The organism is Bacillus sp. FSL W8-0640 (assembly GCF_038007725.1).
GTDB classification, from domain to species: Bacteria; Bacillota; Bacilli; order Bacillales; family Bacillaceae_G; genus Bacillus_A; species Bacillus_A cereus.
The window spans coordinates 1878968-1936638 of the sequence record NZ_JBBOXT010000001.1; the positions used below are offsets into that span (position 1 = coordinate 1878968).

Consider the following 57671-nt stretch of genomic DNA (forward strand, 5'->3'; position numbering starts at 1 on the left):
TAGGGCAAATTGGCATTGATAATCAGTTGATTATGAATGTGGAAGAAGAAATTATGGAAATGACAAATGGCTGTTTATGCTGTACTGTACGTGAAGATTTACTCGTTGCTTTAAAACAGTTACTGGACGTAAAAGCGGAAGGGAAAATGGATTTTGATGGTTTAGTAATTGAAACGACTGGCCTTGCAAATCCAGGCCCGATTATTCAAACATTCTTTTTAGATCCAGTTATTCAATCTGCTTACCAAATTAACGGTGTTGTAACGGTAGTAGATAGTTATCATATACATAAACATTTTGAAAAAGGATTAGAAGCAAAAGAGCAAATTGCGTTTGCTGATGTCGTTTTAGTAAATAAATTAGATTTAATTGAAGAGAATGAGAAAGAACATCTCTTGCATGAAATTCAAGGAATTAACCCGACTGCAAAGTTAATTGAGGCGACTAACTGTGAGGTAGATATACCATCTTTATTACAAATCCAAACGTTTAAAATGAAAGATACGTTGCAAATTTACCCTCATAAAGAACATAACCACTTAGAAGGTGTGAAATCATTTGTATTACGTGAAGAACGTCCGCTGGATTTACAAAAGCTTAATGAGTGGATGTCAGCTGTCGTTCAAGAGCTAGGGGAATATTTATATCGTTACAAAGGAATTTTATCGATAGATGGAGTAGATAAACGTATCGTTTTCCAAGGTGTACATACGTTATTTGCTGCTTCGTACGATAGAGAGTGGCAAGAGGGCGAAGAGCGAGTAAGTGAAGTAGTTTTTATCGGAAGAGATATTAATAAAGAGTGGTTCCAAGAACATTTCGAGGAGTGTGTGAAATAAGTCTGCGTAAATTGCAGGCTTATTTTTTATGAGCATTCTATTAGATTGCAAAACAGAATTAAATAAGGGGGAGAAACTAAAAATTGATAAATGTATAATAAAAAGCCTGTTTTCACAGGCTTGTATTTTCGTCTATTAGTAACTCCATTACAACACCTACAACTGGACCTTCATCATCAATATCCCCATTTAAGCGGAAACCAAATGATTCATACAGTCCCATTGCAAGTTTGTTGTCTGGATGTAAACTTAAGTAAATTATTTTGCATTCAAATTTTTCTTGTAAGAATTGAATGAGTAAGCGAAGGAAACGTTTTGCGTATCCTTTTCCTTGATATTGTTGGTCAATCATAAAGCGATCGAGCCATACACTTTTATGTTTTACTGAATACCATCCATACATTGCGTATCCTACAAGTGTTTCTCCATCATATAAACCTACTGACGTTCCGTTTTCTTCATATAATGATTCTGCTAAAGAAAACGCGTTACTTTCAATAAATTGTTGCTGATCTTTTGCGACGTCTAAAGCAACTACTGAACGCCAATTTTTTGCTGTTACTTCACAAATGTGAAGATTCATAATTCCAACTCACCTTCTAAATTAATATAGCTTTAAAGCTAATATGGATAATTTTACTTGTTATTTTGGTCAAGTCAAGGATAAATACATAAAAAGGCAGCTGAATAACAGATTCAGCTGCCTAGAAAATATAATGGATTAGTTTGTTGCTTCTTTCAATGTATTTACGTTTTCTTCCATTAAAGTGAAGTAATCTTTATTATTTTTTGCATCATCTTCAGAAATAGTAGCTAAGTGATTTAAGCGTAAAACTTTTGTACCAGTTTCTTTTTGAATTACGGATGCTACTTTTGGAGTAGAGAATGTTTCGAATAAAATATATTTTAGATTATGTTCTTTTACTGTTTTTGTAATGTCAGCAAGCTGCTTTTGAGATGGTTCATCAGAAGCTGAAATTCCAGCGATAGGAATTTGTTTTAGGCCGTATCGTTGTTCCCAGTAACCATAGGCAGCATGAGAAACTAAAATTTCTTTCGTTTTTGCGTTCGCTACAGCTGCCTTAAATCCATCGTCTAAATCAGTAAATTTAGTTTGAAGTGCTGCAAAGTTTTTTTCGAATTCTTGTTTATGTTCAGGTTGTAATTCTACAAGTGCATTTTTAATTTTTTCTGCCTGTTTCATTGCTAGAGTAGGATCTAACCAAACATGCGGGTCTTTATCGTGATGATGTTCATCTTCTTTATGGCCATCTCCATGATCATGATGTTCTTCTTCAGTAGAAGCACGAAGCTCAATACCTTTAGATGCATTTACAATTTTAACATTTTCTTTTTGTAATGTTTTTTCCATTTTTTCAGCAAATGGTTCTAATTCAGCGCCGTTATAAACAAATAAATCGGCTTTTGCAACTTGTACCGTTTGTTTTTGACTTGGTTCAAATGTATGTGAATCTGCACCAGGTGGGTAAATCGCTTCAACATTTACATAGTCGCCACCGATTTTCTTTGCGAAATCAGCAAGTGGGAAAATCGTTGTATAAACTGTTAGCTTTCCATCTTTCTTGGCATTACTTTCTTTTTTATTTGAGCAGCCAGCGAAAATTAAGGTAAAAATAAGTAAGAATGAAAATATAGTCAATCTTTTAGGCATGAAGTTCTCCTCTTTTCTTTTTTACGGATATATTTTCCCCAATAATAGAAGAAAAATATCATTTTAATATAAAACGGAATAATTACGTTTTAGTTTGCGAACTTAGTATAATACATCTTTAATAAAGTTGCAATAAATAATAATCATTCCGATTTGTTTTTGTTATAAAGTTGTCAAATATAGGGGTATTATTTTTGCAAATGCATGCATATGTGACAACGCTGTTTTCATATATTGAAAAGGAGGTAAAGAGGGGGATGAGCGCTTGGGTTACTTAATGGAAGCTATTTTATTAATATTAGCGGTAGTATTGCCATTATCTTTCGTATTAATTTTTTTAAGAAGATTAATAAGTAATTTAGGGGACGCTACAACAATAACGAAATTACAAGAGAGAGATGAGAAAAAAGAGTGAGTAAAGCACTATGCGTACGCATAGTGTTTTACTTGTGGTAAAATAAGAGCAGGAAACTCCTAAAGGTTGTATTTTACTAAAGGAGAGAAAAGTAAAATAAGAGGTATATGCATATATGAATAAGCGAACAGCGTTAATACTCGGTGCAAGTGGTTTAGTTGGACAAGAGATAACGCGTCTATTACTTGAATCAGATTACTACGATTCGGTTACTATTTTTGTAAGAGAGCCAATGCAATTGCAACATGAGAAGTTACAGCAGAAACAAGTTGATTTTTCGGTATTAGAGGAATATAAAGAGTTCTTTGCTGTGGATGATGTTTTTAGTTGCTTAGGAACAACAATAAAAAAAGCAAAAACAAAAGCAAATTTTAAAAAAGTAGATTATGAATATACGTTACGAGCTGCTTGTTTAGCTGAAAAACAAGGGGTACAAAATTTCCTTGTCGTGTCTTCTATGGGAGCGAATCCTAAATCATTCTTCTTTTATTCACAAGTGAAAGGAAAAATGGAAGAAGAATTGCAAAAGTTAGTGATTGGTGGTATTCACATTTTTAGACCATCATTATTAGTAGGAAATCGACAAGAATTTCGTTTCGGCGAACGAATGGCTGAAAAGTTATCTCGTATTATTCCGTTTATCTTTAAAGGAGCTTTCAAAAAATATAAACCAATTTCAGCTAAAGATGTGGCGAAAGGGATGTATATAACCGCGCTGCGAGAAGAATCGGGTATCCATACTTATAATTCAAATGAAATTACAACGATAGAATAAATAAAACCGAGAAGAATGACTTCTCGGTTTTATTTATTCGTATGAATTTTTCCTGGTGCTCGCTTATATTGGTGAGGTTCTTGCAATTCAAAGCCAAGTTCATTGGCCGCTATTCTCGGAAAATACGGATTGCGAAGTAATTCACGTCCGATAAAAATTAAATCTGCTTCGTTATTATTTAAAATTTGCTCTGCTTGTACTCCGGTCGTAATTAATCCAACTGCACCAGTTGCAATGTTAGCATGCTCTTTAATATGTTTGGCATATTGTACTTGATAACCAGGATACACATCAATATGTGCTGGTACAACTGCGCCAGAACTACAATCGATTAAATCTATTCCCTGTTCTTTCATCCACTTTGTATACTGAACGTAATCTTGAACCGTTAGCCCGTCAGGATGATAATCATTTGCTGAAATACGGACAAATATTGGTCCGTCCCAAACTTCATTTACAGAGTCGATGATTTCGCGTAAGAAACGATAGCGGTTTTCAGGTGAACCACCATATTCATCAGTCCGCTTATTGGAAAGCGGAGAAAGAAATTCATTAATAAGATAACCGTGAGCACCGTGTATTTCAATAACATCAAATCCAGCTTGTTTTGATCGTACTGCAGCTTGCTGAAAAGCTAATACAGTATCTTTAATTTGGTGTTTGCTCATTTCTATTGGCATTTTCATTGTTTCATTAAATGGAATGGCTGAAGGAGCTAACGCATCTGTTTCTAATTCTGCTTTTCTTCCGGCGTGAGCGAGTTGAATGGCAGCTTTTGCACCATTATCATGTATAAAAGTAGTCGTTTTATGTAAGCCTTCAATTAGGTTGTCATCCCAAATGCCTAAGTCTTTATTTGAAATTCGACCTTCAGGTAACACGGCTGTTGCTTCAATCATAACTAAACCAACTTGACCGGCAGCTCTTGTTCCATAATGAATGAGATGGAAATTCGTTACTTGGCCATCCCCGTTTTCCGATGAATACATGCACATAGGTGACATAACAATCCGGTTTTTTAATGTAACGTCCTTAATTGTATAAGGTGAAAAAAGTTCGGAATTCATCCAATAGCCTCCTAGATTGAATTTTCTTACATTGTATCATTCTCTTTTTTGTTTCTCTAATAAAACGCTTATACGAAAAATTTTGTATATTCGTGTTACAATGACTAATATGAACTGAATTGGAGGATGGCATATGTACCAGGCTTATTATGAAAGCGAAGTAGGTTTGCTTGAAATTACAGCGAATCAAGAAGGAATTACGTCTGTTATATTTGTTGATGAACGACAAGAAGAAAATAAAAATGAAATGATAGAACAATGTATAAATGAGTTAGATGAATATTTTAAAGGGGAAAGAAAAGAGTTTACGGTCCCGCTGTCTGCGGAGGGAACAGCATTTCAAAAAAATGTATGGGATGCACTTTATACTATTCCATACGGCGTAAGTGCTTCATATTTAGATATTGCAGAGAAAGTTGGAAATACAAAAGCTGTACGGGCAATAGGAGGGGCAAATAGTCGGAATCCAATTTCAATAATTGTTCCATGTCACCGTGTAATAGGGAAGAGTGGAAAGCTTGTTGGATATGCTGGTGGTTTATGGAGGAAAGAGTGGTTATTAAAACACGAAGGTATTTTGAAATGACGTATGGATGGGAAGAGGGATTGTTTTGAAATGTATAAATTGTGGGCAACCTTGCGAGGAGGAACAGTTAAATTGTGCAAGTTGTCAGCGAAACTTGGATAATGAACAAGATGAAGGTAGCTCGTTAATAGATAAAGAACTAGAAGTATATGTAGGGAGACAATATCCGTATTACAAAAGGAAATGGGAGCTTGAGAATAAGCGGATTGCTAGGTGGAGCTGGAATGGTTGGGCTGCTATTTTCAATATAGGCTGGCTAGGATATCGTAAGTATTATGTACCAGCTGCTTTATTTATGTTGTTATTAGTAGCGTGTGATGCATTTTCGTATTATATGGGATTTAATGTAGCGTTGCCAATCATTAATATGGTGCCTCTTACGTTTTTATTACTCATTTTTATTCTGTTTGGAATGGGGATTTTTGCAAATGGATTGTACTATCAATTTGCGGAAAGACGTATATACCGAATAAAAGCAAGAGAAATAAAAGATAAATCAGTTGAAAACTATCTAATCAATGATAGCGGCGGAACGAGCAAAATGGGAGCGACAATTGTTACTATTTTAGCAGTTGCTAGCATATTTTTTAGTCATTTCTTTTTTCCGACTGATCGAGACGTTATTCAAAAGGTTCGTACAAGCTCGCTTTATGAATATCCTTTCTTTTCAATAGGTGAATCTTTCGAAAATTATTTTCAAAATTCAGGTTGGATATATTATCGTGGAACGGAAGGGTTAGAATTAGTAGAATTCCAAGGATATAACACCGGAACGCCAAGACAAAAGGTGAAGATTCAATTTGTTGTCGATTATAAATTAGGTGAAGTGGAACCATACTCATTTATGGTTAATGGTGAATCTAAAACTGAAGAAGAGTTTTTGAAGCTAATGGAAGAAATATTTAAAGTTCAAAATCCATTTGATATAGAGGATGGATTACAAGTAAATGCTATTCAAGAAAGCGGCTGGAAAGAAATTTCCGATCGCTTTTTTCTATGTTTGTTAAAATAAATATTTAAAATAATCAGAATCTTTTGTATAATGAAATATATTATATAGGATTTAACTTATACATATAGATTGGGGGAAGGAAGAATGAAGAGAAAGACAACAACAATTGCTGCACTTGCGTTAACGACGAGTGTATTGGTTGCAGGATGTGGGAATGGTGAGAAGGCTTCGACAACGAAGAAAGAATCGAATAAGGGAATGGCCGATAAACAAGTTTTAAATTTGCTAGAAACAGCTGAAATTCCTTCAATGGATACATCTAAATCAACGGATTCTGTATCTTTCCGTGTATTTGTAAATGCAATGGAAGGTTTATATCGTCTAGATAAAGATAATAAACCAACACCGGGTATGGCAAAAGATGTGAAGATTAGTGAAGATAAAAAGACATATACATTTGAATTACGTGATGCGAAATGGTCAAATGGTGATCCAGTTCGAGCACAAGATTTTGTATATGCATGGCAACGTACATTAGATAAAGCAATAGCGGCAGAATATGCATTCATTTTATTTGATGTGAAAAATGCACAGAAAGTAAATAAAGGTGAATTACCAGCAGATCAATTGGGTGTTAAAGCGAAGGATGATAAAACGTTGGTAGTAGAATTAGAGCAACCAGCACCTTATTTTCTTGAGCTTACGTCGTTCCCTACATTTTTCCCATTAAATGAAAAATATGTGAAAGAGCAAGGAGATAAATACGGATTAGAAGCAGATAAATTAGTATATAATGGACCATTTACAATGAGTCAATGGAAACATGAACAAAATTATCAGTTAAAGAAAAATCCTAATTATTGGGATAAAGATACTGTAAAGTTAGACGAAATTAATGTAAGTATTGTGAAGGAAACAAGCACGGGAGTAAATTTATATGATAGTGATCAAGCAGATCGAGTTATTTTAACTTCTGAATTTGTTGATAAATATAAAAAGAATAAACCAGATGAATTTAAAACGAAGTTAGATCCACGCATATATTTCTTACGTTTTAACCAAAAAAATGCAACATTTAAAAACCAAAAAGTACGTGAAGCGATTGATTTAGCATACGATAAAAAAGGAATTGCTGATGTCATTTTAAATGACGGTTCATTGCCAGCATATTTCTTAGTACCTGAAAAATTCACGACAGGTCCGGATGGAAAAGATTTCCGCTCTGTAAATAAAAACTTCCGTGATAGTAAAGATAACGCAGAGAAAGCAAAAAAATTATGGGAAGAAGCGAAGAAAGAGCTTGGTCAAGATACAATTACGGTTGAATTACTAAACGATGATAACGGTAGCCGTAAAAAAGTAGGCGACTTTATTAAGGAAGAACTAGAGAAAAACTTGCCTGGTATTAAAGTGAATTTGAAACAGCAACCATACAAGCAGAAGCTAGATTTAGAAAAGAAATTCCAATATGAATTCTCATTATCTGCATGGAGCCCTGATTATCCGGATCCAATGACTTATATTGATATGTTTGTTACTGGAAGCTCATTTAATGAAATGGATTATTCTAATCCGAAGTATGATGATTTAGTAGCGAAATCAAAAGGAGAGCTATTAAAAGATGATAAAGCACGCTGGAATGCACTTGCGGAAGCTGAAAAAATCTTAATTGGTCAAGACGCAGCAATTTCTCCTACGTACCAACAAAGTACAGCTTATTTAGAGAAGCCATTTGTAAAAGGCATTGCTAACCATACGTTTGGCGGGGACTTCAGTTATAAATGGGCATATATTACAAAAAAATAGTATAATAAAAGATGAGTGAATTTTCGCTCATCTTTTATTTGTATAAGGAGGAATTATAGTTGTTAAGGGGAATCAATCACATTTGTTTTTCGGTATCTAATTTAGAAAACTCTATTATGTTTTATGAAAAAGTATTAGAAGGAGAATTACTAGTTAAAGGAAGAAAATTAGCTTATTTTAACATATGTGGAGTATGGATAGCGCTTAATGAAGAGACGCATATTCCGAGAAATGAGATTCATCAATCTTATACGCACATTGCATTTTCTGTTGAACAAGAAGACTTTAAATGTCTAATACAGCGATTAGAAGAAAATGATGTTCATATTTTACAAGGAAGAGAACGTGATGTAAGAGATCGCGAATCTATATACTTTGTTGATCCTGACGGTCATAAATTTGAGTTTCACTCAGGGACACTGCAAGACCGTTTAAATTATTATAGAGATGAGAAACCTCATATGACATTTTATTAGGGAGGGATAGCATTTGCATGCACTTGTAATTGGTGGGACAGGAATGCTAAAGAAAGTTTCTATGTGGCTTTGTGAGAAAGGATTTTATGTTTCTATTATCGGGCGAGATGAAGTGAAATTAGAAAATGTTAAGCGAATGAGTTCTGCACCAGAAAATATTACATGCCTTTCGTTAGATTATCATAATGATGAAGATGTAAAGCTAGCTATTAAAAGTACAATTAAGAAAAATGGCCCGATCACATTAGTTGTTGCATGGGTACACACAAGTGCAAAGCATGCACTATCAAATATTTGTAAAGAACTAGATTTGTCGTCTAAAACATATAGTTTATTTCATATTTTAGGTAGTAAAGCATCACGTATGCCTGCACAAAAAATAGGGAGTACGCGATGTATTTATCATAGAATTATTTTAGGTTTTATTTTAGAAGATACATATGGAAGATGGCTTACTCATGAAGAGATAGCTGATGGAGTTATAAAAGGGATTGAAAGTAAACGAGCGGAGTGGATTGTAGGGAGAGTTGAACCGTGGGAATTACGACCAACATGGTGAGGGGGAGTAAGAAATGAAAACAACTATATATGTAACAAGGCATGGTGAAACAGAGTGGAATGTAGCGAAGCGAATGCAGGGACGGAAAAATTCTGCTTTAACTGAAAATGGTATAGTTCAGGCGAAACAATTAGGGAATCGAATGAAAGATTTACCAATCCATGCGATTTATAGTAGTCCGAGCGAAAGAACACTTCATACGGCAGAGTTAATAAAGGGGGAACGTGATATACCTATTATAGCGGATGAGCATTTCTATGAAATCAACATGGGTATATGGGAAGGACAAACAATCGCGGATATAGAAAAGCAATTTCCAGAAGAAGTACATCTGTTTTGGAATGAGCCACATCTTTTTCAGTCAACATCAGGCGAAAATTTTGAGGCCGTTTATGAAAGAGTAATTGAAGGGATGCAGCTTCTTTTAGAGAAGCATAAAGGACAAAACATATTGATTGTTTCTCATGCGGCAGCAGCAAAATTACTTGTAGGGCATTTCGCGGGAATTGAAATAGAAAATGTGTGGGATGATCCATTTATGCATAGTGCCAGTTTGAGCATAATAGAATTTGAAGAGGGTATTGGTAAAGTGAAACAATTTGCAGATATAAGTCACTTTCAATAAATGTAAAAAAGGCCGCAAAACGGCCTTTTTTGGGTGGTATAAAAACTAGCAGTTACGTTTTTTATACCAGAAGTGATCGAATTTCTTATTTTTGCAAGATGGGAATTTATGTCCGCCTTTGCAATCATTCCATTTGTGTCCGCTATCGTGACAGTCTTTACCATGATCACATGAATCATCGCAAGAGTGACCGTGTCTGTTAGGGAAGAATTCGCATTTTTTACAGAAACTTCGTTTTGTCCAGAAAAATTTCTTTTCAAAGCGTATGCATTTTGTAATGAATGTACAATGTTTTCTGCGAGTACGTTTTGTAACTAATACGCATTCTTTTCTACGCGTTACTTTCGTAACGAACGTCCATTTTTGAACACGTACACGTGTACATTTCGTAACAAATGTCCATTTTTTTACATGCGTACATTTTGTAACGAACGTACAATGTTTCACGCGAGTACATCTTGTTCTAGGACATTTACCCCCAGTTGTACATTTACATCCAGTTGTACAATGATGATGAGTGAATTTATCATCATCGCACTCAAATGTACTTGGATCTTGGTGTAAGAAATCCTCCATCCCAGCACTTTTGATTTCTTCGACAGCTTTTCTAATATCACGTTTCATAGAAATCCTCCTTATCATGTATTAAAGTGAAAAGGTATTCTTTTTCCTTAACATGATATGTATGTAGGCATCTTTCTGAACAGGACAAGAGTGTAATTTTATATAAATAGATGATTGCGGATGTATGGACAAGACAAGGCGCATACATTGAATGAAGAGAACTGAGAAGGGATGAGAAAACATGCTGCCTTCATATGATTTTTTTGTTCATCCAATGTACTTAGTGGAATTGAAAAAGGACATTTGGTCAGATAGTCCAGTACCAGCAAAATTGACTTATGGAAAAAAGAAGTATGATATTGATATCGTATACAGAGGAGCTCATATTCGCGAATTTGAGAAAAAGTCTTATCATGTTATGTTTTATAAGCCTAAAAAATTTCAAGGTGCGAAAGAGTTTCATTTGAATTCGGAGTTTATGGATCCGTCTCTCATACGAAATAAATTATCTTTAGATTTTTTTCATGATATTGGTGTACTTTCGCCAAAATCACAACATGTATTTATAAAAATTAATGGTCAAATTCAAGGTGTGTATTTACAGTTAGAATCGGTTGATGAAAATTTTTTAAAAAATAGAGGATTACCGAGTGGTTCTATTTATTATGCGATAGATGATGATGCGAATTTTTCATTAATGAGTGAACGAGATAAAGATGTTAAGACAGAGCTCTTTGCGGGTTATGAATTTAAATATTCGAATAAAAATAGTGAAGAACAGCTGAGTGAATTTGTATTTCAAGCGAATACTTTGACGAGGGAAGCCTATGAAAAAGAGATTGGGAAGTTTCTACATGTAGATAAATATTTACGATGGTTAGCAGGAGTTATTTTTACGCAAAACTTTGATGGTTTCGTTCATAACTATGCACTATATCATAACGATGAAACAAATTTATTTGAAGTTATACCGTGGGATTATGATGCGACTTGGGGGCGAGATGTACAAGGGAGACCACTTAATCATGAATATATTCGCATTCAAGGGTATAATACGTTAAGTGCAAGATTGCTAGACATACCTGTATTTAGAAAGCAGTATCGAAGTATTTTGGAAGAAATATTAGAAGATCAATTTACAGTTTCGTTTATGAGGCCGAAAGTAGAAGGGTTGTGTGAATTGATTCGTCCATATTTACTACAAGATCCATACATGAAAGAAAAATTAGAAACATTTGATCAAGAGGCTGATATGATTTATGAATATATAAATAAGAGAAGAAAGTATATACAAGACCACTTACATGAATTGGATTAATTTTGAAAGAGATTGAAACGTTATCAATCTCTTTTTTTTTTGTATAATAAAGATGTATCAATAAAAATGAAGTAATATATTTGATAGAGAATGGGGATGCGGATATATGACGATTAAATGGATTGATTGGGTAAAACAAATACAATCTATAGCTCAAGCAGGTTTAACGTATTCTAAGGATGTGTATGATATTGAACGTTTCCAGCAATTACGAGATATTTCTATTTCAATGATGTCACATTACACGAAAACAGATTGGGAAATCGTAGAGAAGTTATTTGCAAGTGAGACAGGCTATCAAACACCTAAAGTTGATATAAGAGCGGTTGTTTTTCAAAATGAAAAGTTATTATTTGTGAAAGAAAAAAGCGATGGGAAATGGGCATTGCCAGGTGGATGGGCTGATGTCGGTTATACGCCAACCGAAGTTGCAGCAAAAGAAGTTTTCGAAGAGACTGGTTATGAGGTAGATCATTTTAAGTTACTAGCTATATTTGATAAAGAAAAACATCAACCATCTCCATCGGCGACGCATGTATATAAGATTTTCATTGGATGCGAGATTATTGGTGGAGAAAAGAAAACTAGCATTGAAACAGAAGAGGTGGAGTTTTTTGGTGAAAATGAATTGCCTAATTTATCAATTGCTAGAAATACAGAAGACCAAATTAAAGAGATGTTTGCCTACATGAAAGACCCGCAGAAAGAGAAATTAATAGATTAATCCTGCTTGAATTGTACATATTGTTAAAATGAAGATATTGGCAGATTGCAGCCTTTATGTAATAATGGGATGGTATGTGAAGAAAAAAGGAGATAAAAAAGAACATGTTAGCAAACATAATAGATCAGTTATTGCAATTTTTTGCAAGCTTAGGTTACTTTGGAGTAGCTCTTGCTTTAATGATTGAAGTAATCCCGAGTGAAATTGTACTTTCGTATGCTGGCTTTTTAGTAGCAAATGGTAAAATTAGTTTTGTGGGTGCAGTTATCGCCGGAACGATTGGTGGTACTTTAGCGCAAATCTTTTTATACTGGCTTGGATACTACGGAGGGCGTCCGGTTGTAGAGAAATATGGGAAATATCTACTTATTAATAAACATCATTTAGACATAGCGGAAGGTTGGTTTAAGCGTTATGGAGCAGGTGTAATATTTTCTGCGCGCTTTATCCCAGTAGTACGTCATGCGATCTCTATTCCAGCAGGACTAGCTAAGATGCCATTAAAACTATTTACACTTTATACGGTTGTAGCGATCATTCCATGGTCAATTCTATTTATATACTTAGGTGAAAAACTTGGTGGGAATTGGCGACAAATTAAAGAGTATGCATCTGATTACACACATTACATAATTATAGGAGCTGTTCTTTTTATTGCTCTATACTTTGGTTTAAAGTATTTCAAAAAGAAAAAAGCAGCGCGTTAAAGTCAATGATTTTTCATTGGCTTTTTTTGTTTGTTTCGGTTCTAAAGAAAAGGAGTTGTCCATAATGTGTAATAATAAAGCGTAGCGGAGGAATGTGATGAAAGGGTCACCGTTTATACGTGGAACGATATTTTTAACGATGGCAACGATGATATCAAAAATGTTAGGGTTTATATATGTTATACCATTTACAGCGATGGTCGGTACGAGTGGTTACGTTCTATACACATACGCATATCGTCCTTATACCATCATGCTCAGCATAGCAACAATGGGATTACCGCTAGCTGTTTCAAAGATGGTATCAAAATATGATCAACTGAATGATTATCATACGGTTAAGAGAGTGTTGAAAAGTGGAATCGTGTTTATGTTTATAATGGGAGTCATTTCGTGTTTTACGTTATATATGCTAGCTCCGCATTTAGCTAAACTTGTCATCGATGGGAATGATCAAACGGGGAATAGTGTAGGAGCGGTTACTACTAATATTCGAATTGTAAGTTTTGCGTTAATACTTGTGCCAGTAATGAGTTTATTAAGGGGCTTCTTTCAAGGATTCCAATCGATGGGGCCTTCTGCATTAAGTGTCGTTGTAGAGCAATTTTTTCGGGTTTTAACCATTTTAATAGGAAGCTTTGTCGTTTTATATGTTTTAAAAGCTTCTGTTTCGCTAGCAGTTGGTATTTCAACGTTCGGTGCCTTTATGGGAGCTGTAGGTGGATTAACTGTTTTAAGTGCGTATTATATGAGAAGGAGAAGGCACTTAAAGAAAAAAGAAATGGCAAGTATACCACAAACAACGAAATCTTTTTTCTCGCTTTATAAGGAGCTCTTTACATATTCTATTCCTTTTGTTGTAGTAGGCTTAGCAATTCCGTTGTATCAGACGATTGATACATTTACAATTAATAAACTACTTATACAGATAGGGTATATGCAAGGCGAAGCGGAAAAAATTAATGCGATAATTGGCCTTGTTCAAATGGTTGTGCTTATCCCGGTATCCGTTGCGACAGCTTTTAGTATGTCTCTCGTACCAGAGATGACGAAAGCTTACACAGCAGGAAATACGAAGCTATTGTACAAACATTTTACGAGAACAAATGTATTAGTAGTAGCAATTACGGTACCGGCGGCAATTGGAATGATGGTGTTAGCCAAGCCTGTATATACCCTTTTATTTGGTGCTGGAAATGATCCAGAGATGGGGAGAATCATTTTACAGTATTATGCTCCTGCTTGCATACTATTTTCTCTTTTTACAGTAACGGCTGCTATGCTACAAGGAATCAATCAACAGCAGAAGACGGTGCTAGGACTAGTGATTGGAATTATTGTGAAGATAGTTTTAAATATTGTATTGCTTCCGTATTTCGATTATGTAAGTTTTATCATTTCAACATACGCGGGCTATACGATTTCAGTCGGGTTTAACTTGTGGATGCTTTCTAAATATGTTATAAAGGCAACATAAGCTTTTAAGGCAGAGAGCACTCTGTCTTTTTCTATGTTTATCCCGCTCTAACGGGCAGTAAGATCCTCATCTCAAAATTCAGCGAAAGAAAAGAAGTTTGGTTGGGGGCGGGCAGCCTGTAAAAGCCCGATTGGTGAGGGCTGAAAATCAGTGGGGGGATGAAGCCCCCACTGATTAAAGTTTCACTTTATAATATTTTTCTTATAAAAACGTTTTCAAAATAATTTTTCTATTGAAATTTAAACGTATGTTTCATATGCTGAGAATGGCGGTTTAAAAACTGTGATTTAAGAGAGGTAGATTCCTACATGTAAAAAGAATCGGGGTGATAGTATGTTAAATATATATTTAACAGACCGAAACGGAAAACTACAAGAGATTGAGGAAATGCAAAAGGGGTGCTGGATTAATGTACTTCATCCAACAGAAGAAGAAATTCAATATCTAGTACAAACTTTAAATGTAGACTTAGATTTCATTAAAGACCCTTTGGATGATGAAGAACGCTCTCGTATTGAAAAGGAAGACAATAATACTTTAATTATCGTCGATATTCCGACAGTTAGACATGACGAAGAAGGAAATTCGATTTATGACACGATTCCAATAGGTATGATTGTGATGCCGGATTGTTTTGTTACAATCTGCTTAGAAGAGAATCCAATTTTTGAACGTTTTATTAATCAACGTATTAAAGAATTTTATACGTTTAAGAAGACGCGCTTTGCACTTCAGCTCTTATATACAATTTCTACTTATTATTTAAGATACTTAAAGCAAATAAATCGAAAAACAATTGATTTAGAGCATCAATTAAATCAGTCAATGAAAAATAAAGAGATTTTCACATTGTTAGGCCTTGAGAAAAGTTTAGTATACTTTACAACGTCATTAAAGGCTAATAAAATTGTAATTCAAAAGTTAATGCGTAATAGTACATTTTTAAAAATGTATGAAGACGATCAAGATTTATTAGAAGATGTATTAATTGAAAATAAACAGGCTATTGAAATGGCGGAAATATATAGTCACATTTTAAGTGGAATGATGAATACTTTTAGCTCCGTTATATCAAATAATTTAAATAGTGTTATGAAACTGTTAACGTCAATTACGATCATTTTATCTTTACCGACGATGGTTTCTAGTTTCTTTGGAATGAACGTAAAGGTTCCGTTTGAAGGAGAAGCCCACGGTTTTGTAATTGTACTCATCATATGTGTAACACTATCTTTCACGTTAGCTTTTGTTTTTTGGAAGAAACGTTACTTTTAACGATAAGAAAGCTGCTCTAGCATAGTTATATAACTACGCTAGAGCAGCTTTTTTGCTATGAAATCTCAAATTTTGAATAGAATATAACTTGTACAATGTAATGTATATAAAGGGTATGTATGTCATATAAACCTTGTCCAATTAATGAAATGGGGTTAAAATTACATATTGTTAATGAAAAGTTGGAGGAAATACATCATGGAATTGTTTCAATTACCGAAAGCATTCCTGCAAATGAATACAATTTTTATTTCCATATTAATCGAAGCACTTCCGTTTGTGCTCATTGGTGTATTTATTTCAGGATTCATTCAAATGTTTGTGACAGAAGATATGGTGGCAAAATGGATGCCGAAGAACCGATTTCTGTCTGTTTTATTAGCTACTTTTTTAGGCATGTTGTTTCCAGGTTGTGAATGTGGAATTGTTCCGATTGTAAGACGATTAATTGGAAAAGGCGTTCCACCATACGCAGGGATTGCATTTATGTTAACTGGACCTATTATTAATCCAGTTGTATTATTTGCTACTTATGTTGCCTTTGGGAGTAGTATGCACATGGTATGGTATCGTTCTATTGTAGCGATTATCGTAGCCATTATCGTTGGAATTATATTATCCTTTATGTTTAAAGAACATCAATTAAGAGATGATCACTTCCCAGAAGTGAATAATAAGCGTCCACTGCGTAAAAAAATGTGGGATGTATGTACACACGCTGTTGAGGAATTCTTCTCAATGGGAAAATATTTAGTACTAGGTGCGTTAATTGCAGCAGCGGTACAAACGTTTGTACAAACTTCAACACTTCTTGCTATTGGACAAGGTCCGTTTTCTTCATCAGCTGTTATGATGGGACTTGCTTATATATTATCACTTTGTTCAGAGGCAGATGCATTTATCGCTTCTTCGTTCCAAAGTACGTTTTCAACAGCTTCACTTGTCGCGTTCCTCGTTTACGGACCGATGGTGGATATTAAAAATATGTTTATGATGCTTGCGACATTTAAAACGAAATTTGTAATTGTTGTTATAGTTACAGTTACTCTTGTTGTTTATGCAAGCTCACTACTCATTTATGCGATGGGGTGGTAGGTTATGTTTCGAGCATATATATTATTAGGTTTTACAATATTAATTGCGCAACTGCATATTTCCGGTAACATTACGAAGTATATCAATATGAAGTATGCCTATTTATCAACAACAGCAGCAATTATTTTAGGTTTCTTAACGATTATACAAATTATCGTCGTTTTCCAAAAAGAGCACCAAAAGGAAAAAGAGAAAAATGATTGCAGTTGCGATCATAGCCATTGCGGGCATGATCATTCAAAAGATGAGAATACATGGTGGGAAAAAGCATTTTCGTACTCATTGTTTTGTTTTCCAATTATCTCAGGGTTATTTTTCCCAATTGCGACGCTAGATTCGGATATTGTTAAAGCGAAGGGCTTTCACTTTCCTGTTGCACAAGCAGAAAGTAAGGATCCATTTATGACAAGACAATTCCTAAGACCTGATACGAGCATTTATTACGGGAAAGAAGGATACCGCGGTGTAATGGAAAAAGGGAAGAAAGAGTTTGTTACGAAAGACAATATTAATTTGAAAGATGAAGACTTCCTAAAGGGTATGGAAACAATTTATAATTATCCTGGCGAGTTTACTGGGAAAAAATTATCTTTTAAAGGGTTTGTTTTTAGAGATGATTCTTCTAAAAAAGAACAATACTTCTTATTCCGTTTCGGTATTATACATTGCGTAGCAGATTCTGGTGTGTATGGTATGTTAGTGAAAAAACCAGAAGGCGTAGAGTGGAATAATGATGACTGGATTCAAGTAGAAGGAGAGATAACTACTGAGTTTTATCAGCCGTTTCATGCGAATATTCCTGTATTAGAAGTAACAAAATGGAATAAAGTTGAACAGCCGAAAGAACAATATGTATTTAGAGGAGCCGATTGATAAAATCGGTTCTTTTTTGTGGACTAAAAGTTCTGAATGTTGTTAATATTAAACGTGTAGTTCATTTAGTATAGTGATTATTGAAATATTAGGGATAGATCATTAAAGGGGTGATAACAATGACAGAAGTAAAGGGGAAAACAGCCAATGAGTCAAGGGTGTTCAAAACGAGCCGAGTCTTCCCAACGGATTTAAATGATCATAACACGCTATTTGGTGGGAAGATATTAGCGGAGATGGATATGGTTGCTTCTATTTCAGCATCCAGACATTCAAGAAAGGAATGTGTCACAGCATCTATGGACTGGGTCGATTTCTTACATCCTGTTCGTTCTTCAGATTGTGTTAGTTATGAATCTTTCGTAATTTGGACGGGAAGAACTTCGATGGAAGTGTTTGTGAAGGTAGTGGCTGAAGATTTAATTTCAGGTGAGAAGCGTATAGCGGCAACGTCATTCGTTACTTTTGTGGCACTTAGTAAGGAAAATAATCCAGTTCCAGTACCGCGTGTTATCCCTGAAACCGAAGAAGAGAAAGAATTACATCGTATTGCTGTGTTACGTGCAGAACAGCGTCATATACGTAAGGCAGAGAGTAAGAAAGTAGCCACATTGTTAACCTTTTGAGATGAATATTTAGCCATTTAAGTTACTATAGCAGTCGGAAATGGTTTTAAAATGAAAAGCGGACACCTAAAATAGGTGTCCGCTTTTATAGTTTTTTCATCCACATATCATATGACAGTAGCTACTTAGCAGAAGCAAGCAGCACCGACGATGATTAAGAGGATAAATAATACGACTAATAGCGCAAATCCATTACCATGTGCGAAGCCCATTGTTATTTCCTCCTTTTATTTTAAGATACAACATACAATATGCAAATGAGCTATTGTTTGATATGGACATATATCATGCAATGACATATTTTCTTGAATGATAATGTAATAAAAAAGGGAAGATATAGAAATAACAGTAAGTGGAGAAAGGAATTTATCCATGAAGCACTTTTTCGCTATAATCCTTTGTTTAATAGGTGTATTCATTTGGATGAACATCGATGTGGAAATGGGGAAGGAAATGGCTAGTGAATATGAATTAGGACAAGTTCGATTAGGTGAATTTCAACTATATACGAACGGTGAAGAGTTATATAGAAAATTATTTGACGATATAAACGATGCAGGAAAGTATATATATATCCATTTTTATATTGTAGGAAAAGACGAAATAAGCCAAGAGTTTTTACAGTTATTAGAGAAAAAAGCATCTAGCGGAGTAGAAGTGAAATTGTCAGTCGATCGGGTAGGCGGATATAAGCTGAAGAAAAAGGTAATTAGCCGATTAAAAGAAAACGGTGTGAAGTTTACATTTAGTAAAAAACCGAAACTGAAAAATATGTTCTATTCTTTGCATCAACGAAATCATAGACGTATTGTTACGATAGATGGAAAGGTATCATACGTCGGTGGCTTTAATATCGGAAAGGAGTACCTTGGACAAGATCCAAAGTTTGGGCCATGGCGTGATTATCACGTGCGTATCCATGGTGAGGGTGCAGTGGATATGGAAAGAAAGTTCGCCGAAGATTGGAAAGAAGATACAGGAGAAAAAATGCCTATACATGAAAGTATACCTACATTAGGGAATGTGAAATATCAATATTTATTTTCAAATGGAAAAGGCTTATGGGAAAAATATGGAGCACTATTAAAGCAGGCTAAAAAGTCTTTAATTATCGCTACACCATATTTTGTACCAAGTAAAGAAATGGTGAAAGAGTTAAAAGCTGCATTAAATCGTGGTGTTAATGTGAAAATTCTCGTGCCATTTAAAAGTGATGCCATATTGTTAAAACAAGCTGCCTATCCATATTTGAAAGATATGTTACATGCTGGAGCGGAGATTTATCAATATCGAAATGGATTTTTTCATGGGAAAGTAACAATTATTGATGGAGAAATTGTTGATATTGGGACAGCGAATTTTGATAATAGAAGTTTTTATTTAAATTGTGAGTCTAACTGTATCATATATGATAAAACCGTTGTTGATGAAGTATGGAGTCGATTACAGGTAGACTTTCATAAATCAAAACGATTTTCTGAAGAAGATTTTGAGAAAATTAGTAGATGGGATTGGTTTTTAGCAAGAATAGCGAATGTTTTAGCATCATATTTATAGTATATGGACAAAAGAGAAGGGAGGCGCTTTAATGGACTGTATGAAAGAATTAATGAGATATAGTTATATACTAATATACAAGGTTGGAGAGTATGCTGGAAAGGTCAGAGACGAAGAATTAAAAAATCTATTACAGCACCATTTACCATATATGTTACAAGCATATAATGAACAAGTAAATTTTCAAGAAGGAGAGAATGTGCAACATATAACCTGTGAAACAACGGAGTTTGATTTGCATGAAATGGAAAAGGAAACAGTTAGTAAATATACAGGGGATATTCATATTGCAACCAGTTATATTGCGCACTTGAAACGATTAGCTTTAAAGTTTGCTCAAGTTGCAGTGGAAGTTGCTAATCCAGAGTTTCGCTCATTTTTGGAAAATTGTTTCCTGAAAATGAACCGTTACGCTTATAGTGTGTGGCAATATGTTATGAAGAAGGAATATAAGATTACACATCTATATGAAAATGAAAAGTTTGCATGAGAAACTAAGGCGAAATGGTATGCGCCTTAGTTTTTTTACGTCCATTGAGAGAAAAAACTAGTTTTATTGTGTATCGATTGGAAATGAAATATATAAATTAAAATTAGGATTTGTTATCAGAAGATTTACAAAAATTTACCGTATATTTACTGTTTTTCAATCTCTCCTTTAAAAATAGAGAGTAATATGAGGTTGTACATATTCTATCACAAGGAGGAAACGCAAATGAATAAATGGGTTAAATCATTAACTGCTATGGCACTTGCAAGTTCTTTATTAATGGTAGGTTGTAGTAAAGGTGAGGACAAGAAGAAAGAAGACGACACAACAACACAACAAGAGGATAAAAAGGATAAAGAAACAAGCGGAACCGAGAAGTCTACTGATTCTAAAGAAAAGAAATAAAGTAATAATAAAGCTTCCTCTCATATATGAGGAAGCTTTTTTGTTGTAAATTGACTGAGATTATTGAAAAATAGAAAGAGAATGAAAGAGGGGGAAAACAAATGAAAGTATGTATATTGGGAGCAACAGGACGAGTAGGTTCAAACATAATTAATTTAGCATTAAAGGATTCAGCTGAAGTGACTGCATTAGCGCGTGATTTAAATAGAATAGAAATACAACATGAAAGGCTACGAGTGATAGAAGGTAATGTATTGAACGAAAATGATATAAAGAAAGTGATAGAAGGAAGCGATATAGTAATTAGTGCACTTGGAACGGATCAAAATGGGACATTAGGGAAGAGTATGCCACAAATCATTAAGCAAATGGAAGAAGAAGGAGTTCGTAGAATCATAACAATAGGAACAGCTGGTATTTTACAAGCAAGAACAAATCTAAATTTATATCGTTTTCAATCAACGGAATCAAAAAGGAAAACGACAACGGCAGCGGAAGATCATTTGGCTGCATATAAAGTACTAAGTAATAGTAATAATTTATGTTGGACAGTTGTTTGTCCGACACATTTAATAGATGGTGAGGCGACAGAGGTATATCGAACTGAAAAAGATATATTGCCAGAGGGTGGATCAAAAATTACAGTGGGTGATACAGCACACTTTGCATGGGATCTATGTAAGAAAAACATATATGAAAATAGTCGAGTAGGTATTGCATATTAAAAAACCATCCCGAAGTCGGGATGGTTAAAAGATGATATAACACAAGAAGATGATAATCATAATGATTTGGAGAATTGCTTTCGCTACTGTACTGCTTAAAAAACCAACTACAGTAGCGACTCCAACTAGAAAGGCATCTTTTGGCGCTTTTTTATGCACTAGTTCTGTTATAAATACTGATAAGAACGGTATGATAATAAGTCCGAATGGTGGGAAGAAGAACGATCCGACAATGATAGAAATCATTCCGACACGTTCGCCCCATTTAGAACTACCGTATTTTTTTAAGAAATATCCATTTGCAATAAAATCAGCAACGAAAATGAAAAGAGTAAAAATGACTTGAATAATCCAAAAAGAAGTTGTTAATTCGCCTCCATTTATACCGAAATGGTAAATCAAATATCCAGCCCAGACAGCTAGTATGCCAGGGATAATTGGATAAATAAAGGCGAGAAATGAAACAACGAAACAGGCAATGATACAAATTGTTAATAAAACAGTCACTTTATAGCTCCTTTTTAATATCTAGTTTATGTACAGCAACTTTTTTGACTTGATGGCCATCAAGTTCTAATACTTTAAATTGAAAACCAGCATATTCAATGGAATAGCCAGCTTCAATATTTAAGTCAACTGCTTGAGAAAGAAGCCATCCTCCGATTGTATCTAAATCACTATCATCAATATGTAGGCCAAACATATCATTTACTTCAGAAATAAGCACCTTTCCATCTAAAACAGTAAGCTTAGGTGTACGCTTTTCAATCATAGGTGATTCATCCGCATCGAATTCATCTTGAATTTCTCCAATGATTTCTTCAAGAATATCTTCCATCGTTAAAAGTCCGGCAGTACCACCATATTCATCCATAACGATTGCCATCTGAACGCGATTTTTTTGAAGATGGACTAACGTTTTACGAATTGGAACTGTTTCAAATACAGTTAGAACAGGATGTATATAAGATTCAAGTGGTTTATAAATACCTTTCGTTTGATCATGGAATACTTCTTTCGTATTGATCATCCCAATGATATCATCTTTATCTTTTTCGATAATTGGATAGCGTGTATATTTTTCAGTAGCGACGATATCCATATTTTCTTCTAACGTATTTTCAGTAGATAAGCAAATCATTTCGGTACGAGGAACCATAATTTCTTTTGCAACTCGATCATCAAATTCAAAAATGTTATTTACATATTTATATTCGGTTTGGTTTATTTCACCGCTTTTAAAACTTTCACCTAAAATGAGTCGCAATTCCTCTTCAGAATGAGCAAGTTCACTTTCTTTCGCAGGTTCTAATCCGAGTAATTTTGTGAAAAATATAGCTGTACTATTGAGTAGCCAAATGAATGGGTACATAATTTTATCAAATAAAATAAGCGGTCTTGCAAATTTGAGTGTGATCGCTTCTGCTTTTTGAATTGCGAAAGACTTTGGAACTAATTCACCTAATACAACGTGGAAAAATGTAATAACACTAAAAGCGATAACAAAAGATAAAGTGTTAGCCATTGTTCCAGTAATATTAATTTTTTCAAAGAGCGGTCGTAGTATATGCTCCACAGTTGGTTCACCAAGCCAACCAAGCCCTAAAGAAGTGATTGTAATTCCGAGCTGACAAGCTGATAAATAAACATCTAAATTAGATAGGACGCTTCTTGCAGCTAAAGCTTGTTTATTACCTTCATTTGCAAGTTGGTCAATTCGACTTTTTCGTACTTTTACAACAGCGAATTCTGATGCAACGAAAAAGCCAGAAATAAGAATAAGTACAAAGATGAGAAAAATATTTAATATGTCCAAGCGTGTTCTCCATTCCAAGGTTTGGAATAAAGATGTCACCTCCTGCAATTATGTTATACTTTTATAATAAATCCAAATGAAAAGAATAGTCAAAGGAAAAGGGTAAATATTGGTATGTTTCTGTAATAGTTTTTGAATTTGCTGTTATTTTGTCCGCTATACAAAAGGAATAACCCCCTACTTTTAGATTATAGAGGGTTATTTTAAATTAAGGTTTTGGAACACTTCTCGTCAAAGTGTATGACTGTTGTTTGGAGTAGTTTGTGGTCCATAGTGTTTGAAGGAAAGAAAGTATGCTATATGGGATATAGAGTAGTAATAAGCCGATTGTAACAATTATGGGTGAATTTCCGCCAAATTGAACGATAAATTGTAACAGTCCATTTGCATGAAAAACGCATTCCATAAAAACGAATGAAAGAATAATGGAACCTAAAATTGATTTATGATTCGAAGTAAGCGCCAAAAACAATGTATCCACAAGAAAAGAATCATGTTTTATTTCATATTCATTTGTGTTTTTTAAGAAAGGAATCCATTTTTTTACTGCTTGCATAACGATAATCATGGAAGTACTACATACGATGATAAATGATGAGTAGTAAGGAAGGTTTATAAATTGTGCGATGTATAGAAGTAGTAATAAGACTGAACATTGTAATACTACAGTGCAAAAAGAGTAAGGTATCCATTTCAATACAGTAGTAAACTTTTTAAACGAATTAGGTAATTTGAAAAATAAATGGCCGATACCCAAACTTATGAAAAATCCGATCGCAAGGGTAAAAGTAAAACGAACAATCGATATAAAATATATTTCCCATATGTAAGGGAATAATGGTGTTGAATGATTAGAAGTATGTATCATTTGGTTTGCTGAGAAAAAGATAGATTCATGCATCCAATCAACCTTTGGAATTGATATAGAAGAAAGCTGTGCGAAGTTTTGAAAAATGCTAATAAATCCATTTTGATAAGAATAATTGTGTGTAATAAAAAGAGCTGGAATAGGACTTATGGCAAAAATAACAATAATACCAATTATAAATTTACATATATGTGAGCGTAATAAGGACATATAACCACCTACTCTTAGAATATTCAGAAAATTCTTATTCTTATTTTAGCTTTTTTTGAAAGAAGTTACAATATATTTTTCATTCAGTAATTCAGAGAGAAGATTTGATAGCAAAAATATGCAAGTGAAGGATTCATGAATAAATTATGACAAGAAAATGAATAATTTTCAGAAAAATAAAATAAATTATTTATTTTTTTCTGAAAATATAATATAGTTATGGCACAGAAAGTATTTTAACATAAGGAGGCTTTTTATGAGGATTAAAGGGAATTACGTGCCGAAAAGGGAAGTTTTACTGTGCTCAAGTTCGATTACGATAGGGGAAGCGTTAGAGCATTTAAATAAAACGGGGTATCGTTGTGTACCAGTTTTAGATGAAAAAAAAGAGAAATTTTTAGGGAATATATATAAAGTAGATATTTTAGAATATAAAGGATCACTTGATGAGAGTGTAATACAATTATTAAACGATAAAGAAGGATTTGTGAGAGAAGATTCATCTTTCTTTAAAGTATTTTTTACAATAAAAAAATTGCCTTATTTATCAGTAGTTGATGAAAAAGGGGTTTTCCTTGGAATTTTAACGCATAAAAAAGTTTTTGAGTTATTAGAGGATGCATGGGGTGTTCACTCTAGTAAATACTCTGTCATGATTGGAACGCAAGACTATAATGGAGCAATCCAAAAGTTATCGACAGTTTTAAAGAAATACACTGGTATTCAAAGTTTGATGACTTTTGATAATGATGCCTTATTAGTTCGTAGAATTATGTTTACATTAGGAGAAGAGTTTAACGACGGTGAATTAGAGACATTATTGAAAGATTTAGAAGATCACGGATTTAGAGTTGTGTATGTGGAAGAGATGAAAAATCCACGTGAAGTTGAAACGATAGAGTAACATACAAAAGCCATCTAAATTATATTAGATGGCTTTTGTATGTTACGTGTATAAAGTTATTTGAAAATAACGATCGAATAATAGGTGAGATTATAACAATATTTGTGTAAGAGAATAAAAAATGTAGATAATTTCGATTTTCAAAAAAATCAATTTGAAAATATGTTTTTATTTTGCAACTAAATATGTTACTATATGTGTGATAAAAACAAAGAGGTCTGACATCTATACTCCACGTAATAACACTCTAATGATTTAAAAATTCAAAAAAATCAAAAATTAAAATAATAATTATATTAATGATTAGAGTAAAAATAAGGGGAATGGAGAAATTATGGAGAAAGACACTGCTTTGTAAGGGGCATATTTTATCATCTTGAGCAGAGAGGAGGATGCATAGCATATTGTAAAATATAGAGATAAACAATGAAAAAGTGCTATGCAAATGAAGAGCATGAAGGGACGTTTAAGGCCAGGTGATACGGTAGCAATTGGTTTAATGCTATTTGCATTATTTTTAGGAGCAGGAAATTTAATTTTTCCGCCAGTTTTAGGTCAACAAGCAGGAGAGAATGTTTGGATTGCTACAATAGGATTCCTTGTAACGGGAGTCGGATTACCCCTACTAGCTGTAACAGCTGTCGCGTTTGTAGAGGGGGACTTGAAAGCGCTATCTTCTAGAGTCCACCCTATATTTGCGTTTATTTTCCCATTGATTAGTTATTTAGCAATTGGACCATTTTTCGCGATTCCTCGTACTGGAGCTGTTTCGTTTGAAATGGGTATGAAGCCGTTTTTATCAGAGGCAATGGTTTCAGAGTGGTACATGCTATTTCTTTTCACGATAGTTTTCTTCGGAATAACGTGGTATTTATCATTAAATCCATCTAAATTAGTGGATTGGTTCGGAAAGTTTCTTACACCATTATTAGTATTAATTGTCGCTGTTATTGTCGGAAAGGCAATTATTGATCCAATTGGAGAGCCAGCTGCGCCGTTAGCTGCTTACAAAGAAAATGCTTTCTTTGGTGGATTTATTCAAGGATATTTAACGATGGATGCAATTAGCGCGCTCGTATTCGGAATTGTCGTTGTACAAGTTATCCGCTCTAAAGGGATAAAAGAGAGTAGTCAAATTGCAAAAATAACAGTAGTATCAGGTATTATTGCTGTACTTGGTTTAACGTTAATTTATTTATCACTTGCTTATCTTGGTTCAACAAGTACATCACTTGGTATCTCAGAAAACGGTGGTCTTATTTTAACGAATGTTGTAAATGAGCTATATGGGACGAGTGGTAAAATTTTATTAGGGCTTGTTATTATACTTGCTTGTTTAACAACTTCTGTTGGGCTAACATCTGCGTGTGCGGGTTTCTTTACAAACTTATTCCCAAAACTTTCGCATAAAACGATTGTAACAATGGTATGTGTATTTAGTTTAATTGTATCTAACCTAGGTTTAACGCAATTAATCGCAGTAACATTACCTGTGTTAATGATCATTTATCCAGTTGCAATCGTATTAATTGTACTTTCGTATTTCCATAAGTGGATTGGGAAGCGTAATACAATTTATATTGGAGCTATTTTAGGTGCATTGTTAATTAGTTTCTTTAACGGTTTAGAAAGTGCGAAAATTAAAATTGACGCGATTTCTAATGTACTACAAATGTTACCGTTATATAACGAAGGAATCGGATGGTTAATTCCATCATGTATTGGCGGGATTCTCGGTTTCTTCTTCTATAAATCAAATGAATCAAGTGAATTACAAAAGAAAGGTGCTTAGGCACCTTTCTTTTTTTGAAGGGGATTTTTGTATTTTGTCTAAGTAATAAGTGGGGGGGAATGATAAATGGCTAATTTTGAAGATTTTTTAAATTTGGATTTGAGAATTGGAACTGTAATACATGCAGAGGAATTTAAAGAAGCGAGAGTACCAGCGATTAAACTAGCAATAGATTTTGGAGAAATCGGGATAAAGCAGTCAAGTGCTCAAATTACGAAAAGGTATAGTCCAGAAGATTTAATCGGTCAACAAATCGTTGCTGTTGTAAACTTTCCACCAAAGCGTGTAGCTGGATTCAAATCAGAAGTACTTGTGCTTGGTGGTGTTCCTGAAGCTGATGATGTTGTGTTACTTCAGCCTAATATGGAATTGCCAAATGGAACAAAAATTAGCTAGGGTGAAGGTAGGGGCTAATATGGATATCGGACGAGAATATTTGCAATGTGCGATTTCGAACTTTAAAGCAACAAAGAAACAAGGGGAACGGGCACTTTCTCAATTATCATATGAACAAATACAATGGTCTTCTCATGAAGAAACAAATAGTATAGCGATTATTATTAAGCATCTGCACGGTAATATGCGTTCTAGATGGACGGATTTTTTAACGTCTGATGGTGAAAAAACAGATCGTAATCGAGATGGTGAATTTGAAGGATGCTATCACTCAAAAGAAGAAACCCTTATAGCTTGGCAAGAAGGATGGAAATATGTTTTTAATACGATGAATACTTTAACGCCGGAACACTTATTGAAGACGGTATACATTCGCGGTGAAGCACATACTGTCATGCAAGCAATTGAAAGGCAAATTGCTCATTATGCATTGCATATTGGTCAGATTATTTACATTGGGAAGATGTTAAAAGAAAATGAGTGGGAATGTTTAAGTATTCCGAGAGGTCAGTCTACGCGTTCTGTAGAGAAAAAACGTTCAACATAATAATAAGAAAGAAACCGATAAAAAATGGGAAAAAAGAAAGTCAGCCAAATAATAGATGGTTCTGTAATCATAAGAATACTGCCAAAAATAAGTCCATATATAATAAGAAAGAAATTGAAAAGTGTATTCACAGGGAGAAATCGTGAGATAAACACTTGCTGTCGTTTAAAACAATCACTGTGAAATAAATAAAAGCGGAAGTACCATGTGGCTGTAATAAGGTCTTTCTTTCTCACAATTCTTTTTTTGCATGTATGACAGATAAATGGTGGTTGCATTTCATTACGCTCCATTTTTTATTTTCATAATAATGTGAGACAAAAGTAGGTACAAAGTGTATGTTCCTATATACGCTCCTGCAATAAGGAAAAATGGATTCAGTAAAATTCCATGAATGCTCGTCATGAAAACTAAATCTTGTATTAAAACATCGTATATATTAATGGAAATAATTATACCGAGTACATACAGTGCCAAGTACGCAGAAATATGTAGCACAATAGCGATTTTTGGTTGCTTAGCGGACAAATAAAAAATGAATGATAGAGCGATTGGTAATATTCCTATTAATAGCTTCAATTCATTTCACCTCATTAACAATATAGCCGAAATTTTAACGGTCTATTCTCTAGGGCTTGTACATAACTTGAAATAGAGAGGTGATAGTATGAATCGGGGCTTTTTTTTTATGAAGTTTACAAGTATGCGTAAGTTAGTTTTATTTGTTATTACTACAATGCTAGCGACTTTTTTTCTTATTAGTATGATGGTAACCTCTATGAAAGAGACAAAGTCAACGTATTTATATAATTGGTTAAATGAGTTATCGATGAATGGTTACATGTATGTACTTGGAAAAGAGAATCATTATTTTACACAGGAGTATCGAAATTTGAATCAAGATTTTTCAATTTCTTCTTTTCTCTTTTCTATGGCTACAAATATTCGCTTTAATGATGTACGCAGTTTCGTCGGGAAAGAGCTCCCGGGGTTTGGTAAGTACGATACAGAAATTGTTATTGCGGGTGAGGGTACAAATTATTCTAACTTACCGATAGAGTCGAGTGTTCCTCTTGAAGAAGTGGTGAAGGAACGGACTAGTGGAACTGGACAAGTACCTAAACAAGATACGAGTAAAGAGAAAAAACAGCCGTCCCAAACGACTGGGAAGAGACAAGTTGCGTTTATTTATCATACACATAGCTGGGAATCTTATTTACCTTTACTTAACTTAACGAATGACCCGAATCCGAATAAAGCAACGAGTTCTGTATCGAATATTTCTATATTAGGAGATCGTTTCCGTGAACAACTAGAAGGTGAAGGGATTGGAGCTACTAACGATAAGAGTGATGTTGGTCAAAAGTTAATAAGTAAAGGTTTAAACAGTAATAGTTCGTATAAAATGTCACGAGAAATTGTGCAGCAAGCTATGGCTGGAAATAAAGATCTTCAATACTTTTTTGATTTGCATCGTGATAGTGCCCGAAAGAATGTAACGACAAAAACAATTGGAGATAAGTCATATGCAAAGCTTGCATTTGTAGTAGGGAAAGGAAATAAAAACTATGAAAAAAACTTACAATTAGCGACAGCTTTACATGAGGCGATTAATAAGAAATATCCAGGAGTGAGTCGTGGGGTCATTCAAAAAGGGTTCCAGACAGGAAATGGAATCTATAATCAAGACCTATCAGGACAAGCAATATTAATTGAAGTTGGCGGTGTAGATAATACAGAGGAAGAATTGAATCGATCAATTGACGCACTTGCTAAAGCATTTGGTGAATATTTTTGGCAGGCAGAAAAAGTGAATGGATAAAGTGAAACGTGAATTAGCCAGGACATCTATCGATAATTATTAGCGCACTTCAATCTTGAAAAAACGTAAGTGTAATGCTTGCGTTTTTTCTTTGTAATGGTGAGACGTCACAGAATAGACATAATTTGTCGTTGTTATAGTAATATCGAAATTTGTCAATTTATAGTAGGAGATTTACAAAGGAATTTTCGGGAAAGTAGAGAAAATCTTTTTATAAGGAAAACTTTTTATTATGAAACTGGTAGGGTGATTGAAGTGATTAGGGAAATCGAAATAGAAGATGCAGCATCATTTTTGCAATTAAGTAAGCAATTAGATGAAGAAACGAAGTTTATGCTATATGAACCAGGAGAAAGGAAAACTACAGCTGAGCAACAAGAAAAAATGATCCATCGATTTATGGAAAATGAATATGCAACAATATTTGTAGCAGTTGAAGATGAGAGAATAGTAGGTTTTATATTAGTGAATGGAAATAACATTCAAAGAAAGAGGCATGTGGCAAGCATTGTAATTGGTATTTTGCAAGAGTATAGCGGGCGAGGTATTGGGACGAGATTGTTTAAAGAGGTTGAGAAGTGGGCAAAATTACATGATGTATGGCGTTTAGAATTAACAGTAATGGCCCACAATACAAGAGCTCAGGCACTATATAAAAAAGCTGGATTTGAGAAAGAAGGTGTCAAAAAAGCTGCTCTTATTATCGATGGAAAGGGCATCGATGAGTATGAAATGGCCAAATTATTAAAATAAGAGGTCGTTATATGAAAAAAAGATGGGCACTACTTGGTATTGTAGCTGCAATAATTATTATTGGAGTAGCAGGAATCAATTATAAAATGTATAAGGATAAGCAGGCGCGGGAAGTAAGTGTAAATAGCATATTTCCGAAAGCGAAAGAAACGATTGCTAATATGGATGGGGATATTGCGGTAATTAATAATCCGAATTCAATGCTTGTACTTGTAAATAAAAGTAGGCGTTTACCAGATGGGTATAGACCGCCAGATTTAGTTATTCCGAAAGTGCGCTACTCTAGTGAAGGTGATCAAGAAAAGAAAAAGATGAGAAAAGAGGCAGCGAGGGCGCTTGAGGATATGTTTCAGCAGGCTGACAACGAGCGTATTTTTCTTTTTGCAGTTTCTGGATTTAGATCTTTTGATCGACAAAAAGCATTAAATACGATGTATAAAAAACAAGACGGGGAAGCAAAAACAGCAATGTCTAGCGCGGTTCCTGGCACAAGTGAGCATCAAACTGGACTAGCTATGGATATTACGTCTCAATCTGCTAAATTTCAGTTAGAGACGGTTTTTGGGGAAACGAAAGAAGGTCAGTGGCTTTCTGAAAATGCCCATAAATTTGGTTTTGTTGTTCGATACACAAAAGCGAAAGAAACGATTACGGGTTATCGGTATGAACCATGGCACGTAAGGTATGTGGGAAATCCACAAGCTACATATTTGTATGATAATCAACTGACGCTTGAAGAAGTAACAGAGTAAATGATTGAGGGGAGAGACGTATAATGACGATGTTATATAAGAAAAAAGTACATGCATATATTACAAGAGAAAAAGAGGGGGTTATGCAATTACTTGTTTTTAAACATCGTGATATACATGAAGCTGGTATTCAAGTGCCAGGAGGAACGGTTAATGAAGGTGAAACGTTAGAAGCGGCTATATTGCGTGAAGTACAGGAAGAATCCGGATTGCGTCATTTATGCATAGAACGTTTTTTAGCAGATTACATCATACATATGAAAGAAAAACAGGAATATGAAAAACGCCACTTTTTTCATGTAACTTTACTAACAGATGTAAAGGATACTTGGGAACATATTGTAAGTGCTGGTGAGGAAGATAAAGGATTAGTATTTTGCTACGAATGGGTTGATATTGCAAAATGCCCTGAATTAGCTGGGAAACAAGGTGAGTTTTTACATTTGTTAGATGAAGTATACGCACAGTAATGTAAGAGTCTGAAGCGAAGTTTAATCCGTTTCAGACTTTTTTTATTTTTCGGGAAATTAAAGGTGTTTAAATAAGGATATTGAATTTCTTTAAAGGGATATTAATTTAGGATGTGTTGAGGTGAAAAATTGAAAAATTAAGGGTTATACGCTAAAAAAGTTCATATAAGGGAGAATATAAATGGAAATTCAGTTTAATCCAATCTTAAAAAAGGAATTAACAATTCAAGATATTCAAAATGAAATGGAATCTGGAAAGTTAACTTCAAAAGAGCTAGTAATGTATTATCTCTATAGAATCGCAAAGTATGATCAAGACGGACCGAAAATCAATTCAATTTTAGAAATCAATCCAGATGCTATTTTTATTGCAGAAGCGTTAGATTATGAAAGAAAGACAAAAGGCGTAAGGGGACCATTGCATGGAATACCTGTTTTGCTTAAGGATAATATTGAAACGAATGACTCCATGCATACAAGTGCAGGTACAATAGCTCTAGAACAAAATATAAGCAGTGAAGATGCATTTCTTGTTACTAAACTGCGAGAAGCAGGGGCAGTGATAATTGGAAAAACGAATATGACAGAATTAGCAAATGCAATGTCTTTTGAAATGTGGGCTGGATATAGTGCAAAAGGTGGTCAAACAATCAATCCATACGGAACGGGCAAGGATCATATGTTTGTTGGCGGATCTAGTACAGGATCTGCGATAGCAGTTGCTGCTAACTTTACAGTAGTATCTGTTGGGACAGAAACCGATGCTTCTATTTTGAGCCCCGCTGTTCAAAATTCTGTAGTAGGTATTAAACCGACTGTCGGTTTAATTAGTCGTAGAGGAATTATTCCATTTACTTATTCACAAGATACAGCTGGACCATTTGCTAGAACGGTAACAGATGCTGCTATTTTGCTAGGGAGTTTAACTGGAGTGGATGAGAAAGATGTAGTTACTCGAAAAAGTGAAAATAGGGCATATCGGGATTATACATCTTACCTTGATGCAAATGGTTTAAATGGAGCGAAGATTGGTGTGTTTAACGATGCACCAAAAGATTATTACGAAAATGGTGAGTATGATGAAATCTTGTTTAAGGAAACGATTCAAGTATTACGTAATGAAGGAGCGACAGTAGTAGAAAATATTGATATTCCTTCTTTTCATAGAGAATGGAGCTGGGGAGTTCCGCTTTATGAGCTGAAGCATAGTTTAGATAACTATCTTTCTAAATTACCTTCTACTATCCCGGTACATTCTATTTCGGAGTTAATGGAGTTTAATAAAAACATAGCAGAAAGAGCTTTAAAATATGGACAAACTAAGTTAGAGGGAAGAAAAGATTTTCCTAATACGTTACGAAATCCAGAATATTTAAATGCGAGATTAGAAGATATATATTTTTCTCAAGAACAAGGCATTGATTTTGCATTGGAAAAATATAATCTTGATGCGATACTGTTTCCTTCCTATATAGGTTCTACTATATGTGCAAAAGCGGGTTATCCGTCTATAGCAATACCAGCAGGGTATATGGAAAGCGGGAGGCCTTTTGGAATTACCATTGCAAGCACTGCCTTTAGTGAAGGGATATTAATTAAATTAGCTTATGCTTTTGAACAAGCGACAAAGCATAGAAAAATCCCCAACTTATCATGAATAGAATAAACAAAGAGGACAGGAATCCCTGTCCTCTTTGTTTTAGTGATTAAATTGAAATATCGTTCTGCTCTGTCTTATGATATTTTAATAAACTAAAAGATAAACAAGCGGAACATAAAATAAGAATAGAAGCGATGATATAAATTGTACGAACACCGAACATATCAGTAATAATGCCAATGCTAAGCATAGATAGTCCAGAGGCTGTTGAAAGAAGTGCACCATGTGCTGTATACATTTTGGATAATAAAGCAGGGGCGACACTTGATTGTAAAACAGTCGTTTGGGAAATATCTCTAATTTGATAACATGGTCCCATTAGAACACATAGAAAAAGCGCAATAAATCCGCTGCTCGTCATACCATATAAAAATGTAAGAATGCTAAATATAAGAGAGCCAATCGACATAGATCGTATTAAATTGTTTTGAATATAGGAACTCATTTTCCATGCTAATAGACCACCGATTAACGTGCCAACATAATAACTTGTATTAATATATCCCCACCATTCTTCGCCTTTATGAAGGATAGTCGTAACGTATGCCATCGTAATAGCGCCAATCCATATTGTCCCTGCGAAAGTTTCGATTAAGTCCATATATGTAACGGTACGGAGAGAAGGATTTTGAAATAGGAGTTTCCAACCTTCCAATAAAACAGTACTTTTGGAAGAGGGAGAATCTGCTATTCTTTCAGTATGTATGGAACGTAATGAAAAATGTAATGCAATGCATCCGAAAATCATTAAAATGTTATTAATCATGAGTGTAGAAGTAGCGCCAATGAGAAGAACGACAATACTCGTAAATGAATAAGCAACGGCTTGCACAATTTGTGTTGAAAAGGAAAAGATACTATTTACTTTTACTAATTTTTCTTTCGGTGTAAGGCGCGGGAGAATACCGTATAATAACGGAGCACTCCACCCACTACATAATGAAATGACAAAAATAAAAGTTAATAGAGCTATAATGTTTGTGGATAAGACCGGGAACAAAATCATTAATAATAGTAAAAAGACTGTTTTCAGCCATTGGAGCGTATATAACAGCGTATAAGATGGAAAACGATTTATTATAAGTGGTGCAGAGATGTTAGCAATTAGATTTGTGATAACTTGTAATAATGGAAAAAGAGCAGTAATAGTAGCTGATTTAGTTGCTATATAAATATGAGTTGTAATAATCATTACATATACGATGTCAGCGAGAGTAATGCATATTTTGGAACCTAAATAGTAGATTAGTGACAGGTTTCTCAATAAGATTATCACCTCTATAAAAAATAGTATTTAGTAATTAGAATAATTGTAATTTAAAAATTAAAATTTTTAAAGAATTTAATTTTTTGTCACTTTTTGAAAGGGATTTTCATGTATAATGAAGAATATATTGATATAGTATTATATTAATGATCATTGTAACAGTGAGTATGTACAATAGCTTGTAGCAAACGCCCAAGTGTAAGAAAGGGCGGATAAACCATTCTTTTCTTCATATACATATAGAAAATGAGAAAGAAAGTGAGGGTTGCATATGGCTGCTTGGGTAATTTGGTTTATAATAGCTGGTATTTTATTTATCGCAGAAATGTTGTCGATTACATTTTACATGCTTTGGCTTGGAATTGGAGCTGTTGTCGGAGGTCTTATTGCTTTGTTTGCTCCTGATGCACTACTGTTACAAGTTACTGTTGGTGCAATTGTAAGTTTAACTTTGACATTCTTTACGAAAAGAATTTCAAAAAACTTTCGAGAAGCAAAAGGTTTTACTGATACAGTAGATATGCTTGTTGGTAAAAAAGGGATTGTTATGCAAGCGATTACAAATGAAGCGAATGGTATTGTGAAAGTGGATGGAGATACTTGGACAGCTATTGCAGATTCTTCAATTGATGCTGGAGAAAAAGTCGTTGTTATAAAGAGGCATAGTACTATATTACAAGTGAAAAAGGAGAGTGAATAAATATGGTAGCATTAACGTTAACGATTATATTCGCACTAATTGTAGTTACATTTATCGCATTAACAATTAAAATTATTCCTCAGCAAAAAGTTGGGGTTGTTGAAAGATTTGGTAAGTTTCAACGTATCATGCACCCAGGGTTAAATATTTTAATACCAATTGTAGATCGTGTTCGTGTATATCATGACTTACGTATTCAACAAACGAATGTACCACCGCAAAAGGTAATTACGAAAGATAATGTTCAAGTAGAAATTGATACTATTATTTTCTATCAAATTGTTGAACCAGAACTTGCGACATATGGTATTTCAAACTATGAATATGGTGTTCGTAATATTACTTCAGCAACGATGCGTCAAATTATCGGTAAAATGGAACTGGATGAAACGTTATCTGGTCGTGAAAAAATTTCAACAGAGATCCGCTTAGCGCTTGATGAAGCAACAGAAAAATGGGGCGTACGTATTGAACGTGTCGAAGTTGTTGATATTAACCCGCCAAAAGATGTGCAAGCATCAATGGAAAAACAAATGAAGGCTGAGCGTAATAAACGTGCGATTATTTTAGAAGCTGAAGCAGCAAAACAAGATAAAGTCCTTCGTGCTGAAGGGGAAAAGCAAAGTAAAATCTTGATGGCTGAAGGGGATAAAGAAGCGCGTATTCGCGAAGCTGAAGGTATAAAAGAAGCAAAAGAATTAGAAGCGCAAGGGGAAGCAAGGGCAATTGAAGAAATCGCAAAAGCAGAACAAAATCGTATTGAATTGCTTCGTGAAGCGAATTTGGATGAGCGTATACTTGCTTACAAATCATTTGAATCATTAGCTGAAGTTGCAAAAGGACCAGCAAATAAAGTCTTTATTCCGTCTAATGCAATTGAAACACTTGGTACTCTCGGGGCAATTGGAGAAATATTTAAAGAAAAACAAGTGAAGAAATTACCTTCAAATGATACAGGAAAAGAACAATAAAAGTGAGGAAGAGAAATGGGATACCATTTCTCTTTTTTTTGCGTATATTCCGAAAAGCTTGTACATATCCATGTATAAAGAAGGTGATGCAGTGAAAAAGTATGCAACTCGAATACATGGGAAGAAACTGATTTCGTTACTCCTTTTATATGCGCTAATAGTAATTATGATAGCGTCGATTTTGACGTCATTTTTACATACAATGAAATCAAATTATGCAAATCAATGGTTTGGAAAAGTATCGATGCAAGGTTTTGTTCAAATGATAGAAAGTGAGAATCGCTATTACGGATTTGATTATTTTAAGAAGAATAAAAGAGAGTCAGTTGGAAATTTAATGTTCTCTATTGCGACAGATTTGAAAATTAAAGATTTAAGAACATTCGTCGGTAAAGAAGTACCTGGTATGTCAAAGTATTATTCTAATATTATCGTAGCTGGGGAAGGGACAAACTTGACGAATATCCCAAATGAATCTAGTGTACCGATTGAAGAAGTAACGAAAGAACGGGAAATAGCAAAAGATAAAGTTACAGAAGCGGAAAAGAATAATCCGGTTCAGAAAAAGAACGGAGCGAAAAAAGGTGAAAGTGCAGTATATATTTATCATACACATAGCTGGGAATCCTTCTTTCCATTATTACCAGGGGCAACTGATCCATCTAGCCCAGATGTAAATGTGTCTTTACTAGGGAAACGTATGAAAGAGCAACTTGAAGGACAAGGAATTCCGGTAGTTCATGATAAAACGAATATGGGTGATTTATTAGCGAGTAAAAAGTGGGTATGGTATCAGTCATATAAAGCGTCTCATGAATATGTAAAAGAAGCATTAGCACAAAATAATAAAATTGCGTTTCCGATTGATATACACCGTGACGATCAGCGTAAGAAAGTAACAACAAAAGTAATTAACGGAAAATCGTATGCAAGATTATATTTTATAATTGGGATGGAAAATGAAGGCCGTGCTGAAAATGAAAAAATTGCAAGAGCCATCAATAGTTATTTAGATGAAAACTACTACGGATTAAGTAGAGGGATTTTTCCAAAGTATAAAAAAGATGGAAATGGCGTTTATAATCAAGATTTATCGAAAAATGCGATGTTAATTGAAGTTGGTGGTGTTGATAATACGTTAGATGAATTATATAACACAATTGATGTGTTAACAGAAGCGTTTAGTAAATATTATTGGAATGATGCGGAAAAAGTGAATGGATGAGGGACGGGAGACCGTTCCTTTTTTATTTTCGAATCTTAAAAAGTGATATAATGGAATTTTATGAATGTTAAATAAAGGGAGAGAGAAACATGCAAATACTACTAATACGCCACGGAGAATCAGAAGCTGATATTTTACATGTGCATGAAGGTCGAGCTGATTTTGAGTTAACTGACAAAGGGAGACAACAAGTACAAAGACTTGTACAGAAAGTGAAAAAAGATTTTGCGCCAGATTTCATTTGGGCAAGCACATTAAAACGCGCTCGCGAAACGGGTGAAACATTAGCAGAAGCAATTGGTTGTCCAATTCAATTAGAAGAGGAATTAATGGAGTTTAATAATGGAGTGCAAGCAGGCTTATCATTTGAAGAAGCAAAGAAATATCCAGAGCCAAAGTTTCTTCATGACCGTTTTGAAAACGGAGAATCATTTATTGAGTTTCGAATGAGAATAGAAGGAATCTTTTCTAAAATTATGATAGAGAATACATATGATCGAATTGCAATTGTTGCCCATGGAGGCGTAATTAATAGTCTATTACGTGCATTTTTCAAAATGCCAATTTCAATGGACTACTATTTCAAAATGGGAGATACGGGAATAAGTTTAATTGAAATTGAGGGTGAACAAAAAACGGTGCATTTCATTAATGATACGAATCATTTGGACGGGATGTAAAGACTTATGTACAAAGTTGTATTTTTCGATGTTGACGGTACGTTATTAAGTGAGATTGATAGAAGCATGCACGAAAGTACAAAAGAAGCGATACGAAGGTTAATAGATAAAGGAATTCACGTAGTTGTTACAACTGGAAGACCGTATAGTTTATGCTCACAATTTAAGGAACTAGGTATAAATACGTTTATTTCAGCAAATGGTGCACATATAAAATGTGGGAAAGAAGTTATACATAAATCAGTACTTTCAAGCGAAATCGTTCATGATATTTCAAATTTTGCTGAATTACATGGTCACAGTGTTTCTTACTTTACAGAAGAATTTGCAATGAATAATATTGCTTCCAAAGATGAACGTGTCATGCGAGCGTTAAATGAAACTTTAAATTTAGAGCGGTATCCTGACAAAGTTAGAAACTTATCAGATGAGATGTATTGCATATGTCTGTATGCTGATGATACAGAAGCTCAAAAATTCATTGAAAGATATCCAGCACTTACGTTTGAGCGTTTTCATGGTTACGTTATAAATGTATTGGAAGATAGTAAAGTATCGAAGCTAACTGCAATTCAAAAAGTATTGGAACATTTAAACATTAGTAAATTAGAAGCCATTGCTTTTGGCGATGGTGGAAATGATATTGAGATGTTGCAGTATGTAGGATTAGGAGTTGCGATGGGAAATGGTGGAGAGGAGTTGAAGAGAAGGGCTGATTTCGTTACAACGAAGGCGAGTGAAGGCGGAATTTCTTATGCCTTAAAGAAGTTGCGAATTATTTAAAACTAATAGTTAGTCAGTGTGAAAAATCCTGTTTTAATAATGGCTTTTGTTAATATGTATACTGTTTTAGGGAATTATTTGAGCTCTCCTACTTACAATTTAACTGCAGAACAAATCCTTTATTTTCGCTTAGCAGGGCTGTTTGGTATGTTGCTGTCACCACTTGCAGGTCTTTTAACAAAGAGGTTTGAAGTAAGGAAAGTTCTTCAAGGAGGATTGTTGATTGTTATTTTTAGTCTAAGTTCAATGGGCTTTGTTTCGGATCTATCTCTACTTGTAATGATGAGTGTCTGTTTTGTAATAGGTATTGCTATATCCGTTCCGTCTTTAGTTTCTCTTGGAGGTCAATTAGGAGGGAAAGCAAGGGGAATATACTTTTATTTTATTTTTAGGTACTAGTATAGGACCTATCATTTCTATTTATCTTATGAAAATAGGAGGTTATGCTCAAACATTTATTTTATTAGGAATGATACTTTTTATTGGTTTTGTAGCTAATTAATGAATGAGTGGAAAATCACTCAAATAAAGGAATGCGAGGATCTTTCATATGCTCGCATAATAAAATATGAATTTGTCCACGATGATGATAAAAGTGTGCAACGATTTCAAGTAACCATTCAAAGCGCGAATAAGAAATCCCCCAATAGGCAGTCATAACTTTTGCTAATTCTATTTGGGAGTAGGAAAGAAATGTTTTAGAGAGAAGGTTGTATCCTTCAATCATCGTTTGTTGCATGTGAGCAACTGTTACGGGTGTATGTTCTATATAAAAGGTATGTAATTCTTTTTCTGAAATACCATTTAAAATGAGTAAATCAGCATGACAAATAAGAGAAAGATGTGCACACATTTCAAATAATGATCGTTTTGAGTGAATCGGTTGTATTTTTAAATCGTTTTCACTATATTGGTTAAGCATATAAATAGAAGTATCAATAGCAACTTTTAGTTGATGCAATGCAGATTGAACAAACATTGTAATTCTCCTCGTCTCCGTATATAATAGTTTCTTGAGGATATTATATCATACTCAAAATTCCGAAAATTCTAGTAGTTTGACTAGCATAATGAAAAGTATTATATTGTAAAAGGTCATATGAAACGTGAAATAGAATGGAATGCAATTATTGAGTTAGGAGTTAGACCAATGAGTTTGAAATATGGAAGAGATACAATTGTAGAAATTGACTTAAATGCTGTAAAACATAATGTAAAAGAATTTAAAAAACATGTAAATGATGAAGAAATTAAGATGATGGCTGCTGTAAAAGCGAATGGGTATGGCCATGGGGCAGTTGAAGTTGCCAAAGCTGCAATTGAAGCGGGAATACATCAACTTGCAGTTGCATTTGTAGATGAAGCAATAGAATTAAGAGAAGCAGGAATTACTGTACCAATTTTAATTTTAGGATACACACCAGTAGCGGCTGTAGAAGATGTAATTCAATATGACGTTATGATGACTGTTTATAGAGTAGAAGATTTACATGGTATAAATGAAATTGCAAACCGTCTTCAAAAGAAAGTACAAATTCAAGTGAAAATTGATACAGGAATGAGTCGTATCGGTTTACAAGAAGAAGAAGTTAAACCATTTTTAGAAGAATTAAACCGTATGGAGTATGTAGAGGTAGTAGGGATGTTTACGCATTACTCTACGGCAGATGAAATCGATAAATCATATACGAATATGCAAACAAGTTTATTTGAAAAAGCTGTTAATACAGCGAAAGAATTAGGAATTCAAATACCATATATTCATAGTTCAAATAGTGCGGGATCAATGGAATTAAGTAACACATTTCAAAATATGGTACGCGTTGGAATAGGAGTGTACGGTATGTATCCATCAAAAGAAGTGGATCATTCAGTCGTTTCTTTACAGCCTGCGTTGTCGTTAAAATCAAAAGTAGCTCATATTAAACATGCGAAGAAGAATCGTGGTGTAAGTTATGGGAATACGTATGTAACAACTGGTGAAGAATGGATTGCGACTGTACCAATTGGTTATGCTGATGGTTATAATCGTCAATTATCTAATAAAGGCTATGCGTTAATTAATGGGGTTCGAGTACCTGTTATTGGCCGTGTTTGTATGGATCAGTTAATGTTGGATGTTTCAAAAGCGATGCCAGTACAAGTAGGAGACGAAGTAGTATTCTACGGTAAACAAGGTGAAGAAAATATCGCAGTAGAAGAAATAGCGGATATGTTAGGTACAATAAACTATGAAGTTACATGTATGCTAGATAGAAGAATTCCGCGTGTCTATAAAGAAAATGACGAAACAACTGCAGTTGTAAATATATTAAGAAAAAACTGAATCATTTCGATTCAGTTTTTTTATTTTTTTATTCATATCAAATGCGAATATACCCTCGTTATGTAATACGGAGTAAACTTTGTGAAACACACTTTTTAGTTCAACTAAATTAAACTATCACCGGCAGAGATGACCAGTCCCGCAACAAAGATCTAATATACGAGAGTAGGGAAGAGCATCTTGTAAAACGAGGCTGGATGGGAGTATTCAACAAAATGTCCCCAATGTTTATTATAGATGTCTGCTAAAATATCATAATTAGAATAAATTGTTTTGTTAACATATGTATTCACCTAAAAATTCATTAAATTATAATAGTCATGCCTCGTTTTAATTTCAAAACCACATTGTGTATATAGTTTTAAAGCGTGGATATTTTTCGTTTCGACGTCTAATTCAATTGTTGAAACTCCTTCTGTAATAAGGGTATGTACTATATTACAAAGAATATCTTTTCCGTATCCTTTACCTTGATAAGAAGGATGAACGGCGAATCCTGATAGTGTAGTAGATTGCTCTTGTTTAGAAACTGTAATTGTTCCTATCACTTTTCCAGCAATAAGGGCACTGTAAACTTGATGGGAAGATGAATTCATCATTTTTTGTAACCATGTAGTCGTATTTTCTACTGAATCACCAAAAGCTTTACTAGAAATTTTAATAAGATCAAGAAGTGATTCTGAAGGTGCAAGAGTAAGCTGTATATTATTATCTGTTGTTTTTTGAATTTCGTTTGTTTTGCACTCCATACTATATTCACTATATAAATATGGTAACTTCATATGTTTTACAAATTCATTCCCAGAAATAGAATCCCCATTAATAATAAGAAGAGCTTCATCTGTCTCTCTATTTTGTATTTCTTTCATTGCAGTTTGTAAAAGGATAGTTCCGAAACGTTGTTTTCTAAAATGAGGATGTACAAAGCCTATTAGTTCAAGCTTTGTTGGTCTTTCGAAATCATACATATTTAAAGCGCCAATTAATTGAGTACCGTTATAAAGAAGAAAATCGTTTATATAATCTTCATTTCGATTTTTTAAAAAGTTGATATGTAAATCTGAAGAGTAATCAAGATTGTCTTGTTGCCCACAAATATAAGCCAAATCCTTCATTTGCTGTATTTCACTTTCTGTTACAGAACGCTTTTTCTGAATATCCATTGTATATTCCCTCTCATTCGTATTTAAAAATAGGATGGGTGACTTAACCATTTTTTTAATTCCACATTACCTTGCACAGATAACAGTCGGTATAAATAACGATAAGGCTGTCTATATTCTTCTAAGTGAGGAATAGACATAATTGTTTCGTAACCACTTTTAAAGGCATGTGCTTCTTTTTCGGTAAGTACATATTCTAGTCCGATAAAATCAAGTTCTCGCGGAGCAACAGCGTAAGCTTCACTATCTACTAAACCCGTAATAGTTGTACCGTCAGATAAAAATTGAGTAGGATCCATATCAATTAAGACGAGTGTAGATTCCTTTGGTACGGACAGGGAAGAAAGTTGTGATTCAAAGGTAGGGAATGCATTTTTTATGCTTTCATCATCGGAATAAAACATATTCACAAGCTCTTTACTCACGTTTAAAATATGTGATTGGAATTCATCTAGTGGAACTTGGAACGTGCCTGACGGATTTCCTATGAAATCGGCTTTAAATTTATGTATTTCTGCAAGTCCTTTTCCTAGGCTGAATAAAATAGAATCTGGTTGCTCGATAAAAGATTGAACTGTGTTACCTACTAACTTTTCGACCACCACAAATTCACGGCTATTTAAAACATGTTTTTCTAATATTGTTGGGATAGGAAGATTCGTATGTTCTTGCAGCAATGTATGTACAGTTTCTAAATGATGGACGTTCCTTGGATCAATTCCAAATAGATTTTTACATCCCCACCAAAAATCATTATTTGGTTCTTCATTCATTTTAGAAGCACGAACGATAACTTCTGTATCTTCTGTTTGAACGAGAAAAACATCACTTGCATGATCTTCATAACCTGGGTGCAAGGCTTGAACGGATAGAATAGGTGAATTGAATAGTTGTTGTAACATGAAAAGACTCCTTTTTCTGTAAATTCCATAAATTCATTATATAACAGATGATGTGTTATGAGGATAAAGATAAAAAGATAGACAGCATACTTACATTTATAGTGAAAACTCATTAAAAATATTATATTTCTCTATTTTTGTATGAATTGTCTAAAAATAATGGTGGTAATACTTGAATGTAAGACTCGTATCTTTAAATCTATGAAGAGTAAAAGTAAAATTAAGCATTGATTTATAAGATTGTGAATCACAATAATGTAGACTATAGAAAATATTTCTCAATAATAAAATGAAGAGAAAAGCATGAAGAAGTAGAATGCATTCATTTATAATAGACTTAAATTAATTAATATAATTAATTGTTAATTTTATTATATTAATTGGATAGGAGAGAATGTTATGGCAAATGTACTCGTAATAAATTTTCCTGGGGAAGGTCATATTAATCCGACTTTAGCTATTGTAAGTGAGTTAATTCAGCGAGGGGAAACAGTTGTTTCTTATTGTATTGAAGATTATAGAAAGAAGGTTGAAGCAACAGGTGCGGAATTCCGAGTGTTTGAGAATTTTCTCTCTCAAATTAATATTATGGAACGAGTAAATGAAGGTGGGAGCCCTTTGACGATGCTATCTCATATGATTGAAGCATCAGAGCGTATTGTTACTCAAATTGTAGAAGAAACAAAAGAGGAAAAATACGATTATTTAATATATGATAATCATTTTCCAGTAGGACGTATTATAGCGAATATTTTACAATTACCAAGTGTTTCATCCTGTACAACGTTTGCTGTTAATCAGTACATTAATTTTCATGATGAGCAAGAATCGAGACAAGTAGATGAAATGGATCCATTATATCAATCTTGTTTAGCGGGAATGGAAAGATGGAATAAGCAGTATGGAATGAAATGTAATAGTATGTATGATATTATGAACCATCCTGGTGATATTACGATTGTATATACTTCAAAAGAATATCAGCCACGTTCAGAGGTATTTGATGAATCGTATAAATTTGTAGGTCCATCAATTGCTACTCGAAAAGAAGTGGGGAGTTTTCCTACCGAAGATTTAAAAAATGAAAAAGTGATTTTCATTTCTATGGGAACAGTTTTTAATGAACAACCTGCTTTGTATGAAAAATGTTTTGAAGCTTTTAAAGATGTTGATGCGACAGTCGTATTAGTCGTTGGTAAGAAGATAAATATAAGTCAATTTGAAAATATCCCGAAAAACTTTAAGTTGTATAATTATGTCCCGCAATTAGAAGTTTTACAGCATGCTGATGTATTCGTGACACATGGTGGTATGAATAGTTCGAGTGAAGCGTTATATTACGGTGTTCCATTAGTTGTAATTCCGGTAACAGGAGATCAGCCATTCGTTGCAAAACGATTGACTGAAGTAGGGGCAGGAATAAGACTTAATCGCAACGAGTTAACTTCTGAATTGTTACGTGAGACTGTAAAGAAAGTAATGGATGATGTGACGTTTAAGGAGAATAGTCGTAAAGTGGGAGAGTCGCTTAGAAATGCCGGTGGATATCAAAGGGCAGTTGAGGAAATATTCAAATTAAAAATGAAGCCGTACGTAAAGATTAAATAGATGTTAAAAACACACTTACTTTTAATTTGTAAGTGTGTTTTTAGTATTACGCGTTACATGTGTTACATAAAAATAGCGATAAAGGAGAAACTTTTGTGTATATAAATCGATACCTTTGAATTAGTAGTAAAATTACGTTAAAATAATACTAAGAAAATATATAAGTTTTGGGGGTAATGAATGAAGAAAGTATTTGAATACGTATTATTAACAATTGGCTCAATTATAGTAGCAGGTTCATTAGAGCTTATTTTAGCACCTAATGGATTAGTAGATGGCGGGGTAACGGCTATTGCTATTATGGCAAATAAAGTCGCAGGATTGCCGCTTTATGGTGTGTTCTTAGGAATTAATATCCCAATTTTATTATTTACTGCAAAAGTAATGGGAAAGAAATTTTTTATCCGTACATCTTATGCGAATGTAGTTACAACACTCGGATTAATTTATTTAAAACCATTTCCAGCAATTACGACTTCTGAGTTATTAATTGTACTTTATGGTGGAGTACTGTTTGGAATTGGTGTTGGGATTGTTGTTAAAATGGGTGGAGCAATTGACGGTTCGGAAATGTTAGCAGTTTGGATGAATAAACACTTTAATGTACCGATTAGTACATTTTTACTTGCAGTAAATGCAGTTATTTTCATCTTTGTTGCCATTTTATTTTCAATCGAACAAGCGATGTTCTCATTAGCAATTTTCTATATTGTTACGAAGATGATTGATTTTATATTAGATGGTATTAATCAAGGTAAGAGCGTTATGATTATTTCTGGTAAGAATAAAGAAATAGGCGATTTACTTATGAAAGAATTGCAACTATCTGTTACGTATCTACATGGAGAAGGTGGTTTTTTAGGGGAGCATAAGAGAATCATTTATTGCATTACAAACCGATTCATTTATCCGAAAATGAAAGATCTCGTTCTCTCTGTAGATCCAGCCGCTATAATCGAAGCTTCCTATTCAACAGAAACGACTGGTGTGAAACGTCCGGGAAGGAAAGCTAGGTCAGGTGAATAACTAGAAGAAGGCTGTCCAAAAAGTTATTTTGGAACAGCCTTCTTTTTTATTTTGTTGAATTGTTAACATGTTACAAGTTAAATCCACTGTTAAAAAGTTTCCTTGCAACTAGGAAACCAAGCGTCTTTTAATAATCTAGCCAACGTTTCAATTTTATTTTCTGGAATACTACCAAAGCCGAGTAATACGTATGATTCCTTACGTAAATCATTCACGAAATCATATGGAGAAAGTGGGTATAATTTAACGCTTTGTTTTTTAGCGGATTCAATCAGTTCATTTTCATTCATACTGTTATGGACACATAAAACAATATGAAGTCCGGACTGTTCGCCAAGAATTTGAACATTAGCCCCCATTTCTTTCATAATGGATTTTACTAACGCATGATGTTTTCTTTTATATAGTGTACGACTCCGATTAAGGTGACGTTCCCAATTCCCGCTTTGTATAAAGTTAGCAAAAGCAAGTTGTTGTATTGTAGCGACTGTTTGTTTGAAAATTCCATGCAGTTCTTGATATGTTTTTAAAAGGTGTGGTGGTAAAACAACATATCCCATTCGTAAAGAAGGTAAAAAAGATTTTGAGAAAGTCCCCATATAAATAACGCGTTCATTTGAATCAAGACTTTGTAAAGAAGGAATCGGCTTACCAGCGTAGCGAAACTCTCCATCATAGTCATCTTCAATAATGTATCCGCTGCAATCATTAGCCCACTTTAACAATTCTAATCTTCTAGATAAAGGCATAATAATCCCGAGTGGAAATTGGTGTGATGGTGTAACGTATGCGACATTGGAATTTGTATTGTATAAACTAGAAATATCAATACCTTTTTCATCCAATGGTATGGGATGAATTTGTCTATCACAGCTTTTAATGATTGCGTGTATACGGTGAAATCCAGGGTTTTCAATGCCGTATTCTTTTGTAGGGCCAAGCAGTTGAAGTAGTAGCCAGAGAAGTGGCTGCGTTCCGGCGCCAATCACAATTTGATCAGGTGAAGAATGGACACCGCGAGAATGATATAAATATGTTGATATATGCTCTCGAAGAGCGAATTCACCTTGAGGGTCTTCTTTGGCAAATAGTGCATTTTCGTATGTAAGTATGGATTCTTGTAATGCTCGTTTCCAATTTGTAATCGGAAATGCATTTTGATCAATAAGTCCTTGGCTACAATCATATTCAAATTTTTCGTCTATCAAATTGCTCGTCTTCTTTGCTGCATTTCGCTTTTTATTTGGGATAACGTCAATATCGAAATTTGCTACAAAAATACCACGTTTCGGTTTACTTTCTACATAACCTTCAGCTAATAATTGTTGATAAGCTGATTCAACAGTAATGCGGCTAATATTAAGTTGTGATGCTAAATTTCTGTGTGAGGGTAGACGTGTGCCGACAGAAATAGTCCCTTGTATAATTTCAGCTTTTATATATTCGTAAATTTGCAAGTAAATAGGTGTGTTACTTTGTAATTGCAATGGGATAGTAAAATCCATATAAAACTCTCCTTTAAAACTGGCCTTATAAAAAACACTTAAACTGTCACTTAAGTGAAGGGCAGTTACTTTCTATAATAATGATATAACATTTAGAAAATTAAATAAATAGTTAGAGGAGAGTTAAAAATGAATGTTAAAGAAGTAGTAACAGAAGAGCAATTACATGAAGTATTACCTGTTTTACAGCAATTACGAATGAAACTTTCAAAAGAGGAAACAAGCTCTTTATTTCGAAATATGAAAGAAGAAAATTATAAACTATTTTCGCTGCGTAATGAGAATGATGAAGTTGTTAGCCTTGCAGGTGTAGCGATTTGTACGAACTTTTATAATAAGAAACACGTTTTCGTATATGACCTTGTAACAGCAGAAGCACATCGTTCAAAAGGACATGGGAAAGTATTACTCTCGTATATAGAGAACTGGGGAAAGGAAAACGGATGTGAGTCTATCGTCCTCACGTCAGCATTTTCAAGAATTGATGCTCATCGTTTTTATGAAAGAGAAGGGTATGATAAGGTGAGTTATTCTTTTTATAAAGAATTATAAAAAATAAGAAGAAGTTGTCCTGCAAAAGTTGGGAACAGCTTCTTCTTATTTTTTAAGTTATTATTGAACCGTAAATAGGTTGTAAGTTATGGTATATGTATTTGAAAAGGTTATATAGTGTATTTTGTCGAATTGTTTTAATTTAATAAAGAGGATGATTGGAGCGCTTATACTTGAAAAAAATAAAGAAACTATCAATCCCTAATGATGCTAGAGTTATTGTCATATCTGATATTCATGGAGAATTAAATCTTTTAAAAGAAGCACTACATAAAGTTAACTTTAAAGATGAAGATTATTTAATTATTAATGGAGATCTTTGCGAGAAAGGACGAGATAGCGTAGGCGTAGTAAACTACGTTATGAATCTTGTAAAGAACAATTCAAAGGTTCACGTTGTTGAAGGGAATTGTGAAGTTTTAGTTGATGCTCTTCTAAATGAAAATCCTGGTCTTATTAATTATTTATGTACGAGGAAGCATTCAATTTTTAATGAATGGCTAGAGCAATTGGGTTTTTCAGTTCATGAGGGCACTTCAATTCGTGAAGTGAAAGAAGCATTGTTAAGTGAATTTTCACAAGAACTATATTGGCTAACAGAGTTGCCAACAGCGATTGAAACAGAAGATTATATTTTTGTGCATGCCGGTCTAGAAGATAGAGTAGATTGGAAAGAAACTGAGCGCAAAAATGCGATAGCAATGCCGGAGTTTTTCAATCAATCACATAAAGCAAATAAGTATGTAATAGTCGGTCATTGGCCTGTCGTGAACTATTCTGAAGAAGCACCGTCTAATAATCCAGTTATTGATAAGGAGAAAAAAATTATTGCAATTGATGGAGGAAATGCAATTAAAGAAGCAGGGCAATTAAACGTATTTATTATTCAGAGGAAACAAACGGGCGATACGTTTTCTTATACATATGTAGACTATTTTCCAGAGTACGAAGTAATAGCGGATTTTAATGCGAATTCAGAAATGCAGGGCGGAGTGACATATCCGTATTATTACATAGAGCCTATCGAGAAGATGCAAGATTACACCGTATGTAAACAAAAGGAAACGAATAATGTGCTCACTGTAAAAAATGAATATATGAAACAACTTAAGTCAGGTGAATATACAGTGAAAACCGATATTTCTTGTGCGCAAATAAGCGTTAGGAAGGGAGATATCGTTTCTCTCATTGATGATAGCTGTTCAGGATATGATTTAATTAAAAAAGATGGCGTAGAGGGTTGGATAGAGAAAGGGATTTTAGTTGAGATAGAAAAAGTGAAAAATAAAACATTAAGCTGAAATAGGAGGGATATAACCTCCTATTTTTTTAAAGGAGTAGATTGCTTGCTGTCTTTAATAAGTAAATAAATCGTACTCGGCAGAATGATAAGCGTCATTCCTAAAAGAATTGCTAGTATGCCATAACCTCTATAGGGAGCAGAAACGATAAAAGGAAGTATCGCTAAAAAAATACCTGCTATCATCATTGAAATACTACTAATATTTGAAGCTCTTTTTTCAAGGTGCTTATCATTCCATTCTAATGAAACGGTTGATTTAGTCGTATCAATTTTGGAACTGAAATAACCTATTAATATAAATAAAAGCCCTAATGCTAAAAATATGAAATGATCAAGAGGAAGTGAAAAGCCAAGAGCGATGAGGCCGATGACAATATCGACAAAAAATAAGAATAGTAACATTGTGTTGCCGATCCAATGGAGAAATTTCTGGTTACTCGCTGCTTTAGATAAAGCTAAAAATACAAAGAATAAGAAGAAACATATAATTATATTTACGATTACAAAAGTGCTTTTATCCATTGTTGATGTAGGCGTTCCATTAAAGTCCCATTTCGTAACAATATTTGATGGTAAGAAGAAATATAGAATAATATTTGTCGTAACAATAGTGAGAAATAAAGCAATACTAAATCGATTCTTCACTGAATCACCAGCTTTCTAAATCAATAATTGGTATCTAATAACAAAATTATACAATATAATAAATGATATTAGTTTTGATTTTTCTGAAAAAATATTATAATTATATATGAAATAAAGAGGAATGCAGGAGGGAATTATGCAAAACGTTGTATTAATGGGGAAGAAAGTTACAATTCGTACAATAGAAGAATCAGATATAAAAACATTATGGAATCTCGTGTTTAAAGAAGAAAATCCAGAATGGAAAAAATGGGATGCACCGTATTTTCCGTTTTCAATGCAAGAATACTCTTCCTATAAAGAGAAGATGCAAACTCGTTTGCAAGAAGAACCACTGTCAAATTTAATTATAGAAAATAACGGTCAAATTATAGGGACGGTCGGATTTTATTGGGAGCATAAACCGACGCGTTGGTTGGAGATGGGAATTGTTATTTATAATCCAACTTACTGGAATGGTGGCTACGGTACAGAAGCGTTAACGTTATATCGAGATTTATTATTTGAAAAGATGGAAATTGGTAGAGTAGGGCTCACGACTTGGTCTGGTAATGAACGAATGATGAAAGTAGCGGAGAAAATAGGAATGAGCTTAGAAGGTAGAATGCGAAAGTGTCGTTATTATAACGGAACATACTATGATTCTATTCGAATGGGCATGATTCGTGAAGAATGGGAAGCGCTATGTGTAACGAAGGGGTGAGAAAGATTGTACGCTATTATTGCTACATTTGATCGTGTGTTTACTAATAAAATTACAGAACTGCAAAATGAATTAACAAATGTAATTGGAACAAATCAACTAGCTGGAGTAGAACCTCATATAACGATTGCGGATTATAATGAGTTAGATGTTCATTTGTATACTGAGAAACTAGGGGAGTTTGTAGCTATTCAAGAAAATATGGACGCAGTAACTTTTCTTTCTGTTGGAATTTTTCCTACTAATGGAACGGTCTTTCTAGCGCCGACCGTTACCGATGAATTGTTAAAACTTCATTATTCTTATCATGATTATTTTAAAACTTTTCATGACAACCCAAATTCATATTACGTACCGGGAAAATGGGTTCCGCATTGTACAATTGCAAATAGATTACATACAAAGCAGTTTTTAAGTGTAATGGAATATATTTATGGAAAGTTTGATTTTGCAACAGCTTCAATTGAGAAATTAAAATTAATTAAGGTGAATTATGAAAATGGTTTTGCCGTTTCTTCTAGTATATTAGCAGAATATAATTTAAAGAGAATGGAGACATCGAGATGACATATATAATTAGAGAAATGAAGCAAGAAGACATTCATGCTGTACAATCAGTAGCAAAAATAGCTTGGCATGATACATATGAAGGCATTATTCCAAGAGAAATTCAAGACAGTTTTTTAGACGAGGCATATTCTGATGAAAAAATGAAATATCGTCTTAAAAATACGCATTTATTCGTTGCGGAAGAAGAAGGAGAAGTAATAGGGTTTGCGAACTTTTCACCTGTTAGACTACAAAATGAAGCGGAATTAGGTGCGATTTATTTGTTACCAGATCAGCAAGGAAAAGGGATCGGAAGTGCTTTATTACAAAAAGGAATTAAAGCATTAAATGGGATACGGAAATTGTACATACATGTAGAAGCAGCAAATGAAAAAGGGAAACGCTTTTATGAAGCGAAAGGTTTTGCTGAATTAGAGCAATTTGAAGAAGACTTTGAAGGACATATGATGCAGACAGTAAGGATGGTTTTATACGTATAAGGAGAACTAGTAATGAAAATTTTTGATTTTAGTGAAAAAGTAGGAAAGCACCTATCAGTATTTCAACCTAATTTCATCATGTCGAAAATATTAAACCATCGAGGGAATATACATATCGGTGCTATGCATTTACACGAGAATGGAATCATCGGTAATCATGAAGCAGTTGTATCTCAACTGCTTCTTATTGTGAAAGGAGCAGGATATGTATGTGGGGTAAATAAAGAAAAGATAAATATAGAGGCGGGACAAGCTGTGTTTTGGGAAAAGGGAGAGCTCCATGAAACAAGTACAGAACACGGATTAACAGCAATTGTTATGGAAGCGGAGAATCTTGAACAAGCGATAGTAATGCCTATTATTCAAGGGGAGTTGTGAAAAATGATTGTTAAGGCGAATCAAGAAGATACCAATGAAATATTAAAATATTCGGCTCAATCGCTTTTTGAAGGGACGAGAGGGAATTGTCAATTAAGTACCGAGAAAGCAATTGAGATTACAAAGCCGATTGTAGAAAAAGGAGCATGCTATTTAATTATTAAAGAAAAAAATAAAGTAATGGGATGGATATTAATAGGGGAAAATACAGACTATTTTTCTCGTGAAAAACTTGGATTTATATATGAATTGTACGTTTTCCCAGAATATCGCGGGAGAGGATTATCGCGAGAACTGATGGAAGCTGGTATTAAGGAATTAAAGGAGAAGTATTCAGAAATTCGGTTGAATGTATTTGCTGGGAATTTTGCAAAAGAGATGTACGAAGAGTTTGGGTTTGTTGAAAGGCAGGTAATTATGACTTTGAAGTGAGTAGAATAGTCTGAATGAGAGAAGAGAAAATAATGATTTAGTGGCTACTTTATCGCTGGAATTTAAAGCGATAAAGTATAAAATAGATGGTTTGCCTTTATTTTATAGTCGATTTATAGAGTGTGCTTAAAAAACAAATAAATTAGTATTGTACAATATATCGTTATTATAGTAAAAGAGAAATTTTGGAAAAATATCATTTTTTTGTTTAGAAATTTTTAAATTATTGATATAATCAATTTGTAGAATTGATTATTGGTTAATTTTACTATTTTTTAATTTTAAGGGGGATTTAATAATGGCAGGACAAATTCGTATGTCACCAGAGGAGCTTAAATCGAAAGCGACTCGATATGGACAAGGTGCAAATCAAATTGAGGACATTTTACGTCAACTACAAAACTTACAAAATGAATTAAGAGGAGAATGGGAAGGTCGTGCTTTCGAAGGTTTTGACCAACAGTTCAATCAATTAAAGCCAAAAGTACAAAACTTCGCACAGCTATTACAAGAAATTAATATGCAGCTTAATAAAACTGCAGAAGCTGTTGCTAGACATGACGAAGATCTTTCTCGTAATTTCGGTCTACAATAAGACAGATAAAAAGAAATATATAATTTAGCCATGCAACCATACGTTGTATGGCTAAATTACTTTAAAACTAGAGTAAGATACGAAGTCTTTCATCAGATAGACTCGCAGTCGCAGGAGTGATAAGTAGTGAAAAAGTTCAAATGGAGCATCTTGTTGTTTATTATTTTAGCTCTTGTACTATCAACAGGGGTCTCCTATTTAGCATTAAATCAAAATGTTAAGAAAGCTAATGAGAATACTACACCAAAAATGACAGTTGCGTTGGTAAATGAAGATCAGGGCACTGTATTTGAGGGCAATAAAATAGCATTTGGAGATCAATTTGTTAAAAATGTAAATAAAAATACGAAACAAGAATGGTACGTAGTTAGTCGCGGGGTAGCAGAAAATGGATTGAAAAATAATAATTACAATATGATGATTGTTATTCCAAATGATTTTTCTAGGAAGGCAGTTGCGATTGATTCAGAGATTCCAGAGAAATTAACGTTAAACTACAAAGTAAATGCAACTGGGAATAAGGATTTGAAAGCTGAGGCAGAAAATACAGCTTCTGTTATTTTAGAAGATTTCAATAAGCAAATAATCGACGTTTATTTTGCGAGTATTATCGGTAAGCTACAAGGTGCACAAGATAATATAGGTAAAATAATTGAAAAAGGAAACGTTCAAACAACTATGTATAAAAAAGATATACATAGTCCGTTAGCAAATTACACAAATCAATTTAAAACAGTACAAGATTATACAGGTGTTTCTGTTAATAGTTTCAAAGGATTTCAGGATGTTTTAAAAGGTTTCGGTCAAGCGTTAGATGAAGGGAATAAATCAAACAGTACGTACTTAGATGGTTTTAATAACTTTCAAAAAATGCAAACTGATAACAATTTGTTAGCGAATAATTTCATAAATCAATTCAATCAATATATGAATGATATGAATACAGGCGATGCTTTAAAGCAATTAAGTGCATTGGAATCCGCTAATAAAATTATTTCAAATCAATTTACGTTTTCAGAGAAAGAACCGAATATTTTAACTGATGCTGCAGCGATTCAAAAATATTTAGCAGATGTAAAAAAACAAGTATCTGAATATGATACAGAACTTGCAGGAAAGTTAGAAAGTGATATTCAAGAGACGGTAATTAAGAAGTTAAAGCAATCTATGTCGAATGATGGAAAGCAAGAAATCTTCATAAATACATTAATGAAACAACCAGATGCTCGAATAAAGAAACAAATCGAGAATTTAATTGCGAAATTACCTAGTTTAAACATGGAAGAAATCGGTCAAAGCGATTTACCAGATGCGACGAAATTACAACTGCAAAATGTAATTCAATTTACAAAAAAATATAATAAAGAAAATAATTTTTATTATGATCCTGTAAATAAAATATCTTTAGGAAACGCTATTAAAGAAGTAAAGGATAGACTTTATACAGAGGGAATTACATTTAGTGATACTGCGAAAGTAATTAAAATGGAATCTCCGCAAATTTTGAAGATAAAGATTCCAGAAGAATTTAAACTAGATGGAAGTACAGAAGCTTTATATATTGATGATGTGGATCGTACAAGTGATTTTCTTCAAAGCGAAGCAGGAGAAATTACAATAGCTCCTCGTAATGAAGGGGATATAAAGATTGATCTGCATGTGAAGTTAAAAGATCCAAACATCAATATAGATGTTTTCTCTCCTGTAATGTGGCAGTGGGAATTGAGTGGGACTCATAAAAAAGAAACTAGTCCTGAAAAAGAAAAACCTAACAAAGAAGATAAAGGAACACAAACGGAAAATAGCAAGGTGGAAAATGTGGTTCATAAATCACAGTATGGCATAATGCCGTTAGTACACAGTGCTAAAAACCCTATTATTAAAAAAATGGAAAACACAACAGGGAAAGATAACGGAACTGGAGGAAACCCAGGAGGCGGAACGGGGAAAGATAACGGAACCGGAGGAAACCCAGGAGGCGGAACGGGAACAGACAACGGAACCGGAGGAAACCCAGGAGGCGGAACGGGAACAGACAACGGAACCGGAGGAAATCCAGGAGGCGGAACGGGAACAGACAACGGAACCGGAGGAAACCCAGGAGGCGGAACGGGAACAGACAACGGGACCGGAGGAAATCCAGGAGGCGAAACGGGAACAGATAACGGTAAAGTTACTGAAAGTACAACGAATCAAGTTGTACATCAAAAAGCAGAAGTATTAACAAAAAATATATCTAGTGTATTAATTAAAGAAGCAGTAGATACAGTCGAAAGTTATCAAGGTTTAATGAGCCTTTACGAAATGTATTATGGGATTGATTTAAGAACGAAAGATGTAGGTCCTAAGTTAGAAGAGGGAAGTTTAGATGCAATTGCGACGGATCAATCTTTGTACTACGTATTAAATAAACAAAGTTTAATTGATTTAATTTCAAATCTTGTTTCATCAAGTATTACTACAGAAATAAAGCAAGATATGTCAGGTTTAAAACAAAAAATAAACTCTTATCAACAATCTATTACTAGTGCGGATCAAAATTCTATGCTACTAGCGGAGAAATTAAATGGAACGACGCAACAAGCAACTAGTATGAATGAAAATTTAGGAGAGTATTTAAAAGGTTTAGCGAAATGGCGTGAGAATAGTTTAAAGCTAGTTGAAGAGCAGCAAGTATTAACAACAAATCATGCTGGTGAGCAAACAGCTATTTTATCGTTAGATTCTGGTATTAAATCATTAATGATGCAAAGTCAGTCATTGGTCGAAAGTTCGAAGCATAGTTTAGCAACTTCAGACGATGTATATAAAACATTTGATCAAATTAATGGACAAGCAAAAGAAATTCAAGACAGCGGAACGACAATTGTTTCAAAAGCTGATTTATTATTAAATGACTTTACGAAGAAAATGGAAGATGATAAATCATTCTCCAAAAACTTTACGAAAATTTTAGCGAATAGCCGTATTGGAGATCGTCAAAATGAGATGCTATATGACTTTTTAGCTAGTCCAGTTCAAAAGCAAAATGATGGAGTAATTGCAGCAGGTAATGCTTTTACACCGTACTTAATTGTATTAACTTGTTTCATTGTTGCATTATTTACAGCATACGCAATTGCGAATCAAGAAAAGAAACGAATGCAATCAGATCATTTTGAAGAGAAATTCTCATTAATTGATATGAATGTACCAACTACAGTAGTAGCTTTCGGTATATCAATTGTGGAAGGGATTAGTATAGGTATCATTTCTGGGCGTCTTTTAAAGTTCGGTCAGGATCAAAGTTTACTATGGATTGCGTTCATCACATTTATTATGATGGCGTTTGTATTGGTCTCAACCTACTTATTACGACAAATAAAAATGGTAGGTATGTTTATACTATTAGTATTTTTAAGCATGTACCTATTTTTAACTGAGGCAGTTGGAAGTAAAGTAGATCAAATGTCTTCTGTCGGAAAGATACGTCAATTCTCACCGCTTCAGTATATAGAAAGTTTTCTAAATGATTTTATTAGTGGTAAAGATACTGGGAAAGTTATTTTTGTCGTATTGTTTGTAATTGCCATTATTGGATTGGTTAGTAATCTATTTGTATGGCATAAGAAATGGGAGGAAAAAGAAGTAAATGATCAAACAATGGAGCATAGTGGCTAAGTTATCATTTCTCTCTATCCTTTTACTGTTTGTCGCGCTACCGATAAGGAGCGCGGCTGACAGTTATCTTGGTGATGATGGGAAGATTAAGTTTAAAGTGGATCGACTTGAAGAAAGCGACCAAGAAAAAAATAAAAAGGAACATAAGGAAACAGAATTAGATAAAGCATCGATTGAGTTATTTAACAAAGATATAGAAGAAGAAATTGAGAAAAAGAAAAAGAAAGAACAAAAAGATATGGAAGCTTTGCGAGATTCTCTTTTTACAAAAACAAAAGAGAATAATAGTGTTAAAGATACGAAAAATAGTTTGTTTAGCAGTGAATACATTGTCAGAAAAAGTGCAGATGAAGTAGCGAGTAATGAAACAATGAATGAAGAGCCAATTAGTATAACAATAATATTATTATTTGGCGGCGGCATTCTACTTATTTGCATCGGTATTTATACGGTTCTTCGTAAAAGTTGGAGGTAAAGCGATGGCAATACAAACACATATCAATGTGACAGTAGATTTTAGTAAATGGAATGGAAATACATATGATTTGCGTATTCCGAATCATCAATCTATTAAATATTTATTAAAAAACTTATTAGATA

66 protein-coding genes and 1 pseudogene (2 of these 67 running past the window's edge) are annotated in these 57671 nt (G+C 33.9%); 50 read left to right on the top strand and 17 right to left on the bottom strand.

The genetic code is table 11. The features are described from left to right. On the top strand, positions 1-839 hold the 3' portion of the coding sequence (locus tag N2V80_RS09805; protein ID WP_061654781.1) for a CobW family GTP-binding protein. It extends 112 nt beyond the left edge of the window; the window shows 839 of its 951 coding nt (coding positions 113-951); the start codon falls outside the window, past its left edge; its stop codon occupies positions 837-839. A 112-nt stretch (positions 840-951) separates the two neighbouring features. On the opposite strand, the gene N2V80_RS09810 is transcribed toward N2V80_RS09805, so the two are convergent. Continuing rightward, entirely contained in the window at positions 952-1422 is a 471-nt protein-coding gene (locus tag N2V80_RS09810; protein WP_061654780.1) for a GNAT family N-acetyltransferase, read from the bottom strand. Between the two features lie 138 nt (positions 1423-1560). Further along, the gene (locus N2V80_RS09815; RefSeq protein ID WP_001126151.1) at positions 1561-2511 is read right to left on the bottom strand and encodes a metal ABC transporter substrate-binding protein; all 951 of its coding nucleotides are present in this window, start codon (positions 2509-2511) and stop codon (positions 1561-1563) included. 265 nt (positions 2512-2776) lie between these two features. Between N2V80_RS09815 and N2V80_RS09820 the strand changes: the two genes are divergently transcribed. Then, entirely contained in the window at positions 2777-2926 is a 150-nt protein-coding gene (locus N2V80_RS09820) for a hypothetical protein (protein ID WP_000540932.1), read from the top strand. A gap of 115 nt (positions 2927-3041) precedes the next feature. Beyond that, positions 3042-3701 (top strand): oxidoreductase, encoded by a 660-nt coding sequence (locus tag N2V80_RS09825; protein ID WP_001042736.1) that lies wholly within the window; start codon positions 3042-3044, stop codon positions 3699-3701. 29 nt (positions 3702-3730) lie between these two features. Here N2V80_RS09825 and namA read toward each other — a convergent pair whose 3' ends face one another. Further along, positions 3731-4768, bottom strand: coding sequence for an NADPH dehydrogenase NamA (gene namA, locus N2V80_RS09830; protein ID WP_048567425.1), 1038 nt, complete (start codon positions 4766-4768; stop codon positions 3731-3733). Positions 4769-4901: 133 nt separating this feature from the next. On the opposite strand from namA, the gene N2V80_RS09835 reads away from it, so the two are divergent. The 6 genes from N2V80_RS09835 to N2V80_RS09860 all read left to right on the top strand — a co-directional run bounded on the left by N2V80_RS09835 (position 4902) and on the right by N2V80_RS09860 (position 9772). After that, positions 4902-5354, top strand: a complete 453-nt coding sequence (locus N2V80_RS09835) for a methylated-DNA--[protein]-cysteine S-methyltransferase (RefSeq protein ID WP_061654779.1) — start codon at positions 4902-4904, stop codon at positions 5352-5354. Between the two features lie 7 nt (positions 5355-5361). Beyond that, positions 5362-6366, top strand: a complete 1005-nt coding sequence (locus N2V80_RS09840) for a DUF2628 domain-containing protein (RefSeq protein ID WP_002196418.1) — start codon at positions 5362-5364, stop codon at positions 6364-6366. Between the two features lie 84 nt (positions 6367-6450). Then, positions 6451-8112 carry a peptide ABC transporter substrate-binding protein gene (locus N2V80_RS09845; protein WP_000824273.1) on the top strand — a complete coding sequence of 554 codons (1662 nt, stop codon included), beginning with the start codon at positions 6451-6453 and terminating at the stop codon, positions 8110-8112. 59 nt (positions 8113-8171) lie between these two features. Continuing rightward, positions 8172-8588: a FosBx1 family fosfomycin resistance bacillithiol transferase gene (gene fosB, locus N2V80_RS09850; protein ID WP_061654778.1), complete on the top strand. Its 417-nt coding sequence runs from the start codon at positions 8172-8174 to the stop codon at positions 8586-8588. A gap of 13 nt (positions 8589-8601) precedes the next feature. Beyond that, entirely contained in the window at positions 8602-9147 is a 546-nt protein-coding gene (locus tag N2V80_RS09855; protein WP_000543118.1) for a short-chain dehydrogenase, read from the top strand. Positions 9148-9160: 13 nt separating this feature from the next. Beyond that, complete coding sequence (locus tag N2V80_RS09860; protein WP_000858827.1) at positions 9161-9772, top strand: phosphoserine phosphatase 1; 612 nt, start codon at positions 9161-9163, stop codon at positions 9770-9772. Positions 9773-9817: 45 nt separating this feature from the next. Here N2V80_RS09860 and exsB read toward each other — a convergent pair whose 3' ends face one another. Further along, positions 9818-10396, bottom strand: a complete 579-nt coding sequence (exsB, locus tag N2V80_RS09865; RefSeq protein WP_000817498.1) for an exosporium protein ExsB — start codon at positions 10394-10396, stop codon at positions 9818-9820. Positions 10397-10577: 181 nt separating this feature from the next. On the opposite strand from exsB, the gene cotH reads away from it, so the two are divergent. The 8 genes from cotH to N2V80_RS09905 all read left to right on the top strand — a co-directional run bounded on the left by cotH (position 10578) and on the right by N2V80_RS09905 (position 18431). Continuing rightward, positions 10578-11654 carry a spore coat protein CotH gene (gene cotH, locus N2V80_RS09870; RefSeq protein ID WP_000937999.1) on the top strand — a complete coding sequence of 359 codons (1077 nt, stop codon included), beginning with the start codon at positions 10578-10580 and terminating at the stop codon, positions 11652-11654. A 106-nt stretch (positions 11655-11760) separates the two neighbouring features. Then, positions 11761-12378 carry an NUDIX hydrolase N-terminal domain-containing protein gene (locus tag N2V80_RS09875; protein WP_000153576.1) on the top strand — a complete coding sequence of 206 codons (618 nt, stop codon included), beginning with the start codon at positions 11761-11763 and terminating at the stop codon, positions 12376-12378. 104 nt (positions 12379-12482) lie between these two features. Further along, a complete protein-coding gene (locus N2V80_RS09880; protein ID WP_000880691.1) occupies positions 12483-13085 on the top strand; it encodes a DedA family protein in 603 nt (200 codons plus the stop codon). Positions 13086-13182: 97 nt separating this feature from the next. Beyond that, positions 13183-14562 (top strand): putative polysaccharide biosynthesis protein, encoded by a 1380-nt coding sequence (locus tag N2V80_RS09885; RefSeq protein ID WP_000678847.1) that lies wholly within the window; start codon positions 13183-13185, stop codon positions 14560-14562. A 333-nt stretch (positions 14563-14895) separates the two neighbouring features. Further along, a complete protein-coding gene (locus N2V80_RS09890) occupies positions 14896-15837 on the top strand; it encodes a magnesium transporter CorA family protein (RefSeq protein WP_000932389.1) in 942 nt (313 codons plus the stop codon). Between the two features lie 198 nt (positions 15838-16035). Next, positions 16036-16932, top strand: a complete 897-nt coding sequence (locus tag N2V80_RS09895; RefSeq protein ID WP_000418716.1) for a permease — start codon at positions 16036-16038, stop codon at positions 16930-16932. 3 nt (positions 16933-16935) lie between these two features. After that, complete coding sequence (locus N2V80_RS09900; RefSeq protein WP_061654777.1) at positions 16936-17805, top strand: TIGR03943 family putative permease subunit; 870 nt, start codon at positions 16936-16938, stop codon at positions 17803-17805. A gap of 119 nt (positions 17806-17924) precedes the next feature. Next, on the top strand, positions 17925-18431 hold the full coding sequence (locus N2V80_RS09905; RefSeq protein ID WP_000141164.1) for an acyl-CoA thioesterase: 507 nt from the start codon (positions 17925-17927) through the stop codon (positions 18429-18431). 125 nt (positions 18432-18556) lie between these two features. Here N2V80_RS09905 and N2V80_RS09910 read toward each other — a convergent pair whose 3' ends face one another. Further along, positions 18557-18643 carry a YjcZ family sporulation protein gene (locus N2V80_RS09910; protein ID WP_000505094.1) on the bottom strand — a complete coding sequence of 29 codons (87 nt, stop codon included), beginning with the start codon at positions 18641-18643 and terminating at the stop codon, positions 18557-18559. Between the two features lie 160 nt (positions 18644-18803). Between N2V80_RS09910 and cls the strand changes: the two genes are divergently transcribed. From cls to N2V80_RS09930, 4 genes are all read left to right on the top strand, one after another. Further along, positions 18804-19988, top strand: a complete 1185-nt coding sequence (cls, locus tag N2V80_RS09915) for a cardiolipin synthase (protein WP_061654776.1) — start codon at positions 18804-18806, stop codon at positions 19986-19988. Positions 19989-20019: 31 nt separating this feature from the next. Further along, entirely contained in the window at positions 20020-20478 is a 459-nt protein-coding gene (locus N2V80_RS09920) for a spore coat protein (protein ID WP_000340535.1), read from the top strand. Positions 20479-20703: 225 nt separating this feature from the next. Beyond that, the gene (locus N2V80_RS09925) at positions 20704-20883 is read left to right on the top strand and encodes a hypothetical protein (protein WP_001045960.1); all 180 of its coding nucleotides are present in this window, start codon (positions 20704-20706) and stop codon (positions 20881-20883) included. A gap of 101 nt (positions 20884-20984) precedes the next feature. Further along, the gene (locus tag N2V80_RS09930; protein ID WP_000861653.1) at positions 20985-21608 is read left to right on the top strand and encodes an NAD(P)-dependent oxidoreductase; all 624 of its coding nucleotides are present in this window, start codon (positions 20985-20987) and stop codon (positions 21606-21608) included. Between the two features lie 24 nt (positions 21609-21632). Here N2V80_RS09930 and N2V80_RS09935 read toward each other — a convergent pair whose 3' ends face one another. The 3 genes from N2V80_RS09935 to N2V80_RS09945 all read right to left on the bottom strand — a co-directional run bounded on the left by N2V80_RS09935 (position 21633) and on the right by N2V80_RS09945 (position 24502). Next, positions 21633-22115 (bottom strand): DUF456 domain-containing protein, encoded by a 483-nt coding sequence (locus tag N2V80_RS09935; protein WP_000217338.1) that lies wholly within the window; start codon positions 22113-22115, stop codon positions 21633-21635. Position 22116: 1 nt separating this feature from the next. Next, a complete protein-coding gene (locus N2V80_RS09940) occupies positions 22117-23424 on the bottom strand; it encodes a hemolysin family protein (protein WP_000353738.1) in 1308 nt (435 codons plus the stop codon). A 208-nt stretch (positions 23425-23632) separates the two neighbouring features. Next, positions 23633-24502, bottom strand: coding sequence for a hypothetical protein (locus N2V80_RS09945; RefSeq protein ID WP_000055258.1), 870 nt, complete (start codon positions 24500-24502; stop codon positions 23633-23635). 256 nt (positions 24503-24758) lie between these two features. Between N2V80_RS09945 and cbpA the strand changes: the two genes are divergently transcribed. From cbpA to N2V80_RS09965, 4 genes are all read left to right on the top strand, one after another. Then, a complete protein-coding gene (gene cbpA, locus N2V80_RS09950) occupies positions 24759-25406 on the top strand; it encodes a cyclic di-AMP binding protein CbpA (protein ID WP_001220526.1) in 648 nt (215 codons plus the stop codon). A 454-nt stretch (positions 25407-25860) separates the two neighbouring features. After that, on the top strand, positions 25861-27198 hold the full coding sequence (gene brnQ4, locus N2V80_RS09955) for a branched-chain amino acid transport system II carrier protein BrnQ4 (RefSeq protein ID WP_011110049.1): 1338 nt from the start codon (positions 25861-25863) through the stop codon (positions 27196-27198). A 66-nt stretch (positions 27199-27264) separates the two neighbouring features. Next, a complete protein-coding gene (gene csaA / locus N2V80_RS09960) occupies positions 27265-27594 on the top strand; it encodes a chaperone CsaA (protein WP_001263015.1) in 330 nt (109 codons plus the stop codon). Continuing rightward, the gene (locus N2V80_RS09965) at positions 27575-28141 is read left to right on the top strand and encodes a DUF1572 domain-containing protein (protein WP_000435829.1); all 567 of its coding nucleotides are present in this window, start codon (positions 27575-27577) and stop codon (positions 28139-28141) included. Before csaA ends, N2V80_RS09965 begins: the two co-directional genes overlap by 20 nt. Here N2V80_RS09965 and N2V80_RS09970 read toward each other — a convergent pair. Beyond that, positions 28102-28419, bottom strand: coding sequence for a hypothetical protein (locus tag N2V80_RS09970; RefSeq protein WP_002098535.1), 318 nt, complete (start codon positions 28417-28419; stop codon positions 28102-28104). The two genes, N2V80_RS09965 and N2V80_RS09970, sit on opposite strands and share 40 nt — an antisense overlap. A gap of 4 nt (positions 28420-28423) precedes the next feature. Beyond that, positions 28424-28720: a hypothetical protein gene (locus N2V80_RS09975; protein WP_000770734.1), complete on the bottom strand. Its 297-nt coding sequence runs from the start codon at positions 28718-28720 to the stop codon at positions 28424-28426. A gap of 88 nt (positions 28721-28808) precedes the next feature. On the opposite strand from N2V80_RS09975, the gene spoIIP (N2V80_RS09980) reads away from it, so the two are divergent. From spoIIP (N2V80_RS09980) to N2V80_RS10000, 5 genes are all read left to right on the top strand, one after another. After that, positions 28809-29963: a stage II sporulation protein P gene (gene spoIIP, locus N2V80_RS09980; protein WP_001079280.1), complete on the top strand. Its 1155-nt coding sequence runs from the start codon at positions 28809-28811 to the stop codon at positions 29961-29963. A 255-nt stretch (positions 29964-30218) separates the two neighbouring features. Beyond that, positions 30219-30716: a GNAT family N-acetyltransferase gene (locus N2V80_RS09985; protein ID WP_000617574.1), complete on the top strand. Its 498-nt coding sequence runs from the start codon at positions 30219-30221 to the stop codon at positions 30714-30716. A gap of 11 nt (positions 30717-30727) precedes the next feature. After that, positions 30728-31468 (top strand): M15 family metallopeptidase, encoded by a 741-nt coding sequence (locus N2V80_RS09990; RefSeq protein ID WP_000747647.1) that lies wholly within the window; start codon positions 30728-30730, stop codon positions 31466-31468. A gap of 23 nt (positions 31469-31491) precedes the next feature. Beyond that, the gene (locus N2V80_RS09995) at positions 31492-31938 is read left to right on the top strand and encodes an NUDIX hydrolase (protein ID WP_000178289.1); all 447 of its coding nucleotides are present in this window, start codon (positions 31492-31494) and stop codon (positions 31936-31938) included. Between the two features lie 181 nt (positions 31939-32119). Next, a complete protein-coding gene (locus N2V80_RS10000) occupies positions 32120-33595 on the top strand; it encodes an amidase family protein (protein ID WP_000405396.1) in 1476 nt (491 codons plus the stop codon). 49 nt (positions 33596-33644) lie between these two features. On the opposite strand, the gene N2V80_RS10005 is transcribed toward N2V80_RS10000, so the two are convergent. After that, positions 33645-34862, bottom strand: a complete 1218-nt coding sequence (locus tag N2V80_RS10005) for an MFS transporter (protein ID WP_001245226.1) — start codon at positions 34860-34862, stop codon at positions 33645-33647. A 274-nt stretch (positions 34863-35136) separates the two neighbouring features. Between N2V80_RS10005 and N2V80_RS10010 the strand changes: the two genes are divergently transcribed. The 6 genes from N2V80_RS10010 (at position 35137) to N2V80_RS10035 (ending at position 39623) form a co-directional block, all read left to right on the top strand. After that, complete coding sequence (locus N2V80_RS10010; protein ID WP_000741974.1) at positions 35137-35565, top strand: NfeD family protein; 429 nt, start codon at positions 35137-35139, stop codon at positions 35563-35565. A gap of 2 nt (positions 35566-35567) precedes the next feature. Next, positions 35568-36536 (top strand): SPFH domain-containing protein, encoded by a 969-nt coding sequence (locus tag N2V80_RS10015; protein ID WP_000226253.1) that lies wholly within the window; start codon positions 35568-35570, stop codon positions 36534-36536. After that, complete coding sequence (gene spoIIP / locus N2V80_RS10020) at positions 36514-37761, top strand: stage II sporulation protein P (protein ID WP_000613903.1); 1248 nt, start codon at positions 36514-36516, stop codon at positions 37759-37761. Before N2V80_RS10015 ends, spoIIP (N2V80_RS10020) begins: the two co-directional genes overlap by 23 nt. 89 nt (positions 37762-37850) lie before the next feature. Beyond that, positions 37851-38441, top strand: a complete 591-nt coding sequence (locus N2V80_RS10025; RefSeq protein ID WP_001166436.1) for a histidine phosphatase family protein — start codon at positions 37851-37853, stop codon at positions 38439-38441. 6 nt (positions 38442-38447) lie between these two features. Beyond that, a complete protein-coding gene (locus tag N2V80_RS10030) occupies positions 38448-39224 on the top strand; it encodes a Cof-type HAD-IIB family hydrolase (RefSeq protein ID WP_000278964.1) in 777 nt (258 codons plus the stop codon). Between the two features lie 39 nt (positions 39225-39263). After that, positions 39264-39623: a hypothetical protein gene (locus N2V80_RS10035; protein ID WP_003284084.1), complete on the top strand. Its 360-nt coding sequence runs from the start codon at positions 39264-39266 to the stop codon at positions 39621-39623. 118 nt (positions 39624-39741) lie between these two features. Here the strand turns inward: N2V80_RS10035 and N2V80_RS10040 are convergent, their stop codons facing one another. Continuing rightward, positions 39742-40203 (bottom strand): DinB family protein, encoded by a 462-nt coding sequence (locus N2V80_RS10040; protein ID WP_000498004.1) that lies wholly within the window; start codon positions 40201-40203, stop codon positions 39742-39744. A gap of 171 nt (positions 40204-40374) precedes the next feature. Between N2V80_RS10040 and alr the strand changes: the two genes are divergently transcribed. After that, positions 40375-41550 carry an alanine racemase gene (gene alr / locus N2V80_RS10045; protein WP_021727885.1) on the top strand — a complete coding sequence of 392 codons (1176 nt, stop codon included), beginning with the start codon at positions 40375-40377 and terminating at the stop codon, positions 41548-41550. A gap of 30 nt (positions 41551-41580) precedes the next feature. Here alr and N2V80_RS10050 read toward each other — a convergent pair. The 3 genes and pseudogenes from N2V80_RS10050 to N2V80_RS10060 form a co-directional block, all read right to left on the bottom strand. Continuing rightward, positions 41581-41843: pseudogene (locus N2V80_RS10050) on the bottom strand (class I SAM-dependent methyltransferase); the annotation flags it as partial. After that, entirely contained in the window at positions 41844-42713 is an 870-nt protein-coding gene (locus tag N2V80_RS10055; RefSeq protein ID WP_000354419.1) for a GNAT family N-acetyltransferase, read from the bottom strand. It abuts the pseudogene before it with no gap. Positions 42714-42736: 23 nt separating this feature from the next. Next, positions 42737-43615, bottom strand: a complete 879-nt coding sequence (locus tag N2V80_RS10060) for a nitrate reductase (protein ID WP_000941374.1) — start codon at positions 43613-43615, stop codon at positions 42737-42739. A 399-nt stretch (positions 43616-44014) separates the two neighbouring features. Here N2V80_RS10060 and N2V80_RS10065 point away from each other — a divergent pair, with 399 nt between their 5' ends. After that, positions 44015-45223 carry a macrolide family glycosyltransferase gene (locus N2V80_RS10065; protein ID WP_061654775.1) on the top strand — a complete coding sequence of 403 codons (1209 nt, stop codon included), beginning with the start codon at positions 44015-44017 and terminating at the stop codon, positions 45221-45223. 180 nt (positions 45224-45403) lie between these two features. After that, positions 45404-46249, top strand: coding sequence for a YitT family protein (locus tag N2V80_RS10070; protein ID WP_000755125.1), 846 nt, complete (start codon positions 45404-45406; stop codon positions 46247-46249). 89 nt (positions 46250-46338) lie between these two features. Here the strand turns inward: N2V80_RS10070 and pdxR are convergent, their stop codons facing one another. Next, positions 46339-47754 carry a MocR-like pyridoxine biosynthesis transcription factor PdxR gene (gene pdxR / locus N2V80_RS10075; protein WP_000348036.1) on the bottom strand — a complete coding sequence of 472 codons (1416 nt, stop codon included), beginning with the start codon at positions 47752-47754 and terminating at the stop codon, positions 46339-46341. Positions 47755-47883: 129 nt separating this feature from the next. Between pdxR and N2V80_RS10080 the strand changes: the two genes are divergently transcribed. Then, entirely contained in the window at positions 47884-48306 is a 423-nt protein-coding gene (locus N2V80_RS10080; protein ID WP_001101112.1) for a GNAT family N-acetyltransferase, read from the top strand. Between the two features lie 173 nt (positions 48307-48479). After that, the gene (locus tag N2V80_RS10085; RefSeq protein WP_000721385.1) at positions 48480-49607 is read left to right on the top strand and encodes a metallophosphoesterase; all 1128 of its coding nucleotides are present in this window, start codon (positions 48480-48482) and stop codon (positions 49605-49607) included. A gap of 20 nt (positions 49608-49627) precedes the next feature. Here N2V80_RS10085 and N2V80_RS10090 read toward each other — a convergent pair whose 3' ends face one another. Further along, the gene (locus N2V80_RS10090; RefSeq protein WP_000797170.1) at positions 49628-50254 is read right to left on the bottom strand and encodes a DUF1648 domain-containing protein; all 627 of its coding nucleotides are present in this window, start codon (positions 50252-50254) and stop codon (positions 49628-49630) included. 136 nt (positions 50255-50390) lie between these two features. On the opposite strand from N2V80_RS10090, the gene N2V80_RS10095 reads away from it, so the two are divergent. The 9 genes from N2V80_RS10095 to N2V80_RS10135 all read left to right on the top strand — a co-directional run. Then, positions 50391-50957, top strand: a complete 567-nt coding sequence (locus N2V80_RS10095) for a GNAT family N-acetyltransferase (protein WP_001181863.1) — start codon at positions 50391-50393, stop codon at positions 50955-50957. 6 nt (positions 50958-50963) lie between these two features. Continuing rightward, entirely contained in the window at positions 50964-51524 is a 561-nt protein-coding gene (locus N2V80_RS10100; protein ID WP_000270885.1) for a 2'-5' RNA ligase family protein, read from the top strand. Beyond that, a complete protein-coding gene (locus N2V80_RS10105) occupies positions 51521-52006 on the top strand; it encodes a GNAT family N-acetyltransferase (protein ID WP_000221048.1) in 486 nt (161 codons plus the stop codon). The genes N2V80_RS10100 and N2V80_RS10105 overlap by 4 nt, the downstream gene beginning before the upstream one ends. Before the next feature lie 12 nt (positions 52007-52018). Beyond that, a complete protein-coding gene (locus N2V80_RS10110) occupies positions 52019-52384 on the top strand; it encodes a cupin (protein WP_030025429.1) in 366 nt (121 codons plus the stop codon). A 3-nt stretch (positions 52385-52387) separates the two neighbouring features. Continuing rightward, the gene (locus N2V80_RS10115) at positions 52388-52816 is read left to right on the top strand and encodes a GNAT family N-acetyltransferase (protein ID WP_000635649.1); all 429 of its coding nucleotides are present in this window, start codon (positions 52388-52390) and stop codon (positions 52814-52816) included. A 298-nt stretch (positions 52817-53114) separates the two neighbouring features. Beyond that, positions 53115-53411, top strand: a complete 297-nt coding sequence (locus tag N2V80_RS10120) for a WXG100 family type VII secretion target (protein ID WP_000918601.1) — start codon at positions 53115-53117, stop codon at positions 53409-53411. Positions 53412-53537: 126 nt separating this feature from the next. Next, positions 53538-57071 (top strand): type VII secretion protein EsaA, encoded by a 3534-nt coding sequence (gene esaA, locus N2V80_RS10125; RefSeq protein WP_340979785.1) that lies wholly within the window; start codon positions 53538-53540, stop codon positions 57069-57071. Continuing rightward, positions 57043-57546: a type VII secretion protein EssA gene (gene essA / locus N2V80_RS10130; protein ID WP_000595658.1), complete on the top strand. Its 504-nt coding sequence runs from the start codon at positions 57043-57045 to the stop codon at positions 57544-57546. Before esaA ends, essA begins: the two co-directional genes overlap by 29 nt. A 4-nt stretch (positions 57547-57550) precedes the next feature. Further along, a protein-coding gene (locus N2V80_RS10135; RefSeq protein WP_001007571.1) for an EsaB/YukD family protein crosses the window boundary here: on the top strand, positions 57551-57671 show its 5' portion. Its footprint extends 131 nt past the window's final position; the window shows 121 of its 252 coding nt (coding positions 1-121); it begins with the start codon at positions 57551-57553; the stop codon falls past the right edge of the window.

Coding starts and splice junctions, on each gene's coding strand:
- N2V80_RS09810 (WP_061654780.1), bottom strand. CDS start 1,422: ATGAATCTTCACATTTGTGAAGTAACAGCAAAAAATTGGCGTTCAGTA.
- N2V80_RS10000 (WP_000405396.1), top strand. CDS start 32,120: ATGGAAATTCAGTTTAATCCAATCTTAAAAAAGGAATTAACAATTCAA.
- spoIIP (WP_001079280.1), top strand. CDS start 28,809: ATGAATCGGGGCTTTTTTTTTATGAAGTTTACAAGTATGCGTAAGTTA.
- N2V80_RS09905 (WP_000141164.1), top strand. CDS start 17,925: ATGACAGAAGTAAAGGGGAAAACAGCCAATGAGTCAAGGGTGTTCAAA.
- exsB (WP_000817498.1), bottom strand. CDS start 10,396: ATGAAACGTGATATTAGAAAAGCTGTCGAAGAAATCAAAAGTGCTGGG.
- N2V80_RS09875 (WP_000153576.1), top strand. CDS start 11,761: ATGACGATTAAATGGATTGATTGGGTAAAACAAATACAATCTATAGCT.
- N2V80_RS10080 (WP_001101112.1), top strand. CDS start 47,884: ATGAATGTTAAAGAAGTAGTAACAGAAGAGCAATTACATGAAGTATTA.
- N2V80_RS09845 (WP_000824273.1), top strand. CDS start 6,451: ATGAAGAGAAAGACAACAACAATTGCTGCACTTGCGTTAACGACGAGT.
- N2V80_RS09945 (WP_000055258.1), bottom strand. CDS start 24,502: ATGTCCTTATTACGCTCACATATATGTAAATTTATAATTGGTATTATT.
- N2V80_RS10025 (WP_001166436.1), top strand. CDS start 37,851: ATGCAAATACTACTAATACGCCACGGAGAATCAGAAGCTGATATTTTA.
- csaA (WP_001263015.1), top strand. CDS start 27,265: ATGGCTAATTTTGAAGATTTTTTAAATTTGGATTTGAGAATTGGAACT.
- N2V80_RS09890 (WP_000932389.1), top strand. CDS start 14,896: ATGTTAAATATATATTTAACAGACCGAAACGGAAAACTACAAGAGATT.
- essA (WP_000595658.1), top strand. CDS start 57,043: ATGATCAAACAATGGAGCATAGTGGCTAAGTTATCATTTCTCTCTATC.
- N2V80_RS09900 (WP_061654777.1), top strand. CDS start 16,936: ATGTTTCGAGCATATATATTATTAGGTTTTACAATATTAATTGCGCAA.
- N2V80_RS10010 (WP_000741974.1), top strand. CDS start 35,137: ATGGCTGCTTGGGTAATTTGGTTTATAATAGCTGGTATTTTATTTATC.
- N2V80_RS09825 (WP_001042736.1), top strand. CDS start 3,042: ATGAATAAGCGAACAGCGTTAATACTCGGTGCAAGTGGTTTAGTTGGA.
- N2V80_RS09860 (WP_000858827.1), top strand. CDS start 9,161: ATGAAAACAACTATATATGTAACAAGGCATGGTGAAACAGAGTGGAAT.
- N2V80_RS10040 (WP_000498004.1), bottom strand. CDS start 40,203: ATGTTTGTTCAATCTGCATTGCATCAACTAAAAGTTGCTATTGATACT.
- N2V80_RS10060 (WP_000941374.1), bottom strand. CDS start 43,615: ATGTTACAACAACTATTCAATTCACCTATTCTATCCGTTCAAGCCTTG.
- N2V80_RS10120 (WP_000918601.1), top strand. CDS start 53,115: ATGGCAGGACAAATTCGTATGTCACCAGAGGAGCTTAAATCGAAAGCG.
- cotH (WP_000937999.1), top strand. CDS start 10,578: ATGCTGCCTTCATATGATTTTTTTGTTCATCCAATGTACTTAGTGGAA.
- N2V80_RS10065 (WP_061654775.1), top strand. CDS start 44,015: ATGGCAAATGTACTCGTAATAAATTTTCCTGGGGAAGGTCATATTAAT.
- alr (WP_021727885.1), top strand. CDS start 40,375: ATGAGTTTGAAATATGGAAGAGATACAATTGTAGAAATTGACTTAAAT.
- N2V80_RS10095 (WP_001181863.1), top strand. CDS start 50,391: ATGCAAAACGTTGTATTAATGGGGAAGAAAGTTACAATTCGTACAATA.
- N2V80_RS10055 (WP_000354419.1), bottom strand. CDS start 42,713: ATGGATATTCAGAAAAAGCGTTCTGTAACAGAAAGTGAAATACAGCAA.
- N2V80_RS09930 (WP_000861653.1), top strand. CDS start 20,985: ATGAAAGTATGTATATTGGGAGCAACAGGACGAGTAGGTTCAAACATA.
- pdxR (WP_000348036.1), bottom strand. CDS start 47,754: ATGGATTTTACTATCCCATTGCAATTACAAAGTAACACACCTATTTAC.
- brnQ4 (WP_011110049.1), top strand. CDS start 25,861: ATGAAGGGACGTTTAAGGCCAGGTGATACGGTAGCAATTGGTTTAATG.
- N2V80_RS09880 (WP_000880691.1), top strand. CDS start 12,483: ATGTTAGCAAACATAATAGATCAGTTATTGCAATTTTTTGCAAGCTTA.
- N2V80_RS10110 (WP_030025429.1), top strand. CDS start 52,019: ATGAAAATTTTTGATTTTAGTGAAAAAGTAGGAAAGCACCTATCAGTA.
- spoIIP (WP_000613903.1), top strand. CDS start 36,514: ATGATACAGGAAAAGAACAATAAAAGTGAGGAAGAGAAATGGGATACC.
- N2V80_RS10070 (WP_000755125.1), top strand. CDS start 45,404: ATGAAGAAAGTATTTGAATACGTATTATTAACAATTGGCTCAATTATA.
- N2V80_RS09970 (WP_002098535.1), bottom strand. CDS start 28,419: ATGCAACCACCATTTATCTGTCATACATGCAAAAAAAGAATTGTGAGA.
- N2V80_RS09925 (WP_001045960.1), top strand. CDS start 20,704: ATGAATAAATGGGTTAAATCATTAACTGCTATGGCACTTGCAAGTTCT.
- N2V80_RS09815 (WP_001126151.1), bottom strand. CDS start 2,511: ATGCCTAAAAGATTGACTATATTTTCATTCTTACTTATTTTTACCTTA.
- N2V80_RS09995 (WP_000178289.1), top strand. CDS start 31,492: ATGACGATGTTATATAAGAAAAAAGTACATGCATATATTACAAGAGAA.
- N2V80_RS09920 (WP_000340535.1), top strand. CDS start 20,020: ATGGACTGTATGAAAGAATTAATGAGATATAGTTATATACTAATATAC.
- cls (WP_061654776.1), top strand. CDS start 18,804: ATGAAGCACTTTTTCGCTATAATCCTTTGTTTAATAGGTGTATTCATT.
- N2V80_RS09965 (WP_000435829.1), top strand. CDS start 27,575: ATGGAACAAAAATTAGCTAGGGTGAAGGTAGGGGCTAATATGGATATC.
- N2V80_RS09840 (WP_002196418.1), top strand. CDS start 5,362: ATGGGAAGAGGGATTGTTTTGAAATGTATAAATTGTGGGCAACCTTGC.
- N2V80_RS10035 (WP_003284084.1), top strand. CDS start 39,264: ATGGCTTTTGTTAATATGTATACTGTTTTAGGGAATTATTTGAGCTCT.
- cbpA (WP_001220526.1), top strand. CDS start 24,759: ATGAGGATTAAAGGGAATTACGTGCCGAAAAGGGAAGTTTTACTGTGC.
- namA (WP_048567425.1), bottom strand. CDS start 4,768: ATGAATTCCGAACTTTTTTCACCTTATACAATTAAGGACGTTACATTA.
- N2V80_RS09990 (WP_000747647.1), top strand. CDS start 30,728: ATGAAAAAAAGATGGGCACTACTTGGTATTGTAGCTGCAATAATTATT.
- N2V80_RS10115 (WP_000635649.1), top strand. CDS start 52,388: ATGATTGTTAAGGCGAATCAAGAAGATACCAATGAAATATTAAAATAT.
- N2V80_RS10105 (WP_000221048.1), top strand. CDS start 51,521: ATGACATATATAATTAGAGAAATGAAGCAAGAAGACATTCATGCTGTA.
- N2V80_RS09910 (WP_000505094.1), bottom strand. CDS start 18,643: ATGGGCTTCGCACATGGTAATGGATTTGCGCTATTAGTCGTATTATTT.
- N2V80_RS09895 (WP_000418716.1), top strand. CDS start 16,036: ATGGAATTGTTTCAATTACCGAAAGCATTCCTGCAAATGAATACAATT.
- N2V80_RS09835 (WP_061654779.1), top strand. CDS start 4,902: ATGTACCAGGCTTATTATGAAAGCGAAGTAGGTTTGCTTGAAATTACA.
- N2V80_RS09885 (WP_000678847.1), top strand. CDS start 13,183: ATGAAAGGGTCACCGTTTATACGTGGAACGATATTTTTAACGATGGCA.
- N2V80_RS10030 (WP_000278964.1), top strand. CDS start 38,448: ATGTACAAAGTTGTATTTTTCGATGTTGACGGTACGTTATTAAGTGAG.
- N2V80_RS10015 (WP_000226253.1), top strand. CDS start 35,568: ATGGTAGCATTAACGTTAACGATTATATTCGCACTAATTGTAGTTACA.